Below are 57,671 nucleotides of genomic sequence, written 5' to 3'. Positions count from 1 at the left end.
GATGGCGATGATCGGTTATTATGAATTCGTGCGAATGACTAAGGTTTCCCCCTTTGGCGGTACAGCACTGCTGGGATATCTGGGCGTTTTGATGTTTGTGTTCCCCTGGAACCTTCTAGATATCAGTTTTCCGCTTTCATGGGATCATGCCATCTGGCTTCTGATGTTCCTGTTCATGCTGGCGACGGTCATAACAAAGAATAAAATTGGAATACAGCACGCAGCTATGCTGTTTTTAGGCGCTGTTTATGTCGGTGTCGGCTTCTCTTATATCGCGGGCTCCCGGAATGCGCCCGACGGAAACGGGCTGTTCTGGACATTCCTGCTGCTTGTATCCATTTGGGCGAGTGATGCCGGAGCTTATTTTGTAGGGAAGTGGATTGGCAAAAACAAGCTTTGGCCGGCGATCAGCCCGAATAAGACCATTGAAGGGGCTCTTGGGGGTGTAGTTATCTCCATGATTACTGCAGTGGTTTTCTCCCTCTTGTCGGGAGGGATTCTTTCCTTCGGACGGGCCTTGGCCATCGGCCTCGCCTGCGCTGTTGCCGGACAGCTGGGGGATTTGATTCAATCCGCTTATAAGCGCGTATATGGCATCAAGGACTCTGGTACACTGCTTCCGGGGCATGGAGGCATTCTGGATCGCTGCGACAGCTGGATTATCGTCTTTCCATTTGTACATATCATGATGCTAATGCCTTATTAAAAGAAAGAAGGTTCGTTATGAAGAAGATTAGCGTGCTCGGTTCCACGGGCTCGGTAGGCACACAGACGCTTGATGTGGTAGCGAAGCATTCTGACCATTTTCAAATCGAAGGCCTTGCAGCAGGAACGAATACTTCTTTGCTCCTGGAGCAAGTACGGAAGTTCAGACCTCGTAAAATTTCAGTTGCGAATCGGGAACTGGCTGAGCAAATCAAGACGGAAATTCCTGTAGGTACAGAAGTGTTTTACGGTGAACAAGGCTTGATCGAAATTGCTGCCGGTACGGATGCCGAGATGGTTGTTACTGCAGTGGTGGGAAGTCTTGGACTTCAATCGACGCTCGCTGCCATTGAAGCCGGTAAAACGATTGGGCTTGCCAATAAGGAAACACTGGTCACAGCGGGACATATCGTCACAGCCCTTGCCCAGCAAAAAGGTGTTAAGCTGTTGCCAATCGACAGTGAGCATTCGGCCATTTTCCAATGCTTGAACGGCGAGAATCGTCAGGATATGACCAGTCTTACGCTGACGGCATCTGGCGGGTCCTTTCGTGACCGTACGCGTGAAGAATTGAAGCAGGTTACGGTGGAGGATGCTTTGAAGCACCCGAACTGGTCCATGGGAGCCAAGATTACAATTGATTCGGCGACTATGGTTAACAAGGGTCTGGAGGTTATAGAGGCTCATTGGCTGTTCGAGCTTCCATATGAGCAGATTAAGGTGCTGCTGCACCCGGAAAGCATTATCCATTCTTTTGTGGAATTCAAAGATACAAGCATTATTGCGCAGCTGGGCAATCCGGATATGCGGGTGCCGATTCAGTATGCGCTAACGTACCCGGAGCGATGGGAATCCCCTTCAGAGCGCCTGTCGCTTGCTCAAGTGGGAAGAATCAATTTTGCGGAGATGGACTTTGAGCGCTTCCCTTGTTTAAGAATGGCATACGAATGTGGTAAAATGGGTGGTACAGCCACAACCGCATTCAATGCTGCGAACGAGGTGGCAGTTGCGCGGTTTTTGCGCAGGGAGATTTCATTTTTGCAAATTGAGGATATTATTGAAAGAGTGCTTGATCAGCATCATAATATTTCAGAACCTGAACTTGCGGAAATCGAAGATTGCGACAAACGCACCCGGGACACCGCCGCTAGGCTGTCCTAAGCGTTCAGCATACGGTTTACCGCAATACCCACTCTTCTCCCTTATCTAAAAAATGACTCAAAAGTGATTCTCTTGTGCGGGGCCGGAGAATAATGATAATCTATATAGACTGAATCACAGACGAGCCTGATTGCAAATTACTGCGGAAGGCAGGAGGGCTTAAACAGCTCCCGACGGACAATAATTCATTCTATGAGAATCAATTGCTGCAATTGATTCATGGATTATGAAGCTTCGGTCTCAGACAATAAAGGGGGATGCGACGAATTGGAAATGGTGCAGGTAGTATTCTTGACAGTGCTCATGTTTTTCGTCATCGTGACTGTGCATGAGTGGGGACATTATTATTTCGCTAAACGTGCCGGTATATTGGTTCGGGAGTTCGCGATCGGTTTTGGTCCGAAACTGTTCTCTTATAAACGCGGGGAAACCCAATTTACGCTTCGCCTGCTTCCATTTGGAGGCTATGCTCGCATGGCGGGTGAAGATCCGGAACTCGTGGAAATTCATGCCGGCCAGACCGTTGCCATAAGGGTGAAAGACGGTGAAGTGAAAAAGATTTATCTGGATCAGCTGGATAACCGGAAAAACGTGATCCGTGGTGAAGTGGAATTCATTGATATGACGGACAGCCTGAAAATCCGTTTGGATGTTGATGGGGAAATCCAGCAATATCCGATTGATCCGCAGGCGATGCTTGTGGCAAAATCGCAGGAGACACAGATTGCTCCTCGGAACCGCCAGTTTGCCAGCAAGACGGTTGGACAGCGTGCCATGTCTATTTTTGCAGGACCGCTGATGAATTTCATATTGGCGTTTATCTTATTCGCAATTCATTTGCAAATGGCGGGGATTCCACTGGAAAATCCGACGTATGTGCAGATTGGTGAAGTCTCCAAGGATATGCCTGCAGCGGAAGCCAATCTGAAAAAAGGCGATATCGTCGATACCATTGACGGAGTCAAGATTGGTGCGGATTATCAGAAGATGATAGATCTGACTTCCAAGTCGAAGGGCAAGCCGATGAAATGGACAATCCGCCGCGGGGATGAAGTATTCAACGTGACCCTGACGCCGCGCACCATGGAAGGTCAGGAAGGCGGCAAGGTGGGGATTACACCTCAGCTCCCTACACGTAAGGCTGGATTTGGTGAGACCTTTACGGGTTCAGGCGTTGCCATGGTCGATACGACGAAAATCATTTTCCAGGGCTTTGGGCAGCTGATCAAACAGTTTAATATGGATGATATCGGCGGCCCGGTACGGACCTTTGAAGTGACAGGCCAGATTGCCAAGCAGGGGATCGTTCAGCTAACCTATTGGGCGGCCATCTTAAGCTTGTATCTTGGAATCTTTAACCTGCTGCCAATTCCAGCAATGGACGGAAGCCGGCTTGTATTCCTGGGAGTCGAAGCTCTTCGCGGGAAACCGATTGACCCAAGCCGGGAGGGCATGGTTCATTTTGTGGGCTTTGCGATGCTTTTCCTGTTAATGATTGCAGTAACTTATAATGATATATTACGATTAATCAACGGATAATTGATGATGAAGGCTCTGCCGCAGCTTGCGGGGAGAACATTCTTGGGAGGAAATCCATTTTTATGTCAAACGATAAACAATTTGTGACTGAGATTACACCGCAAGGAGAAGATTTCTCGCGCTGGTATATCGATGTTATTAAAAAAGCAGATCTCATGGATTACTCGCCTGTCCGCGGCTGTATTGTATTCCGTCCGGACGGTTATGAAATTTGGGAGCATATTCAACAAGAGCTGGACCGCCGATTTAAAGAGACAGGACACCGCAATGCATATTTCCCTCTCTTCATACCGGAGAGCTTCTTCCAGAAGGAGAAAGAGCATGTCGAGGGCTTTAATCCTGAGCTGCCATGGGTAACCGAAGCAGGCGGAGACAAGCTTGAGGAGCGTCTGGCTATCCGTCCGACATCTGAAACGATGTTTGGGCATATGTATTCAAAATGGATCCAATCTTATCGTGACCTTCCTGTTCTGATTAACCAATGGGCCAACGTTGTAAGATGGGAAAAGCGTACGCTGCCATTCCTTCGTACGAGTGAGTTTTTATGGCAGGAAGGCCATACAGCTCATGAAACAGAAGAGGAAGCACGCGAAGAAACGATGAAAATGCTCGAAGTCTACCGTGATTTTGTGGAAGAGTACTTGGCGATTCCGGTTATTACAGGGCAAAAGACTCCATCCGAGAAATTTGCGGGTGCAGTCGACACGTTCTCCATTGAAGCCATGATGAAGGATGGTCGTGCCGTACAAGCAGGAACCTCGCATTATCTCGGAACCAACTTTGCGGTAGCCTTTGATATTCAATATTTAAGCCGTGAAAATAAACAGGAATTTGTGCATACAACCTCTTGGGGTACAAGTACACGTCTGATCGGCTCGATGATTATGGTTCATGGTGATGATCGTGGCTTGGCCTTGCCGCCAAAAGTGGCACCAACGCAGGTCATTATGGTTCCGATTGGACCTCCAAAAACCTGGGAGGCTGTTGTAGGCCGCACGGATGAGCTATTTGCCGAATTGAAAAAAGCGGGTGTTCGTGTACGTGTAGACGACCGCAGCGATGTGCGTCCAGGCTGGAAATTTAATGAGTATGAGATGCGCGGCGTGCCGGTACGTCTCGAGATTGGCCCGCGTGATATGGAAAACGGCGTCTGCGTGCTTGTATCGCGGATAACCGGAGAGAAAAAAGTGGTTCAGCAGGCAGATCTTGTTGAAGAGGTCAAAGCGATGCTGGATCAAGTGCAGCGTGAAATGTTCGATCGTGCGAAGCAGTTTATGACAGAGAACTTCTACTCCGTGGATACTTTGGAAGAAATGAAGACGAGCATGGAAGAAAAACGCGGTTTCTCTCTGGCTGGCTGGTGTGGATCCGAAGCATGCGAGAGCAAGGTTAAGGAAGAAACCGGAGCAACAAGCCGGAACATTCCATTCAGCCCTTCGGAAGAAAAACATACTTGCCTGGTATGTGGGCAGCCTGCCAAACATACTGTCGTTTTTGCCAGAGCTTACTAAGAAAATCGTACAGTGATGTACTTTCACAGTACCGTATAATATCCGCTTCAGGTTGGTAAAGCCTGTATTGGATTCAGAAATAGACAATGAGGAGCTTCTGCCAGAAATAGGTCCGGTGTTTTGTGAACCCGGTATATATAACTGGATTCAGAAGCTTTTCATTTTTACGCAAGGGGGAAGAGAGCATGGACAAGTCCGATGAGAAGAGAAAAAGGTTTGAACTTCTGATGAAACAGGGTGAAATCCCCCCCGGATTGATCGATCCTTATTTTTTGGATGGCTATATTGAGCAGGTTGAAACGAGCCGAAGCAATCAGGAATGGGTGATTTCCATCATCAAAGAAAGTCTGGTACCCGCAGAGGTGTACCGGAATTTCTGTCTGAAGCTCCGGGATAAGATGCAGCATATCGCCAAGGTATCCTTTATCTTCAAATATGGCCCTTCCGTAGATCATGAAGAAATTATTAATACGTATTGGCAGTTGTTTCTGGAGTGGATTCATAGAGAGATCCCTTCGGTGAACGGCTGGATGGGACGTGCAGCACATGAGCTTGATGGGGATACCCTCATGGTTACGATGACGGATAACACCTCGCTCGAGCTTGCACGAAAGAAGCAGATTGACCAGGCTATTATCCGTTTTTATAACCAGTATTTTGCACTCCCGCTGCGTGTGAAGGTTCAGGCTGGTGAAGTCAGCAGAGAAGCCTATGAGGAGTTTGAACAGAAGAAGCTGCAGGAAGAGCGCGAAGTTATCGAGAAGATGATCACCTCCATGGAGGCTGAGGCGCGCAGCACGGATGAGGATGGAGAAGAAGTCCGGCTTCAGATCGGATATGACATCAAAGAACAGCCTGTGCCGATTCAAGAGATTCAAGATGAAGAGAAGAAGATTACGATTCAGGGAACCATATTCGGCCTGGACAGTAAGGAACTCCGTAATGGCAGCACACTGTTTATGTTCAACCTCACAGATTTCAGTGATTCCTTGCAAATGAAAATGTTTGCGAAGACGAAGGAAGATTTGAAAATTATGAGTCTTCTGGCGAACGGTAAGTGGGTCAAAGCACGCGGACGGGTAGATTATGACCGTTTTATGCAAATTCCTGAACTCGTCATGATTCCTTCTGATTTGGCAGAAGTACAGGCACCACCTGCCCGTAAAGATACGGCTCCTGAGAAACGCGTGGAGTTTCATTTGCACTCGACCATGAGCACGATGGATGCGGTAACGCCTATTGATCAATATATCAAAACGGCAGCCAAGTGGGGACACAAGGCCATTGCGATCACCGATCATGGGGGTGTGCAGTGCTATCCTGACGCGGCGAAGGCTGCAAAAAAGAACGGCATTAAAATGATTTACGGTGTGGAAGCAAATGTGGTGAATGACTCGGTACCCGTTGTGCTGCAGCCGCAGCCGATTGAACTAAAATCAGCCACCTATATTGTGTTCGATATCGAGACCACCGGTCTGTCGATTACAAACAGTAAAATCACAGAGCTAGCCGCAGTTAAGATGTATGAGGGTCAAGAGATTGACCGGTATGCAACCTTCGTTAATCCGCATGAGAAAATCCCATATCATATTCAGCAGCTGACGAATATTACGGATGAAATGGTGAGGGATGCTCCTGATCTGGAACCGGTTCTGCAGGAGTTCGTGAAATTTGTCGGCGATAGCGTACTTGTGGCTCACAACGCAAGGTTTGACGTGGGCTTCATTCAGGCTTCTCTAAAGGAATACGGCATGCCTCTGCTGGATAATCCGGCTTTGGATACACTTGAATTGGCCCGTTTGATTCATCCGGGAATGAAAAATCACCGGCTGAATACACTTGCGGATAAATATAAAGTGCTGCTTGAAAGTCATCACCGGGCGATCGATGATACGATTGCATTGGCTGGCATATTGAACGGACTTTTAGCCGATGCTGAAAAAATCAAGGGATTGACGATGCTGGACCGGCTGAATGATTATGTCGGCACCGATTTGTCCAATACGCGTCCATTCCATTGCGGTATCTATGCGCTGAATAGTACTGGCAAGAAGAACCTCTTTAAGCTCATTTCAATGTCTCATACGGAATACTTTAAGCGTGTGCCTTGCATCCCGAAATCCAAGCTTGTGGAGATGCGGGAAGGGCTTTTGATCATATCAGGCTGCGAAAAAGGCGAGTTTTTTGAAACTGTGCTGAACAAAACGGTAGAGGAAGCCATTGAAGTGGCTCAGTTCTACGATATATTGGAAATTCAGCCATTAACCATGTACATGCATTTGGTGGATAAAGGCCTTGTGGGAAGTCCAACGGAACTAAAGACAGCCATCAAAACAATCTGTGATATAGGTGAGAAGCTGAATAAGCCGGTTATAGCTACAGGCAACGTACATTACCTTGATCCGCGGGACAAGCTGTTCCGGGATATTACGATTCATGGTATTACCGGGTTTAGTCCGCTCAAGGATATCCGGAAGCCGGATGCTCATTTCCGCACGACAGATGAGATGCTGGAAGAGTTTGAGTTTCTGGGTAAAGACAAAGCCATTGAGGTCGTTGTCACGAATACGAATGAACTGGCTGACCGCTTTGAGGAGCTCGAATTATTCCCGGACAAGCTTTTCACACCGATTATCGAAGGCGCAGACGAGGAAATCCGAAACACATGCTACGAAACGGCAAGATCGATTTATGGAGAGGATCTTCCGGAGGTTGTCATCGCACGTTTGGAAAAAGAACTTGAACCGATTATTAAATACGGCTTCTCGGCTAACTATCTGATTTCGGAACGTTTGGTGAAAAAATCGAATCGGGATGGTTACCTGGTTGGTTCCCGGGGTTCGGTTGGATCTTCCGTCGTCGCCACATTTCTTGGCATTTCCGAGGTTAATCCGCTGCCGGCACATTATATTTGCAAGAATGAGGAATGTAAATACAGTGAGTGGTTTCTCGACGGCAGTATACCAAGTGGATTTGATTTACCGGATAAAACATGCCCACATTGCGGAAGCAACCTGAAGGGCGAAGGCCAGGATATTCCGTTTGAGACCTTCCTGGGCTTTAAAGGAGACAAGGTTCCCGATATCGACCTTAACTTCTCCGGGGAATATCAACCGCAGGCGCATAACTACACCAAAGAAATTTTTGGCGATAAATGCGTATTCCGGGCAGGGACCATTGGTACCGTAGCAGAGAAAACAGCCTTTGGTTACACGAAGAAGTATGAGGAAGACCATCATCAAAAATGGCGCGGAGCCGAGCTGAGCCGCCTGGCGGCAGGCTGTACCGGCGTGAAGCGCAGCACGGGCCAGCATCCCGGCGGTATCGTCGTTGTTCCGGATTATATGGAAGTGGAGGATATTACTCCTGTTCAATTTCCGGCGGATGATGTCAATGCGGAATGGAAAACAACTCACTTTGACTATCACGCCTTTGATGCGAATCTTCTGAAGCTGGATATACTGGGTCATGATGATCCGACAATGATGCGGATGCTGCAGGATTTAACCGGGGTTGATCCTACGACCATCCCGATGAACGATCCTAAGGTCATGAGCATGTTCAATTCCACCGAGGCGCTGGGAGTGGAGCCGGGTCATATCCGGACACCTGTCGCTACGTATGGAGTTCCTGAGATGGGAACCAAGTTTGTCCGCCAGATGTTGATTGAATCAAAGCCGTCATCGTTTGCCGATTTGCTGCAGATTTCCGGGCTGTCCCACGGAACCGGCGTATGGCTGGGTAACGCACAGGAATTGATCAAGAATGGAACCTGTAACATCAAAACTGTTATCGGCTGCCGGGATGATATCATGCTATTCCTGATCTATAAAGCCGGGATGGATGCCAGTCTGGCCTTTAAAATTACGGAGAGCGTTCGTAAGGGTAAGGGATTGACACCGGAATGGATCGAAGAAATGAAAAAATGCAAAGTGCCGATGTGGTATATTGACTCCTGTTTGAAGATCCAGTATATGTTCCCGAAAGCTCACGCCGCTGCATATGTTATCTCAGCGGTGCGCACGGCATACTTTAAACTTTATTATCCTATTCATTATTATGCGACCTATTTCTCGGTTCGTGCAGAGGACTTCGACATCGAACTCTGCTGCCAAGGGTATGATGCAATCAATCGTCAAATTGATGAAATTGAGCAAAAAGGCTTCCAGGCAACCACCAAAGAGAAGAGCATGCTGTCGGTGCTGGAAATGGCTCTCGAAATGACGGCAAGGGGCTTCAGCTTCAAAAGCATCGATCTGTACCGCTCGGAAGCGACCCGTTTTATCGTGGATGGTGATTCACTGATTCCTCCGTTCTCGGCAATGCAAGGGATCGGTGACAATGCGGCACGCAACATTGCGGCTGCCCGTGAACATGGGGAGTTTCTCTCCATTGAGGACTTCCAGCAGAAGTCCAAGGCAAGTAAGTCCATTATTGAACTGCTTACACAATTGGGCTGCTTCCGGGGTCTTCCTGAAAGTAATCAGCTCTCCCTATTCTAAGGAACCCGGTAAAATGAGACGTTTTTAATCGGGGATTGACAAGGTAAAAAGGACTCGCATCCCTTGCTGTGTCTGGAGGCAGTCAAGGAGAGATACTTGTCAGTGTTGCCAGACTATGTTATAATTTTTTTGGCAATCATGGAGATAAAACCGTTGTTTAAAGAGTGGGGCGACCCACTCTTTACTCTTTGGTATATAGGATATTGAAAGTCTTGGAGGTAATAATCTTTGAGCACAACTAAGATCAAGGAAATTGTAGAAGAAATGGTCCAGCCTTTTATGGATGAGCATAACTTTGAACTTGTTGACGTGGAATATGTAAAGGAAGGCAGTAATTACTTCCTGCGAGTTTATGTTGACAAGGAAGGCGGCATTGACATTGATGACTGCGGCATGGTCAGCGAATATCTGAGCCAGAAGCTGGATGAGAATGATCCCATTCCAACCGCTTATTTTCTGGAGGTATCCTCCCCTGGTGCCGAACGTCCGCTGAAGAAAAGCGAAGACGTGGCTAAAGCTGTCGGCAAAGATGTTTTTGTTACAGTGTACGAGGCGGTTAACGGTCTGAAAGAATTTGAAGGCCGACTTCTTTCGTTCGAGAATGAAGAGCTTGTGATTTCTGCAGGTAAGAAGCAATACACCATTCCGTATGCAAAAGTTGCCAGTGCCAGACTGGCCATTATTTTTTAAAATCCAGGAATTGATAAGACATGCACCAATTGTGGATTACTGGATTTCTGTCGCGTAACGTAAGCTTCACTAGCTGAAGACGGCGAAGCCATTTAAGCTTGGGTGCACTGTGATGAAAGGGGGAACTGATTTCCAATGAGTATGGATTTTATTGAAGCTATGAATGAATTGGAAAGAGAAAAGGGAATCAGCAAGGATATTCTGTTTGAGGCTATTGAGGCAGCGCTGATTTCCAGTTACAAACGAAATTTTAATACGGCGCAAAACGTACGTGTTGATATGAACCGCAATACGGGGGTTATTAAGGTATATGCCCGCAAGCTGGTTGTGGAAGAGGTGCTGGATCCACGCACTGAAATTTCCGTACCTGCTGCAAGGGAGATCAACCCTCATTTCCAACTTGAAGATATCGCTGAAATCGAAGTGACACCACGTGACTTCGGACGTATTGCCGCACAAACGGCAAAACAGGTCGTTACACAGCGTATCCGCGAAGCGGAACGCGGTTTGATTTACAACAAGTTCGTAGATAAAGAGGAAGATATCGTAACCGGTACTGTTCAGCGACAGGACTTGCGTAACTTCTATGTAGACCTTGGCAAAGTTGAAGCCGTACTTCCGATTGGCGAGCTTATGCCGAATGAGAAATTCAAGCATGGTGACCGTATCAAAGCCTACATCACCAAGGTTGAAAACACGACAAAAGGTCCGCAAATCATGCTGTCCCGTACACATCCGGGTCTGCTGAAGCGTTTGTTTGAGCTTGAAGTACCTGAGATTTTTGACGGTGTGGTTGAAATCCGCTCTGTAGCACGTGAAGCAGGCTTCCGTTCGAAGATCGCTGTCTACTCCCGCAATCCTGAAGTGGATCCTGTGGGCTCTTGTGTAGGTCCCAAAGGCCTTCGTGTGCAGACCGTTGTCAATGAGCTGCGCGGAGAGAAAATTGATATTGTTCGCTTTTCGGAAGATGTTGAGGAATATGTGGCAAATGCCCTGAGTCCTTCTAAAGTTCTGGAAGTAATCGTGTTCGAAGAAGAAAAAATGGCACGCGTCATTGTGCCTGACTACCAACTGTCTTTGGCCATCGGCATTAAGGGTCAAAACGCTCGGCTTGCGGCCAAGCTGACAGGCTGGAAAATCGACATTAAGAGTGAAAGTCAGGCGGAACAGGAATTCGGCAGACCGAAAACGACCTCGGCTGAAATGCATCAGGATTCCGTCTCCGTCGATTAATATTACAGGGACGGAGGCCACGCCATGATGAAGCAAAGAAAAGTGCCGCTGCGCAAATGCGTGGCGTGCCAGGAAATGATGCCAAAGAAAGAACTGATCCGTATTGTGAAGACACCAGAAGACGAAGTGCTGATTGACCTGACTGGCAAGAAGTCGGGCCGAGGTGCCTATCTGTGCGGTAAAGTTTCATGTTTTAAGCTGGCACAAAAAAACAAATCACTGGATCGTGCCTTGAAGCATCATGTGAAACCGGAGATTTATGAACAGCTTGCCGAAGACTTTATTTCGGTGGAGGATGAGTTCCTGGCGGTCAAGGGGAGTTCGGGCGATGAATAAGTTTTTCTCCCGTCTCGGTCTTGCCATGCGAGCGGGAAAGATTAAAACCGGTGATGAAATTGTGCTGAAAGCGATACGGTCCTCTGAAGCAAAGCTAGTCATACTTGCGGGTGACGCCTCAGCAAATACACAGAAAAAGTTCCGCGATAAATGTGGAACATACAACATCCCTCTGGTGATCGGATTTGACCGCGAAAGTTTGGGCACAAGCATCGGTAAACCCGAAAGAGTTGTGCTCGCAATTACGGATCAAGGATTCGCAGAAATGATCTCCAAAAGCTTGGAGATAATGTCGGAGGTGGAGTATATTGAGTAAACAAGACAGTAAAGATAAACTGCGTGTGTACGAATATGCCAAATCACTAAATATGAGCAGCAAAGAAATTATTACCATTTTGAAAAGATTGGATATTCCCGTCAACAATCATATGAGCGTGATGGAGAATGGTTCAGTCTCTAAAGTGGAACAATTTTTTCGAGATATCAAATCGAATGCCGCTGCGAAAAGAGAAAGCGGGGAAGTTCAAACGACAGCTAATACATCTTCTATAAAAAATGACAACCGGGCAGAAAATAATCAGGGCAGCAGGCCAGCAGGCCAAAGCCAACCCCAAAAACAACAGGAAAAGCAGGTAAGTATGAATAATAAACCAAATACAACCACACAAACTGGTTCCCAGAGAACCCAAAGCGGGCAAGATTCCCGTAGAACGAACACCAGTCCGAGCCAAGGCGGACAGTCAAACGGCAGACCGCAAGGCCAAAATGGAACAGGCGGCCGCAGCCAAGGTGCAGGTCCGAATGCAGGCAACCGCAGCCAGGGATCATCCCAAGGCGGACGTCCTCAGGGTACAGGACAAGGCGGTGCAAACCGTGGTCCAAGCGGACAGCAGTCCGGTGGACAGCGTCCAAGCACCAACAGTCAGGGCCGTCCTCAGCAATCCGGTGGACAGCGTCCAAGCGCTAATAGTCAGGGCAGACCTCAACAGTCCGGAAACCGTCCACCGCAGACAGGGACTCGTCCTGAAGGCGGTGCATCTAACGACAACCGCGGCGGTAACCGCAGTCAAGGTCAGAACCAAAACCAAAACCGTGGTAAAGGCGGAGGCTCCAGACGCTTTGAAGACGGTAATAAATCAGGTTCATTCAACCGCAATAACAATCGTGGAGGCAAGAACAACAGAGGCAGACAGTCCAACCAGCCGCCACGTGAAAAAATCGATAACACACCGAAGAAAATCATTGTGCGTGGTACAATGACCGTTGGTGAAACCGCCAAACTGCTTCATAAGGACGCTTCCGAGGTTATTAAGAAGCTGATCCTGATGGGTGTCATGGCTACCATTAACCAGGAGCTTGATATTGATACGATCTTGCTGCTCGCCGGAGAATTCGGTGTTGAAGTTGAAGTGAAAATCGTGCTTGAAGATGACCGCTTCGAAACAACGGAAGAAAATGACGATCCAGCCGATCTGAAAGCTCGTCCGCCAGTTGTTACCATTATGGGTCACGTTGACCATGGTAAAACAACACTTCTGGATGCGATCCGTTCCACGAATGTAACGGGCGGCGAAGCAGGCGGAATCACGCAGCATATCGGTGCATATCAGGTTGAAATCAACAACAAAAAGATTACTTTCCTGGATACACCTGGTCACGAAGCCTTTACGGCAATGCGTGCGCGTGGTGCACAGATTACGGATATTACCATTATCGTCGTTGCAGCCGATGACGGCGTGATGCCACAAACGGTTGAAGCTGTTAACCATGCGAAAGCGGCAGAACTGCCAATTATCGTAGCGGTGAACAAAATTGACAAACCGGATGCTAATCCGGATAAAGTGAAGCAAGAACTGACCGAATACGGCCTGGTTCCTGAAGAATGGGGCGGCGACACCATTTTCGTTAACGTATCAGCAAAACAGAAAATGGGACTTGAAGACTTGCTGGAGATGATTTTGCTCGTATCCGAGGTCAACGACTACAAAGCCAATCCGGACAAACGCGCTCGTGGCGCAGTCATTGAGGCTGAGCTTGATAAAGGACGCGGTCCAGTTGCACGGATTCTGGTGCAGAATGGTACCCTGAGAGTCGGAGATGCTTTCGTTGCAGGTAACTGCTTTGGACGTGTTCGTGCGATGGTCAACGATAAAGGCCGTCGTCTGAAAGAAGCGGGACCTTCCACACCGGTTGAAATCACGGGCTTGACTGAGGTTCCTCAAGCAGGCGATCCGTTTATGATGTTTGAAGATGAGCGTAAAGCACGTTCCATCGCTGAGAAGCGTTCCATTACACAGCGTCAATCTGATCTGGGCAGTAATGTGCGCGTAACGCTGGATGATCTGTTCCAGCACATCAAAGACGGTGAGATTAAAGATTTGAATGTCATTATCAAAGGTGATGTTCAAGGTACGGTTGAAGCGCTGAAAAGCTCTCTGTCCAAAATTGAAGTAGAGGGCGTACGCGTTAAAATCATCCACAGTGGTGCCGGAGCGATTACCGAATCCGACATTATTCTTGCAGCTGCATCGAACGCGATCGTTATCGGCTTTAACGTCCGTCCGGATCCGCAAGCCGGAGCAACAGCAGAACAGGAAAAAGTGGATATTCGTCTGCACCGCGTCATTTACAATGTTATTGAAGAAATTGAGCAGGCTATGAAGGGCATGCTGGATCCTGAATATAAAGAAGTTGTGATTGGCCACGCGGAAGTCCGCAATCTGTTTAAAATCAGCAAAGTGGGCACGATTGCCGGCTGTATGGTCACTCAAGGCAAAATTGCGCGCAATGCCGAAATGCGCCTGATCCGCGAATCCATCGTTATTCATGAGGGCAAAATTGATACGCTCAAGCGCTTCAAGGATGATGCTAAAGAAGTTGCCCAAGGATATGAATGCGGTATTACCCTTCAGGGCTATAATGACCTTAAGGAAGGCGACGTTATCGAGGCATTCATCATGGAGACCGTCGAGCGCAAGTAGGTAAAGAGGTGAACAGATATGGCTAAAATACGTGTTGGGCGTGTTGGTGAACAGATCAAAAAAGAACTGAGCCAACTCATTCAAAGTGAATTGAAAGATCCACGCATCGGTTTCCTGACCGTAACCGGCGTGGATGTAACAAATGATCTATCCCAAGCCAAGATTTATCTCAGCGTGCTGGGAGATGAAGAACAAAAAGTGAATTCGCTGAAAGCTCTGGAGAAAGCAAATGGTTTTCTCCGTTCTGAGCTCGGCAAGCGGGTTCGCCTCCGGCACACACCGGAGTTGATCTTCAAGTTCGACGAATCGATCGCATACGGCAGTCACATCGAAAAACTCCTCGGTGAGATTGGCAAGAACGACTCGAACTAAATAAAATGAACTAAAGATTTTTCGTCTTTAGTTCAATTTATGTAAATAAAATGAAGTGAAGATTTATCGTCTTTAGTTCAATTTATGTAAATACGGTTTTAAAAGGAGAAGGCAATGCAGACCTATGAACAGTCGCTCGAGCAGGCGAAGCAATTTCTGCTGGGGCTTGATGATTTTCTAGTAGTGTCGCATATTCAGCCAGATGGAGATGCAGTCAGTTCCACCGTTGGAGTGGGCTGGCTTCTCTCATGTCTGGGCAAAAAATTCACTCTAATCAATGAAGGGCCCATTCCGGAGCGGATGCGCTTTTTGTTGTTATCCGATCAGATCGTGAATATGGAGCTTGAGCCGCCAGACCGCATGTTCAAGCATGTTATATGTGTGGATTGCGCCGACTTTGGCAGAGTGGGACAGACAGCCCAGTATTTTGAAGAGGATGCGCTGATCCTGAATATTGACCATCATCCGACGAACAACGGATATGGAAGCGCGACACTGATCAAACCGGAAGCTGCTGCGACCGCCGAAATTCTGTATGATTTGATTCAAGCCTTTGAATTCAGATGGACGACCGATATCGCGTCGGCCATATATACAGGGCTTTTGACGGACACAGGAGGATTCCGCTATGCAAACACCTCTCCCAAGGTGATGCGCATTGCCTCAGAATTGCTGGGGTACGGAGTAAACGGGCCTGAATTATCCGAAAATCTGCTTGAGGCAATGACCTTCCCGCAAATGAAAGTGCTTGTGAAGGCGCTGAACACACTTCAGATGACGTCTGACGGGAAAATTTGCTGGGTTCATGTCACGCCTGAACATATGGCGGAAACGGGTGCGGTGAATGAGGATCTTGAGGGGATTGTGAATTATCCCCGCAATATCCATGGCGTTGAAGTAGGCATTTTATTTAAAGTTATTCATGAGAACGCGGTGAAAGTAAGTCTTCGTTCGGCAGGCAAAGTTGATGTTGCGGCCCTTGCACAAAGCTTTGGAGGCGGCGGACATGTCCGAGCAGCAGGCTGTCGTATTGAAGGTTCTCTGGAAACCATTATTCAACAGGTAGTAGAGCGGGTGAAATCACAATTATGAGTCTTGAAGGGGTTTTGGCGGTTGATAAACCGGCAGGTATGACTTCTCATGATGTCGTAGCCAGAACACGACGTATTCTGAAAATGAAGCGTATAGGTCATACGGGGACATTGGATCCGGAAGTGACGGGCGTGCTGCCGCTTTGTCTTGGCAGAGCTACTAGAGTCGTGGAATACATGCAGGAGCTCCCGAAGGAGTATGAGGCGACTCTCCGGCTGGGATTGGCTACAGATACGGAGGACTTAACGGGCAATATTATTGAGCAAGCTGATCAGGTATCCGTCACGCCTGCGGAGGTTGGGAAGGTGCTGGAAACGTTTCGGGGCACCATTTCCCAGGTTCCTCCGATGTATTCTGCGGTTAAGGTTGATGGAAAACGTCTTTACGAGCTGGCACGTGAAGGGAAGACCGTTGAACGTAAAAGCCGTGAAGTGACGATATACGAAATAGAAATGAAAGATTATGAGTGGAATGGGCCGTTTCTGGATGTATCTTTCAGAGCGCTTTGCTCTAAAGGAACTTACATTCGGACGCTTTGTGTAGATATCGGACGGGCTCTCGGTCTTCCGGCGACGATGGTGAAGCTGACAAGAACAGTGTCTGCCGGCATTTCTGCTGCGGAATGTCTGACTCTCGAAGAAATCGAGCGGTTAATGCAAGCTGGCGAGCTTCAGGAACATCTGATTAAGGTGGACCATGCGATCCGGCATCTGCCTGCCCACACGGTTTCGGATGACAAGTCTGCTGCGGCTATGCAGGGTCAGCGACTTTCAAGCAGAGCCGTTGCGCCAGAGGTGACAACTGAAGGCAGTATCCGGCTATATAATAGCGATGGCCTATTCCTGGGTATCTTTGAAAAGCAGGAAGAAACAGGGGCAATCGCACCGGTCAAGGTATTCTTACCGGAGATATGATCTTACTGGATATCAAAATCGAATTGCAGGTGAGAACGTTGTGAAGACTGTAAATTTATCCTATCCTCTAACCGCTGGCATTATCGAAGAGAATGCGGGTCCGCAAATTGCTGCGATCGGACAATTCGATGGTGTGCATCAGGGACATGCGAGTGTCATAACTTCTGCGGTTCGGCTCGCTCAGCAAAAGGGAATTCCATCCGCAGTGATGACCTTTCATCCTCATCCGAAGGATGTAATGAAGAAGGGGAACTATGAAGGCAACCTGACTCCTTTGCAAGAAAAGCAGGAGCTGCTTGCTGCAATGGGCGTAGATCTTCTCTATGTGGTGGAATTTAGCGAATCCTTTTCCCAGCTGAGCCCGCAAGCTTTTGTGGAAGGGATGCTACTGACATTGGGCGTCCAAACTGCAATTGTAGGTTTCGACTTCCGATTCGGCCATAAGGGCGAGGGACATGCGGAGATGCTGCGTGAGCTTGGAAATGGGAAAATGAATGTGGAGATTATCCCGCCTTTCGAGCAGGAAGGTGAAAAGGTGAGCAGCTCTGCGATTCGCAAAGCACTGCAAACCGGCGAATTGGAAGAGGCAAACCGGCTGCTTGGACATCCTTACCGCCTTCGGGGCGAAGTGATTGACGGAGACAAACGTGGAAGAACCATCGGTTTTCCAACGGCAAACTTACGGATTGAAGATAAGTTTGTGGTTCCTGCCAAGGGCGTTTATGCCGTCCGTTCCCTGGTTCAGGGGGAATGGTTGTCCGGCGTGATGAATTTAGGTGTAAAACCGACTTTTCAAGAAGGTGTGACTGCACCGAGCTTTGAGGTTCATCTTCTGGATTTCGACCGTGATATTTATGGCGAGCAGTTGACTGTAGAACTGATCTCCTATATTCGGCCGGAACGGAAATTCCCTTCCATCCAGGAGCTGGTTGCTCAAATCCAGGCAGATGCCGACACGGCCAGACGGATTTTGGACTCGTCCAAATAATCATGTTTGGCTATCATTTACTTTTTCCGGTGAAGTATGCTATACTGATAAACGTCGCTGGAGACAGTGGCATATAACCTTGGCTTGGTTACTCGATCTCACCGACGGTAACGAGGCTAACGGCGATTATATATTTTAAGGAGGTGAATAGGATGGCATTAACTCAAGAACGTAAACAACAACTGATCGAAGAGCACAAAACTCATGAGTCCGATACAGGATCTCCAGAGGTGCAAATTGCTATCCTTACGGAGAACATTGTCAACCTGACTGATCACTTGCGTACGCACAAGAAAGATCACCATTCCCGTCGTGGATTGTTGAAAATGGTTGGTCAACGCCGTAAGCTGTTGGCATACTTGAAAAACAAAGATGTTAGACGTTATAGCGCTCTGATTGAAAAACTCGGATTGCGTCGTTAATATCCGTATGGTCTACTTAAAGCAGCCTGGTTGTTCACCGTTTGTCCTTTTAGGAGTGACAGCGGTGGCAACCGGGTTGCTTTTTATGCAGGCCTTATATGAATTCACCCAAAGCTGGGAATAATGTGTAATGAAAAGGAGGGATTTCATGGAAAGTCGTGTTGAAATGCAGTTGGGTGGAAGACCCCTTATTCTTGAAACGGGACGTCTCGCAAAGCAGGCCAATGGCGCTGTGATGGTCCGTTATGGGGAAACAGCTGTTCTTTGTACTGTAACTGCTTCAAGTGAACCTAAGGACCTGGACTTTTTTCCGCTGACCGTAAACTATGAGGAAAGATTGTATGCGGTAGGTAAAATTCCAGGAGGATTTATCAAACGTGAAGGCCGTCCAAGTGAAAAGGCGATTCTTTCGAGCCGTCTCACGGACCGTCCAATCCGTCCGCTCTTCCCTGAAGGATTCCGTAATGATGTACAAGTCCTTAATCTGGTGATGAGTGTGGATCAGGATTGCTCACCGGAAATCGCGGCAATGATCGGAACATCGGCATCACTCAGCATCTCTGATGTGCCGTTTAATGGTCCGATTGGCGGTGTAGTGGTTGGTCGTATCGACGGACAATTCATTATCAACCCAACCATTGCTCAGCAGGAAGTCAGCGACGTGTACGTGGTTGTTTCCGGTACCAAAGATGCAATTATGATGGTTGAAGCGGAAGCGAACGAAGTGCCGGAAGATATTATGCTGGAAGCAATTATGTTCGGCCATGACGAAATCAAGAAAATCGTTGCAGTGATTGAAGAATTGGTCGGAAAAGTTGGCAAAGCGAAAATGGAAGTCAAACTGCATGCGGTTGACGCTGAAGCGAACAAGCAGGTTCGTGAATTTGCGGAAGCCCGTTTGGTTGAAGCTGTGCGCATAGCTGAGAAGCATGCACGTCAGGATGCCATTGATGCGATTAACGATGAAACCGTAACTTACTTTGAACAGCAATACATAGAGACTCCTGAGCTCTTAGGCGACGTCAAAGAAGTTCTCCATGATATTGTAAAAGAAGAAGTCAGACGCCTGATCACGCATGATAAGGTTCGTCCTGACGGCCGTAAACTGGATGAAATCCGTCCGATCGAATGTGATACCAGCATTCTGCCACGGACGCATGGTACCGGTTTATTTACACGCGGTCAAACACAGGCGCTTAGCGTATGTACGCTTGGAGCACTTGGCGACGTGCAGATTCTCGATGGAATCGACCTGCAGGAAACCAAACGGTTTATGCACCATTACAACTTCCCGCCGTTCAGTGTTGGCGAAGCCCGTCCGCTCCGTGCACCAGGACGCCGCGAGATCGGTCATGGCGCACTAGGCGAAAGAGCATTGTCTAAGGTGATACCTTCTGAAACGGAATTCCCTTATACCATTCGTCTGGTTTCTGAAGTACTGGAATCCAACGGTTCGACTTCCCAGGCAAGTATTTGCGCAAGCACACTGGCCATGATGGATGCAGGTGTGCCGATCAAGGCTCCAGTTGCAGGTGTGGCGATGGGTCTGATCAAGGACGGCGAGCATGTATCCATTCTGACGGACATTCAAGGCATGGAAGACCATCTGGGTGATATGGACTTTAAAGTAGCCGGTACCGCAGAAGGTGTAACCGCCATTCAGATGGACATCAAAATTGACGGTATTGACCGCCAGATTTTGCAGGATGCACTGAAACAGGCCAAAGAAGGACGCATGTTCATTCTGGGTAAAATGATGGAAGCCATAAAGCAGCCAAGAGAATCTTTGTCTCCTTATGCGCCTAAGATTGATGTTATGAATATTAACCCGGACAAAATCCGTGATGTTATTGGTGCAGGCGGTAAAATCATCAATAAGATTATTGAAGAAACCGGTGTTAAAATTGATATTGAACAGGATGGCCGCGTATTCATCGCTTCCGCTAACGAAGAAATGAACAAGAAGGCTCGTTCCATTATCGAAGGCATCGTTCGTGAAGTGCAGATTGGCGAAATTTACGTCGGCACAGTGAAACGCGTTGAGAAGTTCGGAGCTTTCGTCGAAATTCTTCCGAACAAAGAGGGTCTGGTACACATTTCCCAATTGTCCACCGAGCGTGTGGCGAAGGTTGAGGATGTTGTCGCTATTGGCGATTCGATTACCGTGAAGGTGACCGAAATTGACCAGCAGGGTCGTATCAACCTGTCCCGTAAAGCCGTGTTGACAGCAGAAACCAAAGCGTAAGCTGTTCGACATCCAATTTTATGACAGTTCAACAAGACTGACAGGTCTTGCGAAAGAGGCAGAATGTAACCACTTCTGGCTCTTTTTTTTCAAATTTCCGTTATTCAGATGGTGTCCGGCCGTTCTTCTCTATATCATATTCCGATGGACTTGTTCATATGATGGGACAAAGCGGGTAAGGGAGATGAGCGGAGCTATGAACGGAAGAAAGGGTGCGGTATTGCTGGCCTGTTTTGCAACCGTGGTGGGTATTGGCCAGACCGGTGTTGTTGGCGAATATATTCAGGAGGCCAGACAACAGCCGGCGGCAGTCAGCACATGGGGTCCCAAGGCGAATGATCTGAAGCAGCAGGATCCCCTCTATAAACAGATCCTTGAAAAGAGAGAACAGACCCGGATTCAGCCTGTGGACGCGGTACTAGACCGTGTTTGGAAGGCGATTCCCGGTTATAATGGACTGGAAATTGATGCGGAAGAGACTTATAAGCAGGCCAAAGCGGCCCGGTCCTCCTCTCCGATTACATATGTATACCGCCAAATTCCCCCAAAGGTAAGTCTTGAGGATTTGGGGGCAGAGCCGATTTACCGGGGAAATCCCAATAAGCCCATGGTTGCGCTTATGATCAATGTGGCTTGGGGCAACGAGTTCATCGTTCCGATGCTGGATATATTGGATGAAGAGAAGGTAAAGGCTACCTTCTTTTTTGATGGAAGCTGGTTGAAAAAGAATCCGGAACTGGCGAAGGAAATTCAAAAACGCGGTCATGAGCTTGAAAACCATGCTTACACCCATCCCAATATGAGCCAGCTTAGCGAGTACCGCGCCTCTATGGAAATCAGCAAAACCCAGAAGCTCCTTAAGGAGAGTCTGGGTGTGGAAAATACTTGGTTCGCGCCGCCGTCGGGGGATTTTAATCAACAAACGGTTAAGATTGCCGCCGGCCTCGGTCTGAAAACAGTCCTCTGGACACTGGATACCGTAGATTGGCGCAACCCCTCGCCGGAATCGGTTGTGAATAAAATTTCGAACAAGGTCCAGGCAGGGACACTTATTCTGATGCACCCGACGGCGTCTTCATCCAAGTCGCTGCAGGGCATAATCAGGGTTATTAAGAAGAAAGGTCTGGTTCCGGGGACGGTCAGCCAAACACTTTCACCTGAACGCATCATCCCGCCAACCAGTTGAGCGGGGACATGTTTTTTGGTAGGATAGGGAATGCGTCAAAAGCCATTGGATTGATATCATTTTAGGAGGGCCTATCGCGTGAAAAAAATAAAGCTTACCAACGGCCTTAGAGTTGTAATGGAAAAAATACCGACATGCAGGTCCGTTTCTTTTGGAATTTGGGTTAAAACGGGTTCACGGCATGAAAACCCCAACAATAACGGAGTTTCGCATTTTATCGAGCATATGCTTTTTAAAGGTACAGAGCGTTTTGACGCAAAAGACATAGCTGAGCAGTTTGATGCCATCGGCGGCAATGTGAATGCATTTACGTCGAAGGAGTACACATGCTATTATGCCAAAGTGTTGGATGAGCATTTGCCAATTGCGGTGGATATGCTGTCCGATATGTTCTTCCGTTCCACACTGGATGAGGGAGAGCTCACCAAAGAAAAGAACGTAATTCTTGAGGAAATATCCATGTACGAAGATACGCCGGATGACCTTGTGCATGATTTGATGGCCAAAGCGGTATACGGCGACCATCCGCTCGCTTACCCGATTCTGGGAACGAAGCAGCAGCTTGATCCAATGGGGCCGGCGGAGCTGAAAGCATATATGAATGAGCATTATACCATTGAAAATACAGTTGTCAGCGTAGCAGGCAATATTGACGATAATGTCGTAGAACTGTTGGAGCGCCACTTTGGCCAGTTTAATAACCATAGTGAAGTCAAAGAAATCGAGACACCAGGTTTCCACAGCAATCTTTTGTATCACAAAAAGAAGACGGAGCAGAACCATATCTGCCTCTCATTGCCAGGCTGCTCCATTCATGACCCGCTTCAATATGCCATGATTTTGTTGAACAACACCATTGGCGGCGGAATGAGCTCGAGACTATTTCAGGAGATTCGTGAAAAAAGAGGTCTCGCGTATTCTGTGTATTCTTACCACAGTTCTAATGAAGATAGCGGGTTGTTTACCGTGTACGCAGGAACAGCGCCAAAACAAACCAAAGATGTGCTGGATTTGACCAAGGAAGTGCTGTCTGACATTGCCCGGAACGGCATTACGGAAGACGAGCTGAAGAAAGGTAAGGAACAGCTGAAGGGGAGCTTGATTCTCAGTCTTGAGGGAACGGGCAGCCGGATGAATCGTCTCGGCAAAAACGAACTCATGCTGGGCAAGCATAATACCCTGGATGAAATGATCGAAAAAATTGAGAACGTCAGCATGAAGGATGTCGACGCTGTGCTGGACAGATTATTCAGCGAGCCTTTTGCACTAGCCATGGTTGGAGCATCTGATAAAGCGATTGCTGGACTTAGAAGGGATGATTTTGTTGCATTACGTTCAAATTCATAAACTCCCCGGTCATGAAGATGTGCGGATTCCGGAAAAAATGTCTTCTTCTGCATCAGGTTACGACCTGTACGCAGCCGTAGAGGAGGAGATTGTGCTGCAACCTGGTGAGCGCAAGCTGATTCCAACAGGTTTTGCTCTAGCCATGCCTGAGGGACTGGAAGCGCAGATCCGTCCGCGAAGTGGACTGGCTATGAAGCATGGAATTACCTGCTTGAATACACCTGGAACGATTGATGCGGATTACCGCGGCGAGGTGAAGGTGCTTCTCATTAATCTGGGCCAGGAACCTTTCGCAATTGTACGCAATGAACGGATCGCCCAGATGGTATTCCAGGAGGTGCCGCAGATTCAGTTTGAACAAGTGGAAGCACTGTCCGAGACCGTACGCGGTGCCGGTGGGTTTGGTCATACAGGTAAATAGTAAGATGAGGTCTGCCGGGTTCCTTTTAATGGAGCTGCTGGCAGGCTTTTTTTTATGTTTTTTCTCCGCCTCTTGTTCAGGCGTTTTCACCGAATGCTAGGCTGCGGCATAAGATGCTCCATAACAGTGTTTTTTGAAAGGAGTGACATCCTTATGCTGACAGGAGTCCAAATCGTATTCCTAGGCGGGGATGCGCGTCAGATCGAGGTGATCCGTAAATGTTCGGAGATGGATGCCACCGTCAGTGTTGTCGGCTTTGACAATCTGAAGCAGAAGCTCCAGGGAGTGACCAGGGATCATTTGACGGCTGAGCTGCTTGCTGCCGCGGATGTCCTGGTCCTTCCTGTTGTGGGTTGCGATGATAATGGTATCATCCATACGCAGTTCTCGAATGAGCCGCTCAAGCTGCAGGATGAACATATGGCATCATTGCGCAAGGGCTGCAAGGTATACACCGGCATGGCGAAACCTTATCTGCGCAGTCTGTGCGCGCATCATGAAATTAAGCTGGTTGAACTGCTGGACCGCGATGAAGTAGCGATCAGCAATTCCATTCCGACCGCTGAGGGCGCGCTTGTTATGGCTATTCAGAACACGGATTTTACGATACATGGATCGGATTGCATGGTGCTCGGTCTAGGCAGAACCGGCTTTACAATGGCCAAAAGTTTGCAGGGTCTGGGAGCAAAAGTCAAGGTGGGAGTCCGTGCCGATAAGGATGTCGCGCGGGCGGAGGTCATGGGCTGGGAGCCTTTTCTGACAAGGGATTTGACGGATCATGTGAGCAATATTGACTTGATTTTTAACACGATTCCGACTATGATAGTCACAGCGCAAATCCTGTCTAAAATGCCTACAAGCACCGTCATTATTGACCTTGCTTCCGCTCCCGGAGGATGCGATTTCCGGTACGCGGAGAAGCGGGGGATCAAGGCGCTGCTTGCCCCTGGTCTTCCCGGAATCGTAGCTCCCAAAACAGCTGGTCTGATTATTGCCAACACGCTGGTACAGTTGATTTCGGATGAGTTCAAGACTCGGGGGGATGTAGAATGAATTGGCAGGGTAAGACGGTAGGTTACGCAATCACAGGATCTCACTGCACACTCGAAGAAATTATGCCGCAGGTGAAGCGGTTTGTGGATGAAGGAGCCAAGGTGGTGCCAATCGTATCCAATTCGGTGCAAGTGACGGATACGCGCTTTGGAACGGCCAAAAATTGGCTGCAGCAGTTGAAAGATATTACGGGTAGTGATATTATTTCAACAATTGTTGAAGCAGAACCGCTGGGACCGTCCAAATTACTAGATGTACTGGTGATTGCCCCGTGCACCGGAAATACAACAAGCAAGCTGGCAAACGCGATGACAGATAGTCCGGTTCTTATGGCCGCCAAGGCTCAGATGAGAAACCTGCGTCCGCTTGTGCTGGCTATTTCCACGAATGACGGACTCGGGCTGAATGCAGCCAATATCGCCAAGCTTTTAGTGACGAAAAATATTTACTTTGTTCCTTTCGGCCAGGATAGCCCGCATCAGAAACCAAATTCACTAGTAGCTCATATGGATTTAATTCCTGAGGCATGTTACGCCGCACTGGAAGGAAGACAGCTTCAACCTATGATTCTTCAGCGGATTTTCTCAGCTTAATTGCTACTATTATAGAGAAATAGTCATCATTGAGAAGGGGAGATACGGCAATGAGCAATCAGAAGTTTAATGTCGCGGTTGTAGGAGCGACGGGAGCAGTCGGAGAGCAAATATTGGGTCTGTTGGATAAACGGGAATTCCCGATTTCCAATCTGAAACTGCTGTCTTCTGCACGTTCTGCAGGCACGATCATTAACTTTAGAGGTCAAGACATAACAGTAGAAGAAGCAACCCCTGAAAGTTTTGAAGGCATTGATATTGCTCTGTTCAGCGCCGGGGGGGATGTCAGCAAAGAGCTTGCACCCCACGCTGTCCGGCTTGGAGCGGTTTGCATAGACAACACCAACGCTTTTCGCATGGATCCGAATACACCGCTGGTCGTTCCAGAGGTTAATCCGGAGCAAATTGATGAACATAATGGCATTATCGCCAACCCGAACTGCTCGACCATCCAAATGGTGGCTGCACTTAAGCCTCTGCAGGATGCGTACGGCATTTCACGCATTATCGTTTCCACCTATCAGGCGGTTTCCGGTGCAGGCAGTCGTGCAATTGACGAGATGCTTCGCCAAAGCAAAGAGGTTCTGGAGGGCAATGAGATTAAACCGGATATTTTGCCGGTGGGTTCACTGCCTGTGAAGCATCAGATTGCTTTTAACGCGATTCCGCAAATTGATAAGTTCCAGGATAACGGCTATACACTCGAAGAAATGAAAATGATACGAGAAACAAAAAAGATTATGCGTGATGAATCGATTGATGTAACGGCAACCTGTGTCCGTATTCCTGTTGTTTACGGTCACTCGGAATCTGTATATGTCGAACTTAAGAAAGACTTTGAACTGGAAGACGTAAGAGACCTATTGGCGGAATCGCCAGGAATAACCGTTATGGATGATCCGGCTTCCCAAACCTATCCGCTTGCGACCGATGCCGCAGGAAAACCGGACGTTTTTGTAGGGCGTTTGCGCCGAGATCTTGGTGAGAGCAAAGCCCTTAACATGTGGATTGTGTCTGATAATCTGATAAAGGGTGCAGCATGGAATGCTGTGCAAATTGCTGAGATTATTGCAGCCAAACGTTCCGCGTGTTCTTAGTCGTATGGAGGAATGGAAATGAGTATTTTAGTTCAAAAATTCGGTGGTACTTCACTTTCTACACCGCAGGCAAGAGAACTTGTCATCAAACATATCAAGCGTGAGCTTTCCGCTGGATACCAGCTCGTTGTCGTGGTGTCTGCTATGGGACGCAAGGGCGAGCCTTATGCTACCGACACGCTTCTGGACTGGGCAGCCCAGAACGGAGACGCTCTGCCTGCACGCGAGCGGGATTTACTGCTGTGCTGTGGTGAAATCATTTCAGCAACCACGCTCTGCACCCTCTTGGAGCACGAAGGAGTAAAATCAATCGTGTTGACGGGAGCCCAAGCAGGCTTCCTCACGGATGATCAATACGGTAATGCCCGAATCAAGGATGTTCGTCCTGAAAGGGTGGTTACGGAACTCGGAACGCATCAAGTTGTGATCGTGACCGGCTTCCAGGGACAAACGGAATCAGGTGACTTCACGACATTAGGAAGAGGCGGCAGTGATACTTCGGCTACGGCATTGGGTGCTGCGCTTCATGCTGAAATGGTGGATATATACACAGATGTGAACGGGATTTTGACCGCAGATCCAAGGATCGTGGAGGATGCCAGACCGCTGCCGTTTGTCAGCTATGCTGAAATTTGCAACATGGCCCAGTACGGCGCTAAGGTCATTCATCCAAGGGCAGTAGAGATCGCTATGCAGTCCCAAATCCCGGTTCGGGTGCGTTCCACATTCTCTGAGGACGAAGGCACACTGGTTACCCAGCCGGAAGGCTTCAAAGACGTTCAACAGGGAATTATGGACCGTTATGTTACGGGTATAGCTTATGTAAGCAATGTGACACAGATTACGGTTGATTGTGAAGAGGGAGGGCATAATCTTCAGCTTCAGGTTTTCAAGGCGATGGCTGGAAATTCCATCAGCGTTGACTTTATAAATGTAACCCCTACGGGAGCCGTCTATACCGTGTTTGACTTCGATTCGGACCGTGCCGTTACGGTTCTTCGAGATCTGGGACTCAACCCCAGAGCTCTTTCCGGATGTGCAAAGGTGTCAGTCATTGGCGGTGGCATTAATGGAGTACCCGGCATCATGGCCAAAATTGTAGAGTCACTCAGTGAACAAAATATACAAATCCTGCAATCTGCGGATTCAAATACAACGATATGGGTGCTTGTTAAAAAAGAAGATATGGTGCAGGCATTGCGTGCTCTTCATACCAAATTTGAACTTCACCGTTAAATATCAAATTACTACTTCATGAGCATGCCCTATCGTTTGAGGAGGTTATACAAGTGGATTTCGGAAGACTGATTACAGCCATGATCACGCCTTTTGACGAGAACGGGAAAATCAACTGGGCGGAAACGTCAAAAATCATTGATTATTTGATTGAAGAACAAAAATCGGATTCTCTTGTGATTTGCGGTACAACGGGCGAATCGCCAACACTCCACGAGGAAGAGAAGCTTGAGTTGTTTGCATTCGCGCTCGAGCATGCCAAAGGCCGCTGCAAAATTATTGCAGGTACCGGCAGCAACAGCACCGAGCATTCGATTCATCTGACACAGGAAGCTGAAAAGCTGGGTGTCGATGGAGCTTTGCTGGTTGTGCCTTATTATAATAAGCCCAGCCAGGAAGGGATGTACCGTCATTTCGAAGCGATAGCTCGCAGCACAAATCTTCCAGTCATGCTGTATAATGTCCCTGGACGTACGGCAGCAAGCATCAGTGCACAAACGACGCTTCGTCTTGCTGAGATTCCGAACATTGTGGCTACAAAGGAATGTGCATCCATCGAACAGGTAACACAAATTGCTGCAGGCGCACCGGATTCCTTCAGGGTTTATTCAGGTGATGATGCTTCAACATTGCCGGCATTAGCTGTTGGAGCCTACGGGATCGTTAGCGTAGCAAGCCATATCATCGGAGCCTCCATGAAGGATATGATTCAAGCGTATTTGAATGGCGAGGTTGCCGGGGCAGCCAAGCTTCATCAGAAGCTGTTCCCGGTATTTAAGGGTTTGTTCGAATGCCCTGCACCGGTACCTAATCCTTCGGCTCTGAAATATGCGCTGAATGAGCTGGGTCATTCTGTGGGCGGAGTCCGTTTGCCTCTGGTTGATCCTAGTGAATCGGAAGCAGCATTTATCCGCGAACTGGTAGCTTCCTTGTAATCCCAAGAATAACTCAAAAAATGGTGAACAGCGTCCATTGCGGGCGCTGTTTTTTTGCAAATAACGCCTACTTTTTTGGGGTACGATAACTCTTACTTGGAGGGTGACTTGTGTTTTGCGTTTTTAATCATGTATAATGAGGTCAAGTGACTGGGTGCGGTATATTTTTGAAATATAAATACTATAAAATGGTACGACGTCCAAAACCATAGGAGGTTTAGATTCATTTGTCTAAAAAAAATAATAGCGATAAATTGACGATATTTGCATTGGGCGGCGTCGGTGAAATCGGGAAAAATATGTATGTTGTTCAGTATGCGAATGACATCGTTGTAGTAGATTCCGGCTTGAAATTTCCTGAGGAAGATATGCTTGGTATCGATATTGTCATTCCTGATATCAGCTACTTGACGGAAAACCGCGACAAAGTAAGAGGCATTTTGTTAACACATGGACACGAAGATCATATTGGCGGACTGCCTTACGTTTTGAAACATTTGAATGTTCCTATCTACGGAACGAAGCTTACCCTCGGACTTGTTGAGAACAAGCTGAAGGAAGCCAATTTGCTTGGTGAAACCAAGCGGATCTTGATCAACGAAGATTCTGAAATCGAACTGGGCTCGACCCTGAAGGCTACCTTCTTCAGAACGAACCATAGTATTCCTGATTCTGTCGGGATCTGTATTGCAACACCGGAAGGCAATGTTGTTCATACAGGCGATTTCAAATTCGATCATACACCGGTAAACGGACAGTACGCGAATTTGCAGCGTATGGCTGCCATCGGTGAAGAAGGCGTTCTTGCTCTCATGTCGGATAGTACAAACGCTGAAAAACCAGGATTCACTCCATCGGAAAAAAATGTGGGTATTGTGCTTGAGGATATTTTCCGTAAAGCCTCCCAGCGTGTTGTCATCGCGACATTCGCTTCCAATGTTCACCGGATCCAGCAGGTCGTAAACGCTGCCGAAACAACCGGCCGCAAAATTACGGTGATTGGCCGCAGTATGGTAAATGTGGTTTCCATTGCTTCTGAGCTTGGTTACCTGCATGTACCTGATGGCATGCTGATTGAACCGGAAGAAGTTAATAAAATGGCTGCTGACCGTGTCGTAGTATTGTGTACAGGCAGTCAGGGTGAACCGATGTCCGCATTAACCCGGATGGCGCGTTCGACTCATCGTAAAGTTGATATTTTACCAGGTGATACCGTTATCATTGCGGCTACTCCGGTACCGGGCAATGAGAAATATGTGGGACGGACTATTGATGAATTGTTCCGTTTAGGTGCTAACGTAATCTATAGCGGATCTAATTCCGGCGTTCACGTTTCAGGACACGGCAGTCAGGAAGAGCTCAAGCTGATGCTTAACCTGATGAAACCGAAATTCTTCCTTCCGATTCACGGTGAATACCGTATGCAGCGCAGACACGCACTTTTGGCTGAATCAGTTGGTGTAGATCCTGATAATATTTTCATCACGGATATTGGTGAAGTAGTTGAAATTCAAAACGGTGCAGCACGCAGAGCCGGCAAAGTCACTGCTGGTAACGTACTGATCGACGGCTTGGGTGTTGGCGACGTAGGCAACATCGTGCTTCGCGACCGTAAACTGCTTTCCCAAGATGGCATTCTTGTCGTTGTTGTGACGCTGAGCAAGCAGGATGGAACGATCATGTCCGGCCCGGATATTATTTCCAGAGGTTTTGTGTACGTTCGCGAATCCGAAGGATTGCTGGATGAGGCCAATCGCATTGTTTCCAGTACACTGCAAAAGCTGATGAGCGAGAATGTAAATGAATGGGCTTCCCTGAAGACGGGAGTTAAGGATGCGCTGGGACGGTTCCTTTATGAACAAACCCGCCGCAGACCAATGATTTTACCAATCATTATGGAAGTGTAAATCAATTGAATAATATAAAGGTTTGACGACAAAGCACACAGTCGCCCCCTTCACGCAAGCAATAATGGACGGTTTCTTGCGGAAGGGGGCTTTTTATTGTCTAAAAGGCGTCAAAAGGAATAATACCACTCTTCTAACCGCCATACTAAACAGAACGAATATAACTTGGTTAGTGAAAGGGTGGGTAACTCAACATGGCGCATGAACAAGGACAACCCCATATGGAAGAGCCGGCCGTATTACCGGAGCAGCAGCCTGAGAATCAAACCAAAGCCGCGCTTGATGCGATTCAGCAGCTGGGTCAAATGAATGTTCCGGCTACGAATGAATCAAATATTTTTTGCATGACCATTGTCGGACAAATCGAAGGACATATGGTTTTACCTCCGCAAAATAAAACGACAAAATATGAACACATCATTCCTACCTTGGTGGCAACAGAGCAAAATAAAAATATTGATGGGATTCTTATTATTTTGAATACCGTTGGCGGTGACGTGGAAGCGGGGCTTGCCATCGCTGAAATGATCGCCTCCCTTACTAAGCCGACGGTAACGGTAGTGGTGGGCGGTGGACATAGCATCGGAGTACCGATTGCAGTTTCATCCACATATTCAATCATTGCAGAAAGCGCAACAATGACGATTCACCCGATCCGTTTGAACGGCTTGGTTATCGGTGTACCACAAACGTTCGAATATATGGAGAAGATGCAGGAACGTGTCGTGCGATTTGTCACTTCCCATTCGCGTATTACGGAATCGAAGTTTAAAGAGCTGATGTTCCGGACGGGGGAACTGAATCGTGATGTTGGGACCCCGGTCGGCGGAAATGATGCGGTGAAGTATGGCCTTATGGATGAAGTGGGCGGCATCGGACAAGCGCTGGCCAAGCTGAACCGGCTTATCGATGATTGGAAAAGTACGAAGGAAGTGGAGGGGATCAAGCAATGACACTGCATACTGTAATGCCCCTTGAAGCGGTATGGGAAAAGCAGGGAGAAGCAGATCCCTCAGCCGAGGTACGAATACAGGGAATGCTTATGGAGGTTAGGCCACTGGATTTTAACAGAGTTCAGATCATCCGCCTGCTGGATGGACCTTTGGATAATTACCTGAATCCCGCCTACGTTCCGGGTCAAATTATTCAGTATATTCCCGCTCCGTAAAAACAACTTGAATTAAAAAACAGAACATAGGTGCCCACGGTATTATATGGTATAATGATGTTCCGGGGGTGACATTTCTTGGCCAAACGCAAAAAAAGGAAAAAGGCTCTGCTGACCAATGTACTTAAATACGAAATATACGGTATTGTACTGATCACCCTTTCTGTCATCGCCTTATCGGGTGAAGCGGCAGTAGGGTGGTCGTTATCCAAAATGTTCGGGCTTTTGCTTGGTCGGTTCTATTTTGTGATTCCATTGATAGGTATTTATCTGGGACTCAGCGTGATGATTGGGCGGAAATGGCCGAATCGCTGGAGTACGCGAAAGAGCGGGATCGTCCTGCTGGTGCTGGCCTTGACGCTGATGAGCAGTGTTTCTTCTTTGGAAAAGAAGCTGTCGCATGTACCCGGCCTAAGCGCCGGACATATCATAACCCAAGTACATAATGATTTGCAGGGTTCACTGCTTTCATCTTCGGCTTCCCAAGATAGTTCTATGTTAAATAAAGATATCAGTGGCGGTTATGCGGGGGCTCTCCAATATGCCTTATTGTTCTGGTTGTTCGGAAACCCGGGGACCAAGCTGCTGATGATTGTCATGTTTATTATCAGCTTTATGCTGATCACAAACCTATCTTATGTGGATCTGATGCGGATTGTACGCAAGCGGGTGGTTCAGGCCGGAAGCAATGTACAAAAAAGAATGACAAGCCAAAAACAGCAGGCCGTTGCGGCTGCTCCCAAGTCAGTTTCCCGCAAAAGGCAGCAAATGCAGCTGCCGGATGAGGATGAAGAGGATGATCTGGAGGATTTTGTGGCTCCAAAAGCCAAGCGTACCACGCCCGTATTTTTCCAGCTTTTCGGAAGCAAGTTTGGTAAACCTGCAGATGATTCGGTTTCTGCCGAAGAGGATGATCTGGATGGCAGCGATATACTGGAACCGATTCGCAGACATTCTGGAAATACAGCAGCTCAGCCTCCGGTGTACAAACATGAGGTAGAGCAGGAGATCGCTCCTCATTCAACGGATCACTGGGAGAGAAACGAAGAAAGTCATCCGCCAGCTCCTATTATTCGTGATTTCTTTGAACAGGTTAAATCGGAAGGAAATGCGGATGATGAGGATTGGGATGAAAACGAGCCTGTGACCGAGCTTCCTGCAGATATACTGGACACGGAATCTCAGGATGGAGAGGATCTGCAGACTGCGGCAAATGGAATGGCAGATATTTCTGCCGGGCAGTCCATCGAAGGGGAGGGAGCAGCTGAAGCGGTTGACAATAAGCCTCCACCCCCGCCTCCTAAACCCTATAAGCTTCCACCTTTCCGCCTGCTGGCGAAACCTCAAAACGGAGGCAAAGCAGGAGATCAAAACGACTATATGCAGACGGCACGCAAGCTCGAAGCTACGCTTGAGAGCTTTGGCGTCAGGGCTAAGGTGCTTGAGGTTGTGCGCGGCCCTGCGGTAACGCGTTATGAAATTCAACCGGATATCGGTGTAAAGGTGAGCCGGATCGTCAGCCTTACGGATGATATTGCATTGGCGCTCGCAGCTAAGGATATTCGTATGGAAGCGCCGATTCCCGGTAAATCCGCGATTGGTATCGAAGTTCCTAACAACGAAGTGTCCCTTGTTACGATGCGAGAGGTCATGGAGACACCCATCTTCCAGGATGCACAGTCCAAGCTGTCCATCGCTTTTGGCAGGGATATTTCAGGCCAGACGATCGTCGGTAACTTGGCCAAAATGCCCCATTTGCTTGTAGCGGGAGCTACGGGTTCGGGTAAATCCGTGTGTATCAACGGAATTATTACGAGTATCCTGTATAAGGCGAAGCCAGATGAAGTCAAGTTTCTAATGGTCGATCCGAAGATGGTTGAGCTGAATGTATATAACGGTATCCCGCATCTCATGGCGCCGGTGGTCACAGACCCGAAACGCGCATCTCTTGCGCTTAAGAAAATCGTCGTTGAAATGGAAAAGCGCTATGAGCTGTTCTCCAAATCGGGTACACGCAACATTGAAGGCTATAATAATCTGATGAAGGACAATCTGCCTGCCGTTCTGCCTTACATTGTTGTTATCGTGGACGAGCTTGCGGATTTGATGATGGTGGCTGCCCATGATGTGGAGGAAGCTATCACACGACTCGCACAGATGGCTCGTGCAGCTGGAATCCATTTGATTATCGCAACGCAGCGGCCATCGGTAGACGTTATCACCGGTGTTATCAAGGCCAACATACCTTCGCGGATTGCCTTTGGTGTATCTTCCCAGGTGGATTCCAGAACCATTCTGGATATGGCCGGGGCAGAAAAGCTGCTTGGGCGTGGCGACATGCTCTTTATGCCGATGGGATCCTCCAAACCGATTCGTGTGCAGGGTGCTTTTATGACGGATCAGGAAGTGGAAACGATCGTGAATTATGTGCGTGAGCAAGGTGAGGCGAAGTATGATGAATCGCTGGTACCTGAAATTGATGAAAGTCAGCCGGATGGCGATGAGCAGCTCGACGAGCTCTATGATCAGGCAGTCCAGATTGTTCTGGAAGCTAAGCAAGCATCGGTTTCCCTGCTGCAGCGGAGGATGAGAGTGGGTTATACGCGGGCTGCAAGATTGATTGACTCCATGGAGGCCAGAGGCATCATTGGGCCGTATGAAGGCAGCAAACCGCGTGAAGTGCTGGTCTCCTTGGAGCAGTATCAGCAGCAGAACCGCATCAGTTCATAAGCAGCATCTTCTTTTCAACATTAACCAACAACGGGCAGCCCAGGATGATTCCTGGGCTGCCCGTTTTATTTTATATCTCAAAGTAAATGATAAGCATTTATCTTTTGAAGCATGTCTTCTTATATGAATTAGAAATCAAAGTTGTCAGGGTCTGGACCGACGCGATGATCTTGATTCAGAGCATCAATTTGTTCCATCTCTGTGCTAGTCAGCTCAAAGTCGAATAGAGAAGCATTTTCGATAATCCGGTGTTCCTTGATTGATTTCGGAATGGTAACGACTCCGTTTTGAAGATCCCAGCGCAGGATCACTTGAGCGACTGACTTGCCATGCTTGCCTGCGATTTCCTGCAGAACAGGCTGAGTTAACAGCTCTCCCTGCATCAACGGTGACCAGGCCTCAAGCTGAATCCCATGCTCACGAGTGAAGGTAAGCAGCTCCTTTTGTGTCAGATAAGGATGGAATTCGACTTGATTTATCATTGGTTTGATCTCAGCGTCCTGAAGCAAGTCTTCTAAATGATGGACTTGGAAATTACTTACGCCAATCGCTTTAACGCGACCGTCTTTATAAAGCTTTTCCATTGCTCTCCAGGTGTCCCTATACTTGCCCGCTACAGGCCAGTGAATGAGATAAAGATCCAGGTAATTCAGACCGAGTTTGGACAAGCTTGTGTCAAAGGCGGCGAGTGTCTCTTCATAACCCTGATCGCTGTTCCATACTTTTGACGTGACGAACAGATCCTTTCTGGATAGACCGTTCTCTGCAAGGGCTTCGTGGATTCCTTGCCCCACACCGCTCTCATTGGCATAGGCAGCTGCCGTATCAATACTCCGATATCCATGTTTAATGGCTGCCTTAATTGCTTCAACTAGATCTGCTCCTTCTTCCACCTTAAATACGCCAAGCCCAAGCCAAGGCATGTCCACTCCGTTGTGAAGTTTTGTTGTGCTTTGAAGATGCAGTTTCATTCTGACTTCCTCCTTATATTGATTCCTTGTTATTTTGTACTTCATATAAAGCATCTTTTCTTTGTAATAATTGGCTCCAGCCTGTGAGAAGTACGGCGGCTGCAACCATCACAGCCCCAACCCAGCCGGTATGAACGATACCTATTGTATCCGTAATGACTCCGCCTAAATAGGCTCCGAGTGCGATTCCTGCATTGAATGCGGCAATGTTTACGGCTGAGGCCACATCCACTGCTTTTGGAGCGAACCGTTCCGCCAGCATGACGACATAAGCTTGCAGCCCAGGGACATTCATAAAAGCCAGCAGTCCCATCACGAAGATGGTGATCAGGGAGGCAACTTTGAAGGGCGCTGTAAAAGTGAGCACCAGCAGGACCACAGCCTGTAGGGAGAACATCACCAGCAGTGCTGATAATGGCTTCCGATTAGCGGCTTTACCGCCGATGACATTCCCGATTGCGATCGCAATACCGTAAAGCAAAAGGATCAAGGCTACCGTTGATTCTTTAAATCCTGTTATATTGTGAAGCAGCGGGGATAAATAAGTAAAGACGACGAAAGTACCCCCATAACCAAGAGCAGTTATTAAAAAGGCAAGCAGCAGACGGCTGTTCGTGACCAGCTTTAACTGTTCTTTCACAGGCGTTTTTGTGCCTTTCCGCAAATGCTTGGGAATCAGGATCATGTTTGCGATCAGAGCGATGACTCCAATAATGGCAATGGTAAAGAAGGCAGCGCGCCATCCCATTTGTTGGCCGATAAAAGTGCCCAGCGGCACACCGGTCACCGTAGCAATCGTAAGTCCTGAGAACAGGATCGCGATAGCGCTGGCTCGGCGGTTTTCAGGCACCATATCGGCAGCAATGGTTGTACCAATCGACATGAAGACGCCGTGTGCCAGGGCGGATATGATGCGTCCCACCAGCAGCATGGCAATGCCTCCCGATAATGCGGCTGTGCTATTACCTGCTATAAACACAAGCATGATTCCAATTAACAGCTTCTTTCGGGACATCCCCATCGTGAGCGAAGTCAGTACAGGGGCACCGAAAGTAACTCCAAGAGCATACAAAGTAACAGTTAAGCCCGTTAAGGTAACCGATATATTCAAATCCCTTGCAATGAGGGGAAGCAAACCTACACTGATAAATTCGGTTGTTCCGATTGCATATGCACTGATGGCTAATGCCAAAAGTGCAAACATGCTTTTTTTGTTGCCTTGTGGCATTCTCTTCACTCCTGTCTAGTCGTCCCGGCCGGTGAGTGTTATTATGGGGGCTTAGAGGCAAAATGAACAGTACGCACTTTAAAGTACTATAGGTACTAAAAGGTACCCATACAATTTGAGGAGGCTGATTGGATGAAAAAATATAATATTTCTGTAGAAGCGACGCTTGAGGTGATCGGAGGGAAATGGAAATGTGTCATCCTATGCCATTTAACATACGGCAAAAAGCGGACAAGTGATTTACGCCGTCTTATGCCGAATATCACACAGAAAATGCTGACGCAGCAGCTTAGGGAGCTGGAGGAGGATGGGATTGTGAACAGGATTGTATACAATCAGGTTCCACCCAAGGTCGAATACGAGCTCAGCGAATATGGCTGGAGTCTTCAGTCCATTTTGGATTCTCTCTGCGCATGGGGAGAGCGGCATATTGTAAGGGAGTACGGAGATAAATTCATCGTGCTTGAAGATAACATATTGAACAAGCCTCAAGAACCTGTAACCGAAGGGTAATTGCATGGACATATGAAATTTAAAGATGATAATAAAGAACCGGTCTGTCGTACAAGCAATTGTGCCGCAGGGCGGTTTTTTAAGTCTTTTCATCTCCAGTCGACAACAACCATAGCCTTGTTTCATCCACATCTTACGACAGTTTCCAACCTTTCTTTTGCAATGTGAATAGTTAATGGTGGCTCTTGTCATAATAACCGTAGCCATCCTAGTCAAACTCACAAGAGAAAGGTAGAGCTGCCATATGAAAAAAGCAAAATTGTGGATCATTTTTGGACTCTTGGTCCTTTTGTCAGCTGCGGTATTTGCAGGGCTTCAGCCTCGAATGAAGGATAGGGCCATAGCCGATAAACAACCTGTTTCAGAAGAAGCCGTGCCAACCTTTGGAACAACGATCCTGAAGTATGGTTCCTCCGGACAGGATATCTACGAGCTGCAGGGACGCTTGAAATTCCTCGGTTTCTATTATGGAAAGATTGATGGTCAGTATGGCTGGGCCACATTGAAGTCAGTAAAATGGTTCCAATCTGAATTTGGTATGAAAGCGGATGGTACGGTAGGTGCGAAGACGAAGCTGAAGCTGTATAACGCAACGAAAAACTGGAAGCCTTCCGAGTCTGCTGCAGGCAAGGGTCAAACGGCTGCAGAAAATAAAGGAAATGAAGGGAACGGCAAAACCGAACCAACGGCTTCCGCCAATACAATGGGATTATCAGAAAATGATCTGAAGATTATGGCTAATGCAGTATATGGGGAATCCAGAGGAGAGCCCTTTGAGGGCCAGGTGGCAGTAGCTGCCGTTATTCTAAACCGGGTAAAATCGCCGAGCTTCCCTAATACTCCTCATGGGGTCATATTCCAGCCGGGAGCTTTCACGGCGGTAGCCGACGGCCAGATTTACCTGGAGCCAAATGAGACCGCTCGTAAAGCTGTTCAGCAGGCGCTGAATGGATGGGATCCATCAGGGGGCTGTCTGTATTACTTCAACCCGAAAACGGCGACTTCGAAGTGGATCTGGTCCCGCCCGCAGGTCAAAACCATCGGACAGCATATCTTCTGTATGTAAGGACTTCTATCTGCCCAGAAACAGCAACCGGAGGGCTTGTCTTCGGTTGCTTCTTCACTTTGTAATGGTATAGAATGGAACATATTCACAAGTGTACGATAGACAAATTCATGGCTAAAGGAGTTTTGGACCTTGAATAAAACAGCATTTCAACATGGAAATACGGGGCGTATGCGGATTCACGTCCTGCCTACGAAACGCTTCAAAACATTTGCCATATCGCTATATGCGGGCATCCCGCTTGCAGAGGATACGGTAACAGCAACGGCCTTGACTCCATTTGTATTAAGACGCGGAACGGAGTCCTATCCTGAAACAAGACAGTTCCGTGAACAGCTGGAGCAGATGTACGGAGCGGGCTTTGGATTTGATGTATATAAAAGAGGCAACTATCAGATGGTTCAGTTCCGCATGGATACCATTAATGATTCCTTTGTCAAAAGTGAAGACAGTCTGCTGGAATCTTCTTTTGCTTTTCTTGGGGAAGTGGTTACGCGGCCTGTACTCGAAGACGGCCATTTCCGAAGCAGCTATGTGCAGGCAGAGAAAGAGAACGTTCGCAAAAAGCTCGAGGCGATTGTGAATGATAAAATCAGATATGCTTCAGAACGGTGCATTGAGGAAATGTGCCGCAATGAGCCTTACCGGCTCCATCCTCTCGGTCAGCGTTCGGATCTCGACCAAATCACACCCGAGAATCTTTATAAATGTTATCAGCAGTGGCTGGATACTGCGAGCATGGATTTATATGTGGCTGGCGATACGACGCTTGAGGAAGTGAAGGAGCTCGTAAATAAACATTTTGCATTCTCCTCTGATTCGAATGATGTATCCTACAAGCAGGAAACCTCAACCCGTGAAGCGGATGAAGTACGGACTGTCGTTGAAAAAATGGAGGTCAGCCAAGGCAAACTGAATATGGGACTGCGCACATCCATTACATATTCCGATGAGCAATATGCGGCTGCGCTGATGTACAACGGAATTTTGGGAGGCTATCCGCATTCCAAGCTCTTTATGAATGTTCGTGAAAAGGAAAGTTTGGCTTATTACGCATCTTCTCGCTACGACGGTCATAAAGGCATCGGAACGATTCAGTCGGGTATCGAGGTACAGAACTACGAAAAGGCGCTGGAGATCATTAAAAAGCAGCTGGATGAAATGCGTTCCGGTCAGATTACCGATCTTGAAATGTCGCAAACTAAGGCGATGATTCGTAATTTACTGCTTGAAATCGATGACTCTGCCTTCGAAATGATCGCATATGATTTTAACCGTCAATTTTCTGGCAAGGACCGCCCGCGCGCAGAGCTGCTGCAGCAGGTTGAAGCGATTCAGATTGAGGACGTTAAGGCTGCCGCAGCTACCTTTGAGCTGGATACGATCTATTTCCTGAAGGGGCAGAAGGAGGAATAACGGTGGAAAAACTTCAGTTCGACAACTTGCAGGAAACCTTATATAAGGAAGTTATGGACAACGGGCTTCATGTGTATGTGCTGCCAAAACCGGGTTTTCAAAAAATGTATGCGACATTTGCAACGAAATACGGTTCAGTGGATAACCATTTCCGCGTGGAGGGACAGGAAGAAATATCAGTGCCTGACGGGATTGCCCATTTTCTGGAGCATAAAATGTTCGAGGAGCCTGAAGGCGATATCTTTGCAACCTTTGCCACCAACGGGGCATCCGCCAATGCGTTTACGAGCTTTGACCAAACGGTCTACTTGTTCTCCGCTACCGAGAAAATTAATACCAACCTGGAAACACTCATTAATTTTGTGCAGAACCCTTATTTCACCGATCAGAATGTGGAGAAAGAAAAGGGGATCATCGGACAAGAGATCAATATGTATTTGGACAATGCGGATTGGCGGGTGTACTTCGGCTTAATTGAAGCAATGTACAAAATCCATCCAGTTCATATTGATATCGCGGGCACGGTGGAATCGATCAGCACCATTACAAAAGAAACGCTGTATACATGCTACAACGCATTTTACCATCCGAGTAATATGCTGCTGTTCGTCGTGGGCGGTGTGAAGCCTGAGGAAATATTCGAGCTTGTGCGCTCTAACCAGGCAGCGAAGAGCTATAAACCGCAAGGTGACATTGAACGCATTTTCGATCCGGAGAAGGTGGAAGTTGCAGAGAAACGCCACATTTCCAAATTGGCCGTATCCATGCCGAAATGCTTGTTCGGATTTAAGGAAAAGCATGTGGGAGCCACCGGAAGTGGTCTGCTTCGCCGTGACTTGACGAGTAAAATCATGCTGGATCTGCTTTTTGGCTCGAGTACAGAGCTTTATCAGAAGCTGTATGATGAGGATCTGATCTCCGACAGCTTCTCGCATGAATACAACAGCTCGCCACAATATGCGTTCTCTGCAGCTGGCGGAGACACCGCGGATCCGGATAAGCTGCTGGCTAGAGTGCGTGAGGAAGTCGATAAAATCCTCCAGAACGGATTCACGGAAGATGATTTTGAACGGGCACGCAAAAAGAAAATCGGCGGTTATCTGCGCATGCTCAACTCGCCGGAAAATATTGCTCATGAGTTTACCCGCTATCAGTTCCGCGACTGCGATTTCTTCTCCGTGGTCGAAGCGTATGAGTCCATCACGTTAAAAGAAGTCAATGACCGGCTGCATGAGCATATCGATTGGGAACAGCTGGCAGTATCGATTGTGGTGAATCCTTAATGGGCAGCATGGGAGAGGAAAGCTTTGTAAAGGCATTACAGGATACGACTGTTTTGATCACGGGCGCAAGCAGGGGAATCGGCGCTGCGATAGCCGAGCGTTTTGCGCAGGTTGGCATGAATGTCATCATCCATTACGGCGCTTCCCATGAAGCGGCCAATGATGTCGCCCGGCGCTGTATGCAGCATGGAGCCAAGGTGTTGACGGTCACAGCGGATCTTAAAGACAACCAGCAAATTCTGCGTATGCGGGATAAGCTTAAAAGCCATGATCTTATGCCAGACATTCTGATTAATAACGCCGGCATCTCCCATTACGGGATGCTGGCGGATGTGACAGAAGAGCAGTGGGATGAGGTTATGTCGGTAAATTTAAAAGGCTTGTTTTTGTGCACACAGGCGTTTATGCCATACATGATTTCTCAGCGCTACGGCCGTATCATTAATATGTCCTCCGTGTGGGGCATCTCCGGTGCTTCTTGTGAAGTGTTGTATTCCACCACGAAAGGTGGGATAAACGCTTTTACCAAAGCATTAGCGAAGGAGCTGGCACCTTCAGGTGTGACGGTGAATGCCGTTGCCCCAGGAGCTGTCAATACTCAAATGCTTGGGCATCTCGATGCGGAGGAGAAGCGCATGCTTGAGGAAGAAATTCCTGCAGGAAGGCTGGCTACACCGGATGAAATTTCATCCCTTGTCTACTTCCTGGCTTTACCTGAATCCGGATATATAAACGGCCAGGTGATCAGCCCCAACGGGGGCTGGATTACCTGATTTTCTTGCTTCTTCCTGTTTAACGGTTGGATGAATCCGCCTTGTATAGGCTCAGGCGTTAGAGGTTATATTACAATTGTTGATTTTAAATCTCAATGCGCCACAGCCAAGGGAGGACTTATCAATGACCGTACTCAAGAATTTTGATACCTGGAAAAAGTTTCTGGGAGAGCGCGTCGTACAAGCCGAGAAAATGGGGATGAGCGAAGATACCATCGCCAGCCTCGCTTACGAAATTGGTGACTTTTTGGATGAAAAAGTAGATCCGCAAAACTTATCCAATCGCGCACTGAAAGAGTTATGGGAAGTCGGCAACAAAGAAGAGCGTCATACGATTGCCCGCTTGATGGTCAAGCTTGCGAAGAAAAATGCATAGTAGTTCAGATTGAACGAAAGAGAAGATGAATGTTGCAAATCAGGAAAAAGCCCCCATTAGGGGGCTTTTCTCTAATGGTTACAGTATTGAACTTGTTTTTCACTAGTATTTTATATATCATTAACGTGACCCAACATTATGGCAGTGTTTAATGAGCCTCTCCCGAAAGGGCTGCAGGTTTATTTTGTCGAAATACGTGGGAAAAGTTCAGATGAGGTGTCAAGGTGGAAGCTAATCAATCGAAACAAACGAAGCAATGGTATATGGAGTACAGGATACATAAGAACCGTCCGGGTCTGCTCGGAGATATTGCATCTCTGCTTGGTATGCTGGAGGTTAATATATTAACGATTAACGGCGTGGAAGGTAAAACCCGGGGAATGCTGCTTGAGACAAATGATGATGAGAAGATTGCCCTTATGGGGGCTATGCTGAAAAAGGTTGATAACATCACGGTTTGCGCACTTCGTGAACCTAAATTGGTCGATATTCTCGCTGTGCGGCACGGGCGCTATATCGACCGTGATTCGGATGACCGGAAAACTTTTCGGTTTACCCGGGACGAGCTGGGATTACTTGTTGATTTTTTGGGTGAATTATTTAAGAAGAGTGGTAATCAGGTCATCGGTCTCCGCGGGATGCCGCGGGTCGGTAAGACAGAATCAATCATCGCAGGCAGTGTTTGCGCTATGAAGCGCTGGACGTTTGTATCCTCGACTTTGCTCCGTCAAACGGTCAGAAGCCAGCTCTCCGAAGATGAAATGAATCCGGGAAATGTCTTTATTATCGATGGGATCGTCAGTACGATTCGCTCAAACGAACGCCATTATAATTTGCTGCAGGATATTATGGGCATGCCTTGTACGAAGGTAATCGAGCATCCCGATGTTTTTGTCCAGGAATCTGAATATACGTTTGATGATTTTGATATCATTGTTGAGCTTCGAAACAACCCTAATGAAGAAATCATTTATGATACTTTTACCAGTTCCTACAATGACGACATTTAAATAGAACTTATAATGAGGAGGTGATGGTATGTCCGAACTGGGACAACAGTTAAGAGAAGCCAGACTGCAGAAGGGCATGAGTCTGGATGATGTTCAGGAAATGACAAAAATCCGCAAAAGATATTTGGAAGCCATCGAAGCAGGGGATTACAAGGTGCTCCCCGGCAGTTTTTACGTGAGGGCTTTTATTAAAACATACGCTGAAACGGTAGGTCTGGATCCGGATCTACTCCTGGAGGGCCATAAGCAGGAGACGCCTCCGGAGCCGGAGCCGACGATGGAGCCGGTCATTCAGAAGCGCAGCAGCAACCGTTCATCAGAACGCAATGTCAAATGGCTGCCTACGACATTGATGTGGATTTTTCCCATTCTGATTATCGTTGTTATTTATTGGTACGCGAACAATGCAACCCATACGAAATCGGTGAACGTTGACCAGTCGAAGGTAACAGACAAACAGCAGGATCCTTCAAAAACCCCGGATGTGACGAATCCGCCAGCGACAGATCCAGGTAAAACCGCTGAGGGTACGGATAACACGACACCGGGCGAAAAGACGCCTGATGGAGGGACAGCGGGTGGAGATCAAACCACCACACCTCCGGATAACACGACTGCACCGGGTGACACGACTACACCGGATAACAGCACCACGACGCCTCCTGGGGATCAGACCGTTACAGTTCAAAAGGATGGCAAAAAGGGCAAAGATACAATCTTTAAGGTTGCCGCTGCTCAAGGTACTCCGGTGACCGTTGAAATTAAGGCTACCGGTAAGAGCTGGCTGGAAGTATATAAAGGTGAAAATATTCACGGTGAGAAGCTAACATTTGGCAACACTCAAGACGGGGATACGAAGACCTTTACTCTCGATTCGTCGGGCTTATACATTAAATCCGGTTATTCGCCTGCCACAACGATTACAGTAGGCGGTCAAACCATTACAGATGGCAAATCGACATCCCGTATAGTGCTTCAAGCGGTTGATCCAGGCAGCTTGAACACAACGGGTGATCAATCAAGCGAGAGTAATTCAAACAGCACGGATAACAGCAGTTCAACAGGCAGCAAACCTTGATTTATCCCATCCGAGGATGGCGAATAAGCCTGCACCGGCAAGGAGACAATAGGACTAGCTTCAACTTGATCCAGTCTTATCTCCAAGTGAAATGAGGTGTAAGGATTATGACAGTCAGCTGGATTGTGACCGGTCTCGGTATCATTGTCAGCCTTCTCGGTTATTATCTGACTCCCAATGCATGGGGGTACGGGATATTGGGCTTTGGACTTGCGCATATTGTGCTCGGAATTCTGGATATGTTCAGACAACCTGTGCATAACCGTTAAATGGCAAAGCATTTTGCCCATAAAAGACATTCCTGAAGATCCGGTTTTTCTGTCAGGGATGTCTTTTTGGTGTGGCTAACTGCCTTCTGTAAAGTTTGGATTAGACTTGTCCGCAACATTTTCATATAATATGACATGAAGTTTTAAGAAAGGACGTGATGAATATGAGTTCAGAAAATTCATTCGATATCGTTTCCAAATTTGATTTGCAGGAAATGAATAATGCCATCAGTCAGGCGGAGAGGGAGATTGAGACCCGCTTTGATTTTAAAGGCAGCAAAAGCAGCCTGAAGCTGGATAAGGACGCCTTGGTCATCGTTTCAGACGATGAATACAAACTGAATGCCGTTATTGACATTCTGCAAACAAAAATGATTAAAAGAGGTCTTTCGCTTAAAAATGTGGATTACGGTAAAATCGAGCCGGCTTCCATGGGGACAGTGCGTCAGCGTATTACCTTGAAGCAAGGGATTGACCAAGAGAATGCCAAGAAGATCAACGTGCTGATCCGTGACTCCAAGCTGAAGATTAAGAGTCAGATCCAAGGCGATCAGATTCGTGTTACTGGCAAAAGCAGAGATGACCTCCAGGCGATTATGCAGCTTTTGCGCAAGGCAGATTTGTCACTCGATTTGCAGTTTACAAATTTGAAATCCTAGTTAAAGAAGTTGGATTTTTGACCGGGAATTTCGAAGGCAGAACCTCTTGCATGTTTTTGACAGGTGATAAAACGTTATATTATACTTGTGAGGATAAGTGTAGTAAGGGACGTTTTTACATATTTTGTTCCGGTGCATTTGTGCTGACCATTGATTTTATACTTCTAGTTTGTTTTTATCCGGGGAGGGTGTACATTGAATCTGCCCAACCGTATTACCATTGCAAGAATTTGTCTGATTCCGGTCATGATGGTCTTTCTCCTGGTGGACTTTAGTTTCTATCCGGAACCTCTGGTCTGGAATTCTTACGAGCTGCCCCTGAATCAGCTGATCGCGGTATTCATTTTTATTGTGGCAGCCAGCACAGACGGTATAGACGGTTATTTGGCACGCAAGAACAACATGGTTACAAATTTGGGCAAGCTGCTTGACCCTTTGGCGGATAAGCTTCTTGTGGCAGCGGTACTGATTTCTCTTGTCGAGATGGGCAAATGCGATTCATGGATCGCTGTCGTCATCATCAGCCGTGAATTTGCGGTGACCGGGCTCCGGCAGATTGCTCTTCTGGACGGCTCTGTTGTTGCGGCAAGCAAGTGGGGGAAAGCTAAGACCGTGGTTCAGATTATTGCCATTGTGTTGATGCTTATCAACAACTTCCCATTTGGAATGATCGGAGTTCCGCTTGATATCATTGCAACATGGGCGGCTGCTTTGATTACGATTTATTCAGGAATCGATTATTTTGTGAAAAACAGACATTTGCTTCGGCTAACCAATGCATAATGCATAAACGGCAATAGGGCTATCCTATTGCTTTTTCTTTCCACTACGGTTACTTGGTTGTACCCGGCCTGAAATGTGTTAATGATAGATAGACAGTAGATGCGCATAATTTAGGAGGAATGACAGCATGAAAGCGGAAATCATCGCAGTGGGAACTGAACTGCTGCTTGGGCAAATTCTGAATACGAACGCACAGTATTTATCCCAGGAGCTCGCGGAAATGGGGATTGATGTATATTTTCAAACGGTTGTCGGCGACAATGCGCAGCGCCTTCAGCATGCCATTGAGCATGCCGCTCAGCGGGCGGATATTTTAATTCTGACGGGTGGTATTGGTCCAACTCAGGATGATCTGACCAAAGATGCCCTTGCGGCAGCTCTGGGTCGTTCTCTTCACATTGACCGTATTGCCATGGATCATGTGGAGAAGTTCTTTGTCAACCGCGGAATTGACATGACTGAAAATAATCGGCGCCAGGCGCTTGTGATTGATGGGAGCACGCCGCTTCCGAATGAAACGGGATTGGCTGTAGGGATTGCGATTGCACAGGATGACAAGTTTTATATCGTGCTGCCGGGCCCTCCGAAGGAAATGAAGCCGATGTTTGACGGTCAGGCTAAGCTGTGGCTACTGCAGCATGCCCTGACAAACGAAATGCCGATCTACTCCAAAATGCTGAAGTTTGCGGGAATCGGTGAATCTCTGCTGGAGGATAAGCTCCTTGATCTGATCCAGGCTCAGAGCGATCCAACGATTGCGCCTTACGCAAAAGAAGGTGAGGTATCGGTTCGCATATCGACGAAAGCCGGGAGCGAACGGGAGGCGATGGAGAAGCTTGAGAAGCTGGAGTCGCAAATTCAGAAACGCCTTCCTAAGCATATGTATGCAAGCTCAGATGTGCCGATTGAGAAAATGATCGTAGACATTATGGCGGACCGCGGGATCACACTCAGCGCGGCTGAGAGCTGCACAGGCGGGCTGCTGATGGAAAGCATCACTTCTATACCGGGAAGCGCAACGATGTTTCTTGGCGGGATTGTGTGCTACTCCAATCAAATGAAAGAGAAGCTCCTGCATGTGCCGCATGCGCTGCTTGAAGGTGAAGATGCGCCGGGAGCCGTAAGTCATGAAGTGGCTCAAGTGCTTGCCGAGCATGTCAGAATGATTACAGACAGTGATTTTGGTCTTTCGGTAACAGGGGTGGCAGGTCCGGCGTATTCTGAACGCAAGCCTGTCGGACTGGTATATGTCGGACTCGCGGAACGCGGGAAGCAGACGGAGGTCTTTGAGCTTCGATTCAACGGGAATCGTGAAACGATCCGAATCCGCACCGTCAAAACCCTCCTCCATCATTTGTGGCTCAGATTGATTACGCATGAGCCTGAATCCTCATCAGGGGAAGTTGTACAATAGCTCTGCAAAGAGGTATAATATATTTATACGGAAGAACCGTGCAAATTTGAATTTTGCTGCGGTTCTTTTCCATTCCCGGGTACTGCGGTGAAATGCCGGAAGGAGATTGATCGGGATAAAAAAACGAATGTATGTTCGAAAAAATGCTTGGCAAACGTTCCAAAACAAGGTATGATATGATTATAAACGGTGAAGGATGTGAGTTTATTGTCAGATCGTCGTGCTGCGCTGGAAATAGCGCTTCGTCAGATAGAGAAACAATTCGGTAAAGGTTCAATTATGAAGCTGGGTGAGTCAACTCACATGCAGGTGGAAGTAATTCCCAGTGGTTCCTTGGCTTTGGATATAGCATTAGGTATTGGCGGTCTTCCAAGAGGCCGTGTTGTTGAAATATACGGACCGGAATCATCCGGTAAAACGACAGTGGCTCTTCATGCCATTGCTGAAGTTCAGAAGACAGGCGGACAAGCCGCATTTATAGATGCGGAGCATGCGCTTGACCCGCTTTATGCAAGCAAGCTTGGTGTGAATATCGACGAACTGCTGCTTTCCCAGCCGGATACGGGTGAACAGGCGCTGGAAATCGCCGAAGCGCTGGTACGCAGTGGAGCTGTAGATATTGTGGTTGTGGACTCGGTAGCTGCACTCGTTCCGAAAGCTGAAATTGAAGGCGAAATGGGCGATTCCCACGTGGGTCTTCAAGCACGTCTGATGTCTCAGGCACTGCGTAAGCTGTCCGGTGCAATTGCGAAATCGAAGACGATTGCAATCTTTATCAACCAGCTTCGTGAGAAGGTGGGGGTAATGTTCGGTAACCCGGAAACAACACCTGGCGGCCGTGCCTTGAAATTCTATTCCTCCGTGCGTCTTGATGTACGCCGCATTGAGAGTATCAAGATGGGCAATGATGTCGTGGGTAACCGTACACGGATCAAGGTTGTAAAGAACAAGGTTGCGCCTCCTTTCAAACAGGCCGAAATTGATATTATGTATGGAGAGGGCATCTCCAAACAAGGCAGCATTATCGATATCGGTACGGAACTGGATATCGTGAATAAGAGCGGTGCTTGGTATTCCTATGAAGGCGAACGCCTGGGTCAGGGCCGTGAAAATGCCAAGCAGTTTTTGAAAGAAAATACGCAAATTTCCGATGTTATTGAGAATAAAATTCGGGAAGCAAGTAATCTTACGACTACAGTTCCTTCTCCTACATCCAGTGAGCTGGCAGAAGAAGAGAAGGAAGAGCAGGATCTTCTGGAGCTTGAATAAACGTTAGCCTATTTAGAAGGCGTCCTGGGAACCTATCCAGGGCGCCTTTTTCATTAAAAATACAATGGTCAGGGTGTGAGATCATGCAGGAAGAAGATTTGCACGGGGAGCAGGAAATGTCGGAAGTCTCTAGTTTCCCTGATGATATAGACCTGATAATCACCGTTCTGGAACGCCAGCCGAAGCAGAGGGGACGTTATCTGATTTCTTTTGGTGAATACGTTCTTTCAGTACATGAAGATGTGATGATAAAGTACCGGATGCTGAAAGGCAATGTTTTTACAAAACAGGAGCTTGAAGAAATTGTTCTGGCTGATGAGAAGCAGCGGGCGTACGTACAGGCGCTTAAGTATCTGGAAAGAAAGCAGCGTACACGCAAGGAGCTGGAGGACCGTCTGCGGCAAAAGGAGCTTTCCCAAACCGTCATTGAACAAGCACTTCAACGCCTGCAGCAGGAGGGACTGATCAATGACGAGCTGTACGCGAAGCAGTGGGCTGTACAGCGGGTTTCAAGCCAGCGGAAGGGGAAAGCCTGGGTTAGACAGGAGCTGCGTCAGAAGGGCGTCGACAAGGCGCTGATCAGTGAAGCGCTGTCTGAAGTAAGTCATGAACAGGAGTATGAAAGCTGTTTGGTTGTGGGAAGAAAGAAATGGAATCAGACGCGCGGAGAAATCATGGACAGAAAGCGGAAAACGGGTTCTTTTTTAATGAGAAGAGGCTTTTCCGGCGAACAGGTGAGGAAGGTAATTAATCAATTGATTCGTGAAAATGGTGAGGCGGAAGAGGAAATGGAGCATTTTTCATTTGATTGAGGCAGAAGCTAACATATTATGAAGTGCACTCTCTTGACAATATCTTTTCACAAATACTAAAATGAATATGAATCTTGTACCGAAAAGAAACCCTTTTTCCTTCCAAGAAAGGCTCGTTTCTGTAAGATTCAGTAGCACCAATTCATATGGATAATGCCCGCCATTCGCGGGAGATAAGAATCGTTGATTTGCGATTTGTGTATGATGATGATCGTGTTGAATGAAAAACTGTAGAAAAATCCCAAGGAATACCTTGGAGGAACCAACGGGGGGGTGAAATTATGCCTACATGGCTATCGATCATTCTCGTTGTTGCCGGATTGTTCTTGGGGTTCGTGGTTGGATATTTTATTCGCAAATCTCTTGCAGAAGCTAAAATTTCTAGTGCTGAACAAGCTGCATTGCATATTGTCGAAAATGCGAAGAAAGAAGCTGAAGCACAGAAAAAAGAAACGGTATTGGAAGCCAAGGATGAAATCCACAAAATCCGTACCGAAGCTGAAAAAGACACTCGTGAGCGTCGGAATGAAATTCAACGGCAGGAAAGACGATTGTTGCAGAAAGAAGAGTCGCTGGATAAAAAGATTGAATCGCTGGAACGTAAAGAAGAACAAGTGGCTAACAAAGAGAAGCGTATTGAAGAGACACAACAGCAGATTGATCTGATCTATAAAAGCCAGGTCACTGAATTGGAACGCATCTCCAATCTTTCGATGGAGGATGCAAGAAGCATTATTTTGAGCAATGTGGAACAGGAAGTACGGCATGAAACCGCTCAAATGATCAAAGACATCGAGCAGCAGGCCAAAGAAGAAGCGGACAAGAAGGCGCGTGAAATCGTTACTCTTGCCATTCAGCGCTGCGCTGCCGACCATGTGGCTGAAACTACAGTATCTGTAGTGACGTTGCCGAACGAGGAAATGAAAGGACGGATTATCGGTCGTGAAGGTCGTAATATCCGTGCACTGGAAACCCTTACTGGTATTGATCTCATTATTGATGATACACCGGAAGCTGTTATTCTATCAGGATTTGATCCGATCCGCCGGGAAATCGCCCGTACCGCTTTGGAAAAACTGGTATCTGATGGCCGAATTCATCCGGCTCGGATTGAAGAAATGGTGGAAAAATCACGCAAAGAGGTCGATGAACGCATTCGCGAATATGGCGAACAAGCGACCTTTGAGGTGGGAGTTCACGGTCTGCATCCGGATCTGATCAAGATCCTGGGCCGTTTGAAATTCCGTACCAGTTATGGCCAGAACGTGCTGAAGCATTCCATGGAGGTTGCTTATCTCACAGGTCTGATGGCCGGAGAGCTTGGAGAAGACATTGTCCTCGCCAAACGTGCCGGTTTGTTGCATGACATCGGTAAAGCGCTGGATCATGAAGTGGAAGGATCGCACGTTGAAATTGGCGTGGAACTAGCGAAGAAATACAAGGAACATCCGGTGGTTATCAACAGTATTGCATCACACCACGGTGATGTTGAAGCAACATCCGTAATCGCTATGCTGGTTGGCGCGGCAGATGCATTGTCCGCAGCAAGACCAGGAGCACGTCGGGAAACACTCGAAACCTATATCAAACGTCTGGAAAAGCTGGAAGAGATTTCCGAATCCTTCGAGGGTGTAGAAAAATCGTTCGCGATTCAAGCCGGACGCGAGGTTCGCGTTATGGTACAGCCTGAGAAGATTGATGATGCGGAAGCTTTCCGTCTGGCACGGGACATCACGAAAACGATCGAAAATGAACTGGATTATCCAGGACATATTAAGGTTACTGTTATTCGAGAGACCCGGGCGGTTGAATACGCTAAATAATGCTAAATATGAAAAGTGGCCGCTTCAGGGGCCACTTTTCATATTTTAGAAATCAGAAAACATAGGAGGGGAACGTTATTAACGTATTATTTATTGGAGACATCGTAGGAAGTGTAGGAAGAAAAGCGCTAAAGGATACGCTGCCTTCCCTGAAATCAAAATATAACCCGCATATCATTATTGTGAATGGAGAAAATTCCGCTTCAGGCAGGGGCATCACCGAATCCATCGCCAAGGATTTTTTTGAGTGGGGCGTTCATGGGATTACGATGGGTAACCATACATGGGACAATAAGGAAATTTTTGATTTCATCGATGATGAGCCGCGTATGGTGCGTCCTGCAAACTTTCCTCCAGGCACACCGGGACTCGGACATACAGTCATCAAGGCGAATGGTAAAGAGCTCGCTATTATCAATTTGCAGGGCCGGACATTTTTACCGCCGATTGATTGTCCTTTCCGTAAAAGTGATGAAATTATAGATCAGCTGCGCAAGAAGCATAAGTGCATTCTGGTTGATTTTCATGCCGAAGCCACCTCCGAGAAGATTGCAATGGGCTGGCATTTGGACGGACGCGCTTCTATCGTTGTAGGTACACATACTCATGTGCAGAGCAATGATGACACGATTTTGCCGGGTGGAACGGCTTATTTGACGGATGCTGGCATGGTAGGGCCGAAAGAAGGGATTTTGGGCATGGAACGGGAAGCCGTTCTGCGTAAGTTCAAGACCCAGCTGCCTGTCCGGTTTCAGGTCGATAATGGAAAATGGCAGCTTCACGGGCTATTTGTCCAGTTGGATGAAGCCACGGGTAAAGCGAAAAAGATGGAAAAAATCCGTATGCTTGAGGATGACTGGATTATGGACTAAGAATCTTCTCTTATAGGGATTGAGAAATGGAAGCATAAGACTATGGATGTATTTTTCCAGGTAAAATTGACAAAAAGAAGGAATTATTTTACCACTCACGAATAACATCTAGTATGTGGAAGCTAACCATCATCATTCCCAGGGGAGGTACTTACCATGGAAGTATTAAAAGTTTCAGCAAAATCCAATCCAAATTCTGTTGCCGGTGCTCTAGCTGGCGTGCTTCGTGAACGTGGTGCTGCTGAACTGCAGGCAATCGGAGCGGGGGCGCTAAATCAAGCCATTAAAGCGGTTGCCATTGCCCGGGGATTTGTCGCACCTAGTGGGGTTGATCTGATCTGTATTCCAGCTTTTACGGATATTGTGATTGATGGGGAAGACCGGACCGCAATCAAGCTGATTGTGGAACCTAGATGAGTTGATAGGCGTTCGTCGTTGTTGAAACCTGTTTATTGATATAAGCTGAATAAAGTCGATTTTTTGAGGCAGCTAATGCCCTTTGACTTACATTCAGTTTATATGGGATAGACAGGTTTTTTTGCATCTATAGAGGTAAAATGACCGAATCATAGCGAAGAAGGGAGAAATGGAACGTGAGTATTCCCGTCATTGATTTTCACTGCGATGTGCTGAGCAAAATGAGGGAGGACACGGGTATAGCCTTTCAGAATGATCCGAAACTGGACGTCACGTATGACCGCTTGCGGCAGGGTGAGGTATCATTGCAGTGCTTCGCGATTTATTTGTCCGAGCGTTGGGGGATCCCGCGTTATGAATATATTTTAGACCAAATCGACGTTTTCAAATCCAGAGTCATGACTACTGCAGAGGGTGTCCGCTGGCTGCGCTGGAAAGAGGATGCGGCTGAATTGCAAAAAGAGATCGGGGCAGCAAGCAGGGTAAACAATGCCCGCCAGCTTCCATGGGGCCTTCTCTCGGTTGAAGGGGCAGACGGGTTTGAGGGCAGCTTGTTTTATGTGAAAATGTGCTACGAGCTGGGTGTCCGTTTTCTGGGGATCACTTGGAACTATGCGAACTGGGCAGCAGATGGTGTGCTCGAGAAGCGTAATGGCGGATTCACGGAGAAAGGCAAAAAGTTGATTGACCTGAGTAACGAAATCGGTCTGTTGCTGGATGTTTCCCATTTATCCCCAACTGGATTTTGGGAGCTGACAGAACGGACAGCAAGGCCTTTCATTGCCTCGCATTCAAACGCAAAGTCGATATGCCCGCATCCGCGGAATTTGACCGATGAACAGATCCGGGCGATTATCGCGATGGATGGACGCATAGGAATGACCTTTGTGCCATGGTTTGTGCGTGAAGGGGGAGATGGACCGGTACGTCCCGAGGAGCTGCTGCCCCATATTGAGCATTTTTGCTCGTTGGGTGCGGAGAATAGCCTGATGATCGGATCTGATTTTGATGGGATTGATTCATGGATTAAAGATTTGGAGCATCCAGGGCGGTATCCTGATTTCGCTGAGCTGCTGTGCAAGCATTATTCGGAGAGCTTGGTACGGAGATGGTTTTCCGGAAACGCTTTGTCCTATCTGAACATCCATCTTCCGGAAAAAGCAGCTGCAGATGCCAAATAGAGAGGAAGCCAGGGGCAAATGCATGAATCATGTCACATAAAAAACGCTTGCTATTTGTCCCGGTACCTCATAAACTTTTACATAATTATTAGCCGTACATTTCAAAGTGGTGCCAGGGGAAAAGAACATAAGTAAGGCACGGGTGAACGGGAAGAAGGAGTGGCTTTTTTGATTAGTCAATTGTCATGGAAGATAGGTGGACAGCAAGGGGAAGGCGTGGAGAGCACAGACCGTATTTTTTCAACGGCTCTCAACCGGCTCGGTTATTATTTGTATGGTTATCGGCATTTTTCATCCCGAATTAAAGGTGGACACACCAATAATAAAATTCGTATCAGTACGCAGCCGATTCGCGCAATTGCGGATGATTTGGATATTCTGGTTGCTTTCGACCAGGAGAGCATAGATTTAAATGCGCATGAGCTTCGCCCGGGCGGTGTTGTTATTGCAGATGCTAAATTCGGCCCCACTCTGCCTGATGGAGCGGATGCGCGTCTTTTTCCAGTGCCTATTACATCCATTGCTGAGGAACTGGGAACATCCCTGATGAAAAATATGGTTGCATCCGGTGCATCTTGGGCGCTTCTGGGTCTGCCAATGGATGTATTTAATAAAGCGGTTGAAGAAGAATTTGGCCGCAAAGGTGCAGCCGTTGTCGAGAAAAATATCGAAGCCGTGAAAAGCGGTGCCGATTATGTGCTCGAACTGGCAGGAGGACCGCTTGAAGACTTCAGACTTGAGGCTGCGGACGGCAAACAGAAGCTGTTCATGATCGGCAATGATGCGATCGGGCTGGGGGCGCTGGCCGCAGGCTGCCGCATTATGAGTGCTTATCCGATCACACCGGCTTCGGAGATCATGGAATATTTAATTAAGAAGCTGCCCAAATTCGGCGGTACTGTCGTTCAGACCGAGGATGAGATCGCAGCCATAACGATGGCAATTGGTATAAACTACGCAGGAGTCCGCTCCATGACGGCTTCTGCAGGCCCAGGATTGTCGCTCATGATGGAGGCTATCGGTTTGTCGGGTATGACCGAAACCCCGGTTGTGATCATTGACACACAGCGTGGAGGGCCTAGTACAGGGCTTCCGACCAAGCAGGAGCAAAGTGATATTAACGCATTGATTCATGGTACACATGGAGAGATTCCTAAAGTGGTGCTGGCACCAAGCTCGATCGAAGAGTGCTTTTACGACATGATTGAAGCGTTTAATCTGGCGGACAAGTATCAGCTGCCCGTCATCGTTGTAACGGATCTGCAGTTATCCCTGGGTAAGCAGTCCTGTGAGATGCTGGATTATGACCGGATCAGCATAGACCGGGGCAAGCTGGTACCGGAAGCGCCCGAGCTCGAAGCTGGAGGTCTATTCAAGCGCTATGAGCTTACGGAGGATGGAATATCACCAAGAGTACTGCCCGGCCAGAAAAATGGTATCCACCATGTGACAGGTGTTGAACATGATGAGAGTGGACGCCCATCGGAAAGCGCTGCGAACCGGAAGCTAATGATGGATAAACGCCTAGGGAAAATGGAGCGGATCAAGGTGGAAAATCCAATCCATGTGGATGCCCCGTATGATAGCCCCGAGCTGTTGATCATCGGAATGGGATCGACTGGCGGGACCATTCAGCAAGCGCGTGAAAAGCTTGAAAATGAAGGTATTACGACGAATCAAATGACGATCAGACTGCTGCATCCGTTCCCGGCAGAAGCAGTTATGCCATATGTAGACCAAGCTAAACAGGTTATTGTTCTGGAACATAACGCGACAGGCCAGCTGGCTGATCTGATCAAACTGCATGTTGGAAGCAGAGAGAAAATAACGAGTGTGCTGAAATACGACGGCAACCCGTTCCTGCCATCCATCGTGGTTGAAGAATGCAGAAAAGCCTGTCAGGCAAGTAAGGAGCTGGTATAACCATGGCAACATTCAAAGAGTTTCGCAATAATGTCAAACCCAACTGGTGTCCGGGATGCGGAGACTTTTCTATTCAGGCGGCCATTCAGCGCGCCGCTGCCAATTCCGGTCTTGAACCTGAACAGTTGGCGGTTATATCGGGGATTGGCTGCTCAGGCCGGATTTCCGGATACATTCATGCGTATGGTTTCCATGGCATTCATGGTCGTTCGCTTCCCATTGCACAGGGAGTGAAGCTGGCGAACCGTGATCTAACGGTCATTGCCTCCGGTGGTGACGGAGACGGCTTTGCCATCGGTATGGGACATACCATTCATGCTATCCGCAGAAATATTAATATGACTTATATTGTCATGGACAACCAGATATACGGTCTGACCAAGGGCCAGACTTCACCGCGAAGCGCAGAAGGATTCGTGACCAAGAGTACGCCGCAGGGCTCCGTTGAGACTACGCTGTCCCCTCTGGAGCTGGCATTGTCGGCCGGTGCTACTTTTGTGGCACAGTCGTTCTCAAGCGATATTAAGCAGCTGACGGCTCTTGTGGAGGAAGCTATCAAACATGAAGGCTTCTCCATCATCAACGTGTTTAGTCCCTGCGTCACGTTCAACAAAATCAACACGTATGAATGGTTCAAGGATAACATCGTTCCGCTGGATTCCATTCCGAATTATGATCCATCCAGCCGGATTGCGGCGATGACGACGCTCATGGAAACAAACGGTATGGTCACGGGCCTGATCTATCAGGACAAAAACAAGAAGAGCTATGAGAACTTGATATCCGGTTTCCGGGACGAACCGCTTGCTCAGCAGGACCCGTTAATTTCGAGAGAACAATTTGACAATCTTGTAGCGGAATTCAAATAATGGCTGAAAAGGTGCCCGCAATTGCGGTAGCGCCTTTTTATTTTGGGGTAAAAGGATGTATAATGAGTCTGGCGTACAGATCATAGAGAAAAAATAAGGAGTGATCCACGTGAGTAAAACTGTACCTGTAGGAGTATCCGCAAGACATATTCATCTTACCCAAGAACATATTGAGGCTTTGTTTGGAGAAGGCTATCAATTGACTGAGTTTAAACCTCTGTCCCAGCCAGGCCAATTTGCCGCCAATGAAACCGTTGCGGTGATTGGATCGAAGGGTCAATTCGATAAGGTGAGAATTCTGGGCCCAGCCCGCAAAGCAAGTCAAGTGGAGATTTCCCGTACGGATTCTTTCGCAATTGGTGTTAAAGCACCTGTTCGTGAATCCGGTAATATTGAGGGAACACCAGGAGCCAAAATTAAAGGTCCGAAGGGCGAAATTGAACTGGAGCAAGGCGTTATCGTTGCTGCACGCCATATCCATTTTCATACCTCTGATGCAGAAAAATGGGGAATTGCCGATCAGCAAATGCTGAAAGTGCGTGTTGGCGGAGAACGCGGTGTCGTTTTTGAAAACGTCATCGCGCGTGTGTCGGATTCCTTTGCGCTGGACATGCATATCGATACGGATGAGGGCAATGCGGCCGGAGTCAAAACCGGAGATACCGCTGAAATTATCGGTTAATAAGATTTGCATTGTTGAATAGAAACATAAAGAAGGATGGATAAGGCAAATGATATTTGCTTTGCCCATCCTTTTTTTATGATAGCTATCGACCGCTGAATGTTAACATGCATGATTATTTACTGCGGAGAGAGCAGCTTATCTGCCTGCATTTTATAACATAGAAATTTGTCATTTCACATTGCGTTTGGAGCACCAGAAAAGTAGATAACACTGGCAGTTCATGTTATAATTTATTGTAATGCCTTTTTAGGCTTAGGGGATTATCCCCAAGGGAATTGAAGGAGTGATCGTCAGCATGGCCAAGGAAACCAAGGATTACTCCAAATATTTTGATTTTTCCGATGCCAAGGTCCTGTCCGAGGATGAACACGGCAAGACCATCCGGATCAAAGGCCGGGAAATTCATATTATTTCGGAGCCTAACCATAGAGAAAGCAAGAAGCGCCGCCGGGAGGACGTGAATGTTCTTTACGAAACTGCCGTGCCTGCAGAGCTTCAGGAGATCGGAAAAGGTAAGCATTATATCGTATATACATTCGGCTGCCAGATGAACGAGCATGACTCGGAGACCATTAAGGGTATGCTGGAGGAGATGGGATATTCATCTACCGAGGACC

Annotated in this window: 52 protein-coding genes (2 of these 52 running past the window's edge); 50 read left to right on the top strand and 2 right to left on the bottom strand. The window is 47.7% G+C overall.

Annotation, left to right across the window (positions count from 1 at the left end; genetic code table 11):
• From KJS65_RS12150 to KJS65_RS12015, 28 genes are all read left to right on the top strand, one after another.
• A protein-coding gene (locus tag KJS65_RS12150) for a phosphatidate cytidylyltransferase (RefSeq protein ID WP_213650038.1) crosses the window boundary here: on the top strand, positions 1–706 show its 3' portion. 95 nt of this gene lie to the left of the window's left edge; only the last 706 of its 801 coding nucleotides appear in the window; its start codon lies off the left edge, out of view; it ends in the stop codon at positions 704–706.
• Between the two features lie 17 nt (positions 707–723).
• Positions 724–1,866 (top strand): 1-deoxy-D-xylulose-5-phosphate reductoisomerase, encoded by a 1,143-nt coding sequence (locus KJS65_RS12145; RefSeq protein WP_213650037.1) that lies wholly within the window; start codon positions 724–726, stop codon positions 1,864–1,866.
• Between the two features lie 267 nt (positions 1,867–2,133).
• Positions 2,134–3,405 (top strand): RIP metalloprotease RseP, encoded by a 1,272-nt coding sequence (rseP, locus tag KJS65_RS12140; protein WP_213650036.1) that lies wholly within the window; start codon positions 2,134–2,136, stop codon positions 3,403–3,405.
• Positions 3,406–3,467: 62 nt separating this feature from the next.
• Complete coding sequence (gene proS, locus KJS65_RS12135; protein ID WP_213650035.1) at positions 3,468–4,916, top strand: proline--tRNA ligase; 1,449 nt, start codon at positions 3,468–3,470, stop codon at positions 4,914–4,916.
• Between the two features lie 185 nt (positions 4,917–5,101).
• On the top strand, positions 5,102–9,418 hold the full coding sequence (locus tag KJS65_RS12130) for a PolC-type DNA polymerase III (protein ID WP_213650034.1): 4,317 nt from the start codon (positions 5,102–5,104) through the stop codon (positions 9,416–9,418).
• 228 nt (positions 9,419–9,646) lie between these two features.
• Positions 9,647–10,108: a ribosome maturation factor RimP gene (rimP, locus tag KJS65_RS12125; protein WP_213650033.1), complete on the top strand. Its 462-nt coding sequence runs from the start codon at positions 9,647–9,649 to the stop codon at positions 10,106–10,108.
• Positions 10,109–10,243: 135 nt separating this feature from the next.
• Entirely contained in the window at positions 10,244–11,341 is a 1,098-nt protein-coding gene (nusA, locus tag KJS65_RS12120) for a transcription termination factor NusA (RefSeq protein ID WP_213650032.1), read from the top strand.
• Positions 11,342–11,368: 27 nt separating this feature from the next.
• Positions 11,369–11,677, top strand: a complete 309-nt coding sequence (gene rnpM, locus KJS65_RS12115; RefSeq protein WP_136606859.1) for an RNase P modulator RnpM — start codon at positions 11,369–11,371, stop codon at positions 11,675–11,677.
• Positions 11,670–11,993 (top strand): YlxQ family RNA-binding protein, encoded by a 324-nt coding sequence (locus KJS65_RS12110; RefSeq protein ID WP_211146976.1) that lies wholly within the window; start codon positions 11,670–11,672, stop codon positions 11,991–11,993. The genes rnpM and KJS65_RS12110 overlap by 8 nt, the downstream gene beginning before the upstream one ends.
• A complete protein-coding gene (gene infB / locus KJS65_RS12105; protein ID WP_213650031.1) occupies positions 11,986–14,658 on the top strand; it encodes a translation initiation factor IF-2 in 2,673 nt (890 codons plus the stop codon). The genes KJS65_RS12110 and infB overlap by 8 nt, the downstream gene beginning before the upstream one ends.
• A gap of 18 nt (positions 14,659–14,676) precedes the next feature.
• Positions 14,677–15,030, top strand: coding sequence for a 30S ribosome-binding factor RbfA (gene rbfA / locus KJS65_RS12100; protein WP_136604746.1), 354 nt, complete (start codon positions 14,677–14,679; stop codon positions 15,028–15,030).
• A gap of 114 nt (positions 15,031–15,144) precedes the next feature.
• Complete coding sequence (locus KJS65_RS12095) at positions 15,145–16,122, top strand: DHH family phosphoesterase (protein WP_213650030.1); 978 nt, start codon at positions 15,145–15,147, stop codon at positions 16,120–16,122.
• Positions 16,119–17,036: a tRNA pseudouridine(55) synthase TruB gene (gene truB, locus KJS65_RS12090; protein ID WP_213650029.1), complete on the top strand. Its 918-nt coding sequence runs from the start codon at positions 16,119–16,121 to the stop codon at positions 17,034–17,036. The genes KJS65_RS12095 and truB overlap by 4 nt, the downstream gene beginning before the upstream one ends.
• A gap of 40 nt (positions 17,037–17,076) precedes the next feature.
• Positions 17,077–18,024: a bifunctional riboflavin kinase/FAD synthetase gene (locus KJS65_RS12085; protein ID WP_213650028.1), complete on the top strand. Its 948-nt coding sequence runs from the start codon at positions 17,077–17,079 to the stop codon at positions 18,022–18,024.
• A 152-nt stretch (positions 18,025–18,176) separates the two neighbouring features.
• A complete protein-coding gene (gene rpsO, locus KJS65_RS12080) occupies positions 18,177–18,446 on the top strand; it encodes a 30S ribosomal protein S15 (protein WP_044478403.1) in 270 nt (89 codons plus the stop codon).
• Positions 18,447–18,594: 148 nt separating this feature from the next.
• Entirely contained in the window at positions 18,595–20,691 is a 2,097-nt protein-coding gene (gene pnp / locus KJS65_RS12075) for a polyribonucleotide nucleotidyltransferase (RefSeq protein WP_213650027.1), read from the top strand.
• 196 nt (positions 20,692–20,887) lie between these two features.
• Entirely contained in the window at positions 20,888–21,877 is a 990-nt protein-coding gene (locus KJS65_RS12070; RefSeq protein WP_213650026.1) for a polysaccharide deacetylase family protein, read from the top strand.
• Positions 21,878–21,994: 117 nt separating this feature from the next.
• Positions 21,995–23,224: a M16 family metallopeptidase gene (locus KJS65_RS12065; protein WP_374706181.1), complete on the top strand. Its 1,230-nt coding sequence runs from the start codon at positions 21,995–21,997 to the stop codon at positions 23,222–23,224.
• Positions 23,199–23,645 (top strand): dUTP diphosphatase, encoded by a 447-nt coding sequence (dut, locus tag KJS65_RS12060; RefSeq protein WP_213650024.1) that lies wholly within the window; start codon positions 23,199–23,201, stop codon positions 23,643–23,645. Before KJS65_RS12065 ends, dut begins: the two co-directional genes overlap by 26 nt.
• 153 nt (positions 23,646–23,798) lie before the next feature.
• Positions 23,799–24,698 (top strand): dipicolinate synthase subunit DpsA, encoded by a 900-nt coding sequence (dpsA, locus tag KJS65_RS12055; RefSeq protein WP_213650023.1) that lies wholly within the window; start codon positions 23,799–23,801, stop codon positions 24,696–24,698.
• The gene (locus KJS65_RS12050) at positions 24,695–25,291 is read left to right on the top strand and encodes a dipicolinate synthase subunit B (RefSeq protein ID WP_136604754.1); all 597 of its coding nucleotides are present in this window, start codon (positions 24,695–24,697) and stop codon (positions 25,289–25,291) included. The genes dpsA and KJS65_RS12050 overlap by 4 nt, the downstream gene beginning before the upstream one ends.
• Before the next feature lie 50 nt (positions 25,292–25,341).
• Complete coding sequence (locus tag KJS65_RS12045; protein ID WP_213650022.1) at positions 25,342–26,388, top strand: aspartate-semialdehyde dehydrogenase; 1,047 nt, start codon at positions 25,342–25,344, stop codon at positions 26,386–26,388.
• An 18-nt stretch (positions 26,389–26,406) separates the two neighbouring features.
• Positions 26,407–27,624 (top strand): aspartate kinase, encoded by a 1,218-nt coding sequence (gene dapG, locus KJS65_RS12040; RefSeq protein WP_213650021.1) that lies wholly within the window; start codon positions 26,407–26,409, stop codon positions 27,622–27,624.
• Between the two features lie 53 nt (positions 27,625–27,677).
• Entirely contained in the window at positions 27,678–28,559 is an 882-nt protein-coding gene (gene dapA / locus KJS65_RS12035; protein ID WP_213650020.1) for a 4-hydroxy-tetrahydrodipicolinate synthase, read from the top strand.
• A gap of 227 nt (positions 28,560–28,786) precedes the next feature.
• Positions 28,787–30,466 carry a ribonuclease J gene (locus tag KJS65_RS12030; protein WP_213650019.1) on the top strand — a complete coding sequence of 560 codons (1,680 nt, stop codon included), beginning with the start codon at positions 28,787–28,789 and terminating at the stop codon, positions 30,464–30,466.
• 221 nt (positions 30,467–30,687) lie between these two features.
• A complete protein-coding gene (locus KJS65_RS12025) occupies positions 30,688–31,419 on the top strand; it encodes a ClpP family protease (RefSeq protein ID WP_213650786.1) in 732 nt (243 codons plus the stop codon).
• Complete coding sequence (locus tag KJS65_RS12020) at positions 31,416–31,634, top strand: YlzJ-like family protein (protein ID WP_213650018.1); 219 nt, start codon at positions 31,416–31,418, stop codon at positions 31,632–31,634. The genes KJS65_RS12025 and KJS65_RS12020 overlap by 4 nt, the downstream gene beginning before the upstream one ends.
• A gap of 78 nt (positions 31,635–31,712) precedes the next feature.
• The gene (locus tag KJS65_RS12015) at positions 31,713–34,364 is read left to right on the top strand and encodes an FtsK/SpoIIIE family DNA translocase (protein WP_244864502.1); all 2,652 of its coding nucleotides are present in this window, start codon (positions 31,713–31,715) and stop codon (positions 34,362–34,364) included.
• Positions 34,365–34,492: 128 nt separating this feature from the next.
• On the opposite strand, the gene KJS65_RS12010 is transcribed toward KJS65_RS12015, so the two are convergent.
• Together KJS65_RS12010 and KJS65_RS12005 are read right to left on the bottom strand one after the other, a co-directional pair.
• Positions 34,493–35,335, bottom strand: coding sequence for an aldo/keto reductase (locus KJS65_RS12010; protein WP_213650017.1), 843 nt, complete (start codon positions 35,333–35,335; stop codon positions 34,493–34,495).
• Positions 35,336–35,348: 13 nt separating this feature from the next.
• Positions 35,349–36,563: an MFS transporter gene (locus KJS65_RS12005; protein WP_213650016.1), complete on the bottom strand. Its 1,215-nt coding sequence runs from the start codon at positions 36,561–36,563 to the stop codon at positions 35,349–35,351.
• A 132-nt stretch (positions 36,564–36,695) separates the two neighbouring features.
• On the opposite strand from KJS65_RS12005, the gene KJS65_RS12000 reads away from it, so the two are divergent.
• The 22 genes from KJS65_RS12000 to miaB form a co-directional block, all read left to right on the top strand.
• Positions 36,696–37,076: a winged helix-turn-helix transcriptional regulator gene (locus KJS65_RS12000; RefSeq protein ID WP_213650015.1), complete on the top strand. Its 381-nt coding sequence runs from the start codon at positions 36,696–36,698 to the stop codon at positions 37,074–37,076.
• Positions 37,077–37,320: 244 nt separating this feature from the next.
• Positions 37,321–38,142 carry a spore cortex-lytic enzyme gene (sleB, locus tag KJS65_RS11995; protein WP_213650014.1) on the top strand — a complete coding sequence of 274 codons (822 nt, stop codon included), beginning with the start codon at positions 37,321–37,323 and terminating at the stop codon, positions 38,140–38,142.
• Between the two features lie 132 nt (positions 38,143–38,274).
• Complete coding sequence (yfmF, locus tag KJS65_RS11990) at positions 38,275–39,558, top strand: EF-P 5-aminopentanol modification-associated protein YfmF (protein ID WP_213650013.1); 1,284 nt, start codon at positions 38,275–38,277, stop codon at positions 39,556–39,558.
• 2 nt (positions 39,559–39,560) lie between these two features.
• Positions 39,561–40,841, top strand: coding sequence for an EF-P 5-aminopentanol modification-associated protein YfmH (gene yfmH / locus KJS65_RS11985; protein ID WP_213650012.1), 1,281 nt, complete (start codon positions 39,561–39,563; stop codon positions 40,839–40,841).
• On the top strand, positions 40,841–41,614 hold the full coding sequence (ymfI, locus tag KJS65_RS11980; RefSeq protein WP_213650011.1) for an elongation factor P 5-aminopentanone reductase: 774 nt from the start codon (positions 40,841–40,843) through the stop codon (positions 41,612–41,614). The genes yfmH and ymfI overlap by 1 nt, the downstream gene beginning before the upstream one ends.
• Positions 41,615–41,738: 124 nt before the next feature.
• Positions 41,739–41,990, top strand: a complete 252-nt coding sequence (locus KJS65_RS11975; RefSeq protein WP_136604768.1) for a DUF3243 domain-containing protein — start codon at positions 41,739–41,741, stop codon at positions 41,988–41,990.
• A gap of 263 nt (positions 41,991–42,253) precedes the next feature.
• Positions 42,254–43,000 carry a DUF3388 domain-containing protein gene (locus KJS65_RS11970; RefSeq protein WP_136606862.1) on the top strand — a complete coding sequence of 249 codons (747 nt, stop codon included), beginning with the start codon at positions 42,254–42,256 and terminating at the stop codon, positions 42,998–43,000.
• A gap of 28 nt (positions 43,001–43,028) precedes the next feature.
• Complete coding sequence (locus KJS65_RS11965; protein ID WP_213650010.1) at positions 43,029–44,078, top strand: helix-turn-helix domain-containing protein; 1,050 nt, start codon at positions 43,029–43,031, stop codon at positions 44,076–44,078.
• Between the two features lie 107 nt (positions 44,079–44,185).
• Complete coding sequence (locus KJS65_RS11960) at positions 44,186–44,347, top strand: hypothetical protein (RefSeq protein WP_168928842.1); 162 nt, start codon at positions 44,186–44,188, stop codon at positions 44,345–44,347.
• Positions 44,348–44,511: 164 nt separating this feature from the next.
• A complete protein-coding gene (locus tag KJS65_RS11955) occupies positions 44,512–45,006 on the top strand; it encodes a YajQ family cyclic di-GMP-binding protein (protein WP_136604770.1) in 495 nt (164 codons plus the stop codon).
• A gap of 195 nt (positions 45,007–45,201) precedes the next feature.
• Positions 45,202–45,789, top strand: a complete 588-nt coding sequence (gene pgsA / locus KJS65_RS11950; RefSeq protein ID WP_136604771.1) for a CDP-diacylglycerol--glycerol-3-phosphate 3-phosphatidyltransferase — start codon at positions 45,202–45,204, stop codon at positions 45,787–45,789.
• A gap of 127 nt (positions 45,790–45,916) precedes the next feature.
• Entirely contained in the window at positions 45,917–47,203 is a 1,287-nt protein-coding gene (locus KJS65_RS11945) for a competence/damage-inducible protein A (protein ID WP_213650009.1), read from the top strand.
• Between the two features lie 207 nt (positions 47,204–47,410).
• Positions 47,411–48,472 carry a recombinase RecA gene (gene recA / locus KJS65_RS11940; protein WP_213650008.1) on the top strand — a complete coding sequence of 354 codons (1,062 nt, stop codon included), beginning with the start codon at positions 47,411–47,413 and terminating at the stop codon, positions 48,470–48,472.
• Between the two features lie 83 nt (positions 48,473–48,555).
• A complete protein-coding gene (locus KJS65_RS11935) occupies positions 48,556–49,284 on the top strand; it encodes a regulatory protein RecX (protein ID WP_213650007.1) in 729 nt (242 codons plus the stop codon).
• A 281-nt stretch (positions 49,285–49,565) separates the two neighbouring features.
• Positions 49,566–51,107: a ribonuclease Y gene (rny, locus tag KJS65_RS11930; RefSeq protein WP_213650006.1), complete on the top strand. Its 1,542-nt coding sequence runs from the start codon at positions 49,566–49,568 to the stop codon at positions 51,105–51,107.
• Between the two features lie 77 nt (positions 51,108–51,184).
• Positions 51,185–51,979 carry a TIGR00282 family metallophosphoesterase gene (locus KJS65_RS11925; RefSeq protein WP_213650784.1) on the top strand — a complete coding sequence of 265 codons (795 nt, stop codon included), beginning with the start codon at positions 51,185–51,187 and terminating at the stop codon, positions 51,977–51,979.
• 156 nt (positions 51,980–52,135) lie between these two features.
• Positions 52,136–52,396: a stage V sporulation protein S gene (locus KJS65_RS11920; protein WP_006286829.1), complete on the top strand. Its 261-nt coding sequence runs from the start codon at positions 52,136–52,138 to the stop codon at positions 52,394–52,396.
• Between the two features lie 182 nt (positions 52,397–52,578).
• Positions 52,579–53,577, top strand: a complete 999-nt coding sequence (locus tag KJS65_RS11915) for a dipeptidase (RefSeq protein WP_244864576.1) — start codon at positions 52,579–52,581, stop codon at positions 53,575–53,577.
• Between the two features lie 168 nt (positions 53,578–53,745).
• Entirely contained in the window at positions 53,746–55,500 is a 1,755-nt protein-coding gene (locus tag KJS65_RS11910) for a 2-oxoacid:acceptor oxidoreductase subunit alpha (protein WP_213650005.1), read from the top strand.
• Between the two features lie 2 nt (positions 55,501–55,502).
• The gene (locus tag KJS65_RS11905) at positions 55,503–56,369 is read left to right on the top strand and encodes a 2-oxoacid:ferredoxin oxidoreductase subunit beta (protein ID WP_213650004.1); all 867 of its coding nucleotides are present in this window, start codon (positions 55,503–55,505) and stop codon (positions 56,367–56,369) included.
• Between the two features lie 109 nt (positions 56,370–56,478).
• Positions 56,479–57,051 carry a phosphate propanoyltransferase gene (pduL, locus tag KJS65_RS11900; protein WP_213650003.1) on the top strand — a complete coding sequence of 191 codons (573 nt, stop codon included), beginning with the start codon at positions 56,479–56,481 and terminating at the stop codon, positions 57,049–57,051.
• A gap of 298 nt (positions 57,052–57,349) precedes the next feature.
• Positions 57,350–57,671: the beginning of a tRNA (N6-isopentenyl adenosine(37)-C2)-methylthiotransferase MiaB gene (gene miaB, locus KJS65_RS11895; RefSeq protein ID WP_213650002.1), read on the top strand. It continues 1,271 nt past the right edge of the window; 322 of the gene's 1,593 nt are visible here — the first part of the coding sequence; the start codon lies at positions 57,350–57,352; its stop codon lies beyond the right edge, outside the window.

It is taken from the genome of Paenibacillus sp. J23TS9 (assembly GCF_018403225.1).
Lineage (GTDB): Bacteria > Bacillota > Bacilli > Paenibacillales > Paenibacillaceae > Paenibacillus_AQ.
This window is presented reverse-complemented; position numbering and strand designations above follow the sequence as displayed.

Bases quoted from the DNA above. Each gene is read 5' to 3' on its own strand.
- KJS65_RS11955 (WP_136604770.1), top strand. From the start codon at position 44,512: ATGAGTTCAGAAAATTCATTCGATATCGTTTCCAAATTTGATTTGCAG.
- sleB (WP_213650014.1), top strand. From the start codon at position 37,321: ATGAAAAAAGCAAAATTGTGGATCATTTTTGGACTCTTGGTCCTTTTG.
- KJS65_RS12000 (WP_213650015.1), top strand. From the start codon at position 36,696: ATGAAAAAATATAATATTTCTGTAGAAGCGACGCTTGAGGTGATCGGA.
- KJS65_RS12065 (WP_374706181.1), top strand. From the start codon at position 21,995: ATGGAAAAAATACCGACATGCAGGTCCGTTTCTTTTGGAATTTGGGTT.
- KJS65_RS12110 (WP_211146976.1), top strand. From the start codon at position 11,670: ATGAATAAGTTTTTCTCCCGTCTCGGTCTTGCCATGCGAGCGGGAAAG.
- rny (WP_213650006.1), top strand. From the start codon at position 49,566: ATGCCTACATGGCTATCGATCATTCTCGTTGTTGCCGGATTGTTCTTG.
- KJS65_RS11970 (WP_136606862.1), top strand. From the start codon at position 42,254: ATGGAGTACAGGATACATAAGAACCGTCCGGGTCTGCTCGGAGATATT.
- KJS65_RS12045 (WP_213650022.1), top strand. From the start codon at position 25,342: ATGAGCAATCAGAAGTTTAATGTCGCGGTTGTAGGAGCGACGGGAGCA.
- KJS65_RS11905 (WP_213650004.1), top strand. From the start codon at position 55,503: ATGGCAACATTCAAAGAGTTTCGCAATAATGTCAAACCCAACTGGTGT.
- KJS65_RS12005 (WP_213650016.1), bottom strand. From the start codon at position 36,563: ATGCCACAAGGCAACAAAAAAAGCATGTTTGCACTTTTGGCATTAGCC.
- KJS65_RS12095 (WP_213650030.1), top strand. From the start codon at position 15,145: ATGCAGACCTATGAACAGTCGCTCGAGCAGGCGAAGCAATTTCTGCTG.
- ymfI (WP_213650011.1), top strand. From the start codon at position 40,841: ATGGGCAGCATGGGAGAGGAAAGCTTTGTAAAGGCATTACAGGATACG.
- KJS65_RS11965 (WP_213650010.1), top strand. From the start codon at position 43,029: ATGTCCGAACTGGGACAACAGTTAAGAGAAGCCAGACTGCAGAAGGGC.
- KJS65_RS11945 (WP_213650009.1), top strand. From the start codon at position 45,917: ATGAAAGCGGAAATCATCGCAGTGGGAACTGAACTGCTGCTTGGGCAA.
- KJS65_RS12050 (WP_136604754.1), top strand. From the start codon at position 24,695: ATGAATTGGCAGGGTAAGACGGTAGGTTACGCAATCACAGGATCTCAC.
- rpsO (WP_044478403.1), top strand. From the start codon at position 18,177: ATGGCATTAACTCAAGAACGTAAACAACAACTGATCGAAGAGCACAAA.
- KJS65_RS11920 (WP_006286829.1), top strand. From the start codon at position 52,136: ATGGAAGTATTAAAAGTTTCAGCAAAATCCAATCCAAATTCTGTTGCC.
- KJS65_RS12145 (WP_213650037.1), top strand. From the start codon at position 724: ATGAAGAAGATTAGCGTGCTCGGTTCCACGGGCTCGGTAGGCACACAG.
- KJS65_RS12130 (WP_213650034.1), top strand. From the start codon at position 5,102: ATGGACAAGTCCGATGAGAAGAGAAAAAGGTTTGAACTTCTGATGAAA.
- KJS65_RS12025 (WP_213650786.1), top strand. From the start codon at position 30,688: ATGGAAGAGCCGGCCGTATTACCGGAGCAGCAGCCTGAGAATCAAACC.
- dpsA (WP_213650023.1), top strand. From the start codon at position 23,799: ATGCTGACAGGAGTCCAAATCGTATTCCTAGGCGGGGATGCGCGTCAG.
- truB (WP_213650029.1), top strand. From the start codon at position 16,119: ATGAGTCTTGAAGGGGTTTTGGCGGTTGATAAACCGGCAGGTATGACT.
- KJS65_RS12010 (WP_213650017.1), bottom strand. From the start codon at position 35,335: ATGAAACTGCATCTTCAAAGCACAACAAAACTTCACAACGGAGTGGAC.
- rbfA (WP_136604746.1), top strand. From the start codon at position 14,677: ATGGCTAAAATACGTGTTGGGCGTGTTGGTGAACAGATCAAAAAAGAA.
- KJS65_RS12070 (WP_213650026.1), top strand. From the start codon at position 20,888: ATGAACGGAAGAAAGGGTGCGGTATTGCTGGCCTGTTTTGCAACCGTG.
- nusA (WP_213650032.1), top strand. From the start codon at position 10,244: ATGAGTATGGATTTTATTGAAGCTATGAATGAATTGGAAAGAGAAAAG.
- dapG (WP_213650021.1), top strand. From the start codon at position 26,407: ATGAGTATTTTAGTTCAAAAATTCGGTGGTACTTCACTTTCTACACCG.
- KJS65_RS11935 (WP_213650007.1), top strand. From the start codon at position 48,556: ATGCAGGAAGAAGATTTGCACGGGGAGCAGGAAATGTCGGAAGTCTCT.
- KJS65_RS11975 (WP_136604768.1), top strand. From the start codon at position 41,739: ATGACCGTACTCAAGAATTTTGATACCTGGAAAAAGTTTCTGGGAGAG.
- proS (WP_213650035.1), top strand. From the start codon at position 3,468: ATGTCAAACGATAAACAATTTGTGACTGAGATTACACCGCAAGGAGAA.
- KJS65_RS12020 (WP_213650018.1), top strand. From the start codon at position 31,416: ATGACACTGCATACTGTAATGCCCCTTGAAGCGGTATGGGAAAAGCAG.
- rnpM (WP_136606859.1), top strand. From the start codon at position 11,369: ATGAAGCAAAGAAAAGTGCCGCTGCGCAAATGCGTGGCGTGCCAGGAA.
- pnp (WP_213650027.1), top strand. From the start codon at position 18,595: ATGGAAAGTCGTGTTGAAATGCAGTTGGGTGGAAGACCCCTTATTCTT.
- KJS65_RS11960 (WP_168928842.1), top strand. From the start codon at position 44,186: ATGACAGTCAGCTGGATTGTGACCGGTCTCGGTATCATTGTCAGCCTT.